Source organism: Streptomyces sp. NPDC041968 (assembly GCF_055589025.1).
Genome location: NZ_JBVJCB010000002.1, coordinates 1 through 57,000, shown reverse-complemented (window position 1 = coordinate 57,000; position 57,000 = coordinate 1). Strand labels below are relative to the sequence as shown.

Sequence of the window (57,000 nt, the reverse complement as noted above, 5' to 3'; positions counted from 1 at the left end):
CGACCAGCGCGAACACCAACCCCGTGGTGATCAGGCGGCTGCTCGGCGACCTGCGCAGGGCAGGGCTCGTCGAGAGCCGGCGGGGCGTGGGCGCGGGCTGGTCGCTCGCACGCGAGCTGGAGTCGATGACCCTGCTCGACGTGTACGAGGCAGTGGAACCCGGCCCGCTCTTCGCCATGCACCGCACCACCCCGGACCAGGGATGCGTGGTGGGCTACGGCATCCAGCCGGCGATGCAGGCCATCTACGAGGGTGTCGAGGAGACCCTGAGGCACGAGCTGGCCCGCGTGACGCTCGAGAACGTGCTCCGGGATGTACTCGCAGCGCCTCGCTAGTCTCCCCGTTACGTCCTGACACCACCAGGATCCTCGTCGATGCCCAAGCCGGTGCATGGCCTGATGGCCGGTCACGCGAAAGACCGTTGCGTCATCTCTCGCTCCCTCGTGCATGCGCCTTGGCTGTGCAAATTCGCTGGTCGAGAGGGGGGCCGGAGCGGGAAGCTGCATGCGTGATCGAGCGAGAAGCTGCCGTTCGGGCCGTTGAGGAACAACTGGAACGCGACTATCGGAGGTGGCGGGCTGCGGGTGCGGAGGCACTGCGCATGGCTGTGGTGGACGTCGAGGAGCACGAACTGGTGTGGATCGTCTCCTGGGCCTCCGAGAAGTTCGTGCGCACTCGGGATCCGGAGTTCATGTTCGCAGGCAACGGGCCGTACCTGGTCGACCGTGTCGACGGGGGACTGCATCAGGTCGGCGTCGTCTCCGCGGTGACCGGGGCATGGGAGGACGACTACCGAGCCCGGATACGTGGGCTCCCGGTGCGCACCGCAGTAGACGATCTACACGATGCGCTCCGCGAAATCGCGCCTGGGCGCGGACGCTTGCACGCTGTGCGGACACTGCGCCGGAAGCTGCCGATGCTCTCGCCTGCGGAGGCCATCGAATACGTGAGCGCCCTGCTGGACGGTGATGCGCCCGCGCGTCTCGTGGCCGTCGTCAGCAAAGAACTCGTGGAGCCTCTCAACCCGGTACTCGCGGTGAAGACGATTCTGGGCGGGGCGGAGACCCGAGCCGGCCAGAGACCCGAGGGGTGACGGGGAAGCCGGTCGGCATGCCGATCGCGCACCCGGTCCCGGTCCTGGGACATGGCGAGGAAAACGTCGGCGCCACCGTCGTACGGGTGGTGAATGCGCTGCACCCGGGTGGCGGTGATGAGGACGCCCGCCACCTTGTCGTTGGCGATGTCTCGGAGCTGCTCGTCGATGCAGCCACGCCGCCAGGCCCGTCGGGCGCTGTGCCGCGAGGCGCGGCCTCGTCTTCGTCCGCTACGGCTGTAGGCGGCAGGCTTTCGCTTGGCGGACCCCGCTGTCTCGCTTTTCGGGATCGGTGGCGATGGGTCAGCTGTCAGGGGTTTGCCCAGGCGCTCGGAGCCTTGGTCCACGCAGATACAGGGGGGCGGACTCCGCGTACCGAGACCAGTGGTCCGTCCACGGTGCGGATGACGTCGGCGATGCTGATGGCCTCGGCCGGCCTGGACAGTCGCTAGCCGCCGTTACCGCCACGCTGGCTGAGGACGAGGCCGCCCCGGCACATGTCGTTGAGAATTCCCACTGCCGCCCCGAGGCGGCGGCGTGACGGCCCCTTGCAGGGGCCCGACCACGGAGGCCGGGCGGCTCATCTGGCGCGAAGTGGTCAGCTCTGGATCACCGGGGCCTAGTCTCACACGTGGCACGCGATCCGGAAGGAGGGGGAGGAAGAGTGGTCGACGAGCGAGTCGTCATCGTGACCGGTGGGGGTTCGGGCATCGGAGAGGCCACCGCCCGGCTGCTCCGCGAAGGGGGGCACCAGGTGGTTGTCTCCGGTCGGCGGAGCGAGCCGTTGCGGCGCCTCGAACGGGAGATCGGCGTACTCGCACATCCGTCGGACGCCGGTGATCCGGAGGCCGCCGACGGCCTCGTCCGAGCGGCGCTGGCCGCCCACGGACGGATCGACGGGGTGGTTCTCAACGCGGCCATCGGTCGGGGCGGTACCGTCGGCGACCTGTCACTGGACGACTGGGAGGTGGTGATGCGCACCAATGTCACCGGCCCTCTGCTGCTCCTGCGTGCGGCGATCCCGCACTTGGTGACGTCGAGAGGAGCGGTGGTCGCCGTCGCTTCGGTCTCCGCCCTGCGCAACGGCACGAGCAACGTTCCGTACGCCACGTCCAAGGCGGCCCTGCTCCAGTTGTGCCGTTCGGTCGCCGTCGACTACGGGCGTCAGGGAGTCCGAGCCAACATCGTGTGCCCGAGCTGGGTGCGCAGCGAGATGGCCGACCGTCGCATGACGCGCTTCGCCGAGGAGGCGGACTTGGGAGGCGGCGGAGCCGGGGCCGCCTACGAGGAAGTGACCAGGCTGCTGCCACTGGGGCGACCGGGTGAGCCGCGCGAGATCGCCGAGGCCGTCGCCTGGCTGTTGTCGCCGGCGGCGTCGTACGTGAACGGTGCCGTCCTCACCATCGACGGCGGGGCGACGGCCCTCGACCCCGGAACCCTGGCCTTCGACTTCCACGTCGCGCCTCGCGGCAACAAGCTCCCCGACTGACCACCACCGCCCGACCGCGGCGGCGGACTCCGAGCCCGTCGCTAGCGGCGGATCGGGGCCGCCGGGCCGGTGCGGGCCAGCCGTGGACGGGCAGCGTGTTCCTCATGCCTCGCGGTACTCGGCACGGCTCGGAGGGAGCTCCAGAACTACCGGTCCTGTGCCTTGAACCAGCGGACCGCAGCGATGCCGAGTCCCAGAAGAGCCATGATCGTGAGGAGCATGCTGATCACCGCTCCAGCGTCCATCTTTCCGAACATGTGCGTCTCCCCTCATCAGTGCCCGCAGCCGCTTCCTGGCCTCGCTCGGGCCTTCGCGTGGGATGACCATGACATGCCCGCCGGCCATCTCGGCGTTGGACGTCGAAGTCTTGAGGCTCTTCTGAGCAAACCCGCGTCCTGACCACGAGCGCTTCACGTAGGCAGGACCTGGCTTCGGGTCAGCACTTCTCTGTCGGGCGTCCATATGCCGACGCGTCGTGGACAGCGCCCGTCCCTTTCGGCCAGAACTCGCCAACCTGCCTGGAATGGAGGTGGTGTTCAGCATGGCCGAGGTGGCTGTTAGTCATCAATCCCTGGAACAGCAAGGCGGAAGCTACTGTACCGTCGGGATGTCCGGCAGGGCGAGGTAGTCCGGCCAGGAGATCTTGCGGCCGATGAAGCGCGGCTGCTCGAAGGGCCAGTCGGCGGTGATCCATTGTGGTACCAGTGTGTTGAGGGCCTGCTCGACTGTGGTGTCTACCAACTCGTCCACCACCCACCAGGAGATCTCAGCGTCTGCACCGGTCTTCTCTGGTGGGTCGATGTAGACACAACCGAGGAGAGATGTCTCCGCCGCGTCGAACAGTGCGTAGTTGAACGACTGGTGTGCGGCTATTTCCTTCTCGTGCCGCAACAGGTCGGCCTGGTCGGCCTCGTAGGTCATGGTGGCTGCGGGCCAGCCCCAGGCCGGGCCGAAGATCGTCCACAGCCGCTCACGCGAACCCATCACAGCCGGATAGTCGAGCGGGGCGTCCGCCTCACGGATCGGCCGCAGGTGATGATCACCGCCCGGCAGCGGGACCAGAACGGGATGGACGAAGTCATCGGGAAGCCAGCTCATGGGGCCCGACCGTAGCAGCGCGCGGCCGTTCGATCCCCTGGGTTTCCCCGCCTCGCTGCCGCGGTCAGTACGAGTCGACGGTGATCGAGTAACCGGCACCGGCGCTGAGTTCGGGACGGCTCACATGGCCCTCCTCCGCGAGAAGCCCGGCGGTGAGGAAGACGACCTGCTGACTCACGGTCTTCTTGACGAACCCCAGGTCGTCGGGCGCAGCGTCGGGGTCCGGGCTCCATCCGTCCTGTTGCGCTGCCGTCCGGTAATGCGCTGCCACTTCGGCCCGAGTGCCGGGAAGGGCGTACGTCCGCTCGGCGTACACCGTGACGTCGCCGCTGTCGGACCAGCAGCCGGCGTCGACCTCCTCGAAGCCCCGGGCGACGGTGGTTTCGCCGGACCGGGAGTCAAGGATGTCGAGTGCCGCCAGCTCCTCGACCCGGGCGTCGGGCCCCTCACAGTCCCGGCGAGATCCATCAGCGCGCAGCCGGTGAGGGCCGAGGCCACGAACATGGTCGCCAGGAGAAGAGAGACAGGTCGGACGCGGTCCGCCCTTCTTGGCCTACGGAAGACTGGGCAAGAATGATCGTCACCAGCTCTGCCAGTCGCCTGGCCGTTGCAACGAGATAGGTAGCGAGATGACGAGCAGCGGATCGGATGCCAAGGCGACCTTGATGGCCGCGGCGCGGGAAAGGCTGCAGGCGGAGACGGCGCCGGCCGTGGTCTGCAGTGAGCTCGCCGCACGGACGCCATGCTGGTGGGACGCGGTGCTGGCCGTCGGCCAGGCGATGGGAATTCCGGAGTCGGAGCTGCTGCGGCGCCTGCAAGGTAGGCCCGAACAGGTACAGAGCGAGTTTCGCCCTGGCGAGGAGGAGCATTACGGCGACCTGATGGCGGTGCTCGGCGTGTTCGACATCCCCAGACAGCTCGATGAACGGGAGTCGGTGATCGCGGAGAACCTGCGGACCGCGATGCGCGCCATGGGGGGTGTGGCGAGCGGCCATGGCCTCGGTCTCTCACGCCGTCTCGTCACGGGCGAGTTGGCGAGCCTCTTCCGCTCGCTTGCACGTTCCGGTCCACGTGCCGACCACCGTCGGCCTGCGGATTTCTGGGGAGCCCTTGTGGCCGCTGGTGAACTACTGGACCCAGCGGACGGAGATGAGCGGGGGACCGTGGCGCAGGCCCTCGACGCGTGCCGGCTGCACCTGGCCAACTGCCAACTGTCCCGCTAGACGACGGGCAGGGCGGGAACAGGCCGCACAGGCGCAGACTCGCATCACAGCTAGCCCAATCCGTACGGACCTTTGACGAAGATCGTCGACGATTACAACGGCCCGGCCTGGCCATGGCCGTCGTCCACCGAGGCAGGTGAGCCCGTCGGCAGCTGGTCGACGGCATACGGCCCCGGGGTTCACACCGGTGTCCGGTGGCGGGACATGCCCCGTGTTCATTGCCAGCAACGAGCGGTTGCGGCGTAGCGATCCGACGACAACTGGAACACCCTTACTCGCCGACCACAGGAGGGGTTCACGGTGTCACGGACCGGATGCATCCCCAGTTTGGTCATGATCCGTTCGGAGGCGTCGTTGCCCACTTGAGCGATGCTGACAATCCGTTCCAGCCCTCGCTCCCGGAACCCGAACCGCACAGCTGCCGCAGCGGCCTCGGTGGCCAATCCCTGCCCCCAGTGGGAACGTCCCAGTCGCCACCCGACCTCAACGGCCGGCAGTACCTCCGGCAAGAAGGTGGGTACCGAAAGGCCCGTGAATCCGGCCAGTTCGCCAGGGGAGCGGATCTCCACTGCGAACAGCCAGGGCGTCCTGTGGCGCGGCGCCTGCGCCCTGGCAGCCGCCCTTGCGGTCTGGAGCGCCCGCAGCCACGAGGACCTGGGATGACGGAGAGCGCTGGGTCACTGACCCGAGGCCCGACTGAGTGGTGGCCCGTCAGGGCGCACCTTCGGTGTTCCGGCTCCCGGGTGAGGACGGCCGGTCGAAGATCACCGGGTCAGCCTGCAGCGCTTGGCGCCGAGGGTGAGACGGAAGGCGCCGTACGCATCCAATTCGGGCGCATGCGTCGGGGTGAGGGCATGAAGCCATCGGCCTCACTCGCCCTTGACCGTGGCTGCTGCGCATCGCGGCCCAAGGGTTATGGTCGTGGCTGATCCTTGTCTTTGAGGAGGGGGCTCGGACGGTGAGCGGGATAGTGACGGCCGTCAGCAGCAACGGCGAGTACACGTTCACAAAGCCCAACCGGGACAGCATCACGCTGCTCGCCGGACTTGGTGTGGTGGGCGACGTGCATGCCGGCGTGAAGGTCAAGCACCGCTCTCGGGTAGCGCAGGACCCCACTCAGCCGAACCTGCGCCAGGTGCACCTCATCCATGAAGAGCTCTTCGCCGAAGTCCGTGCGGCGGGATTCGAGGTGGCACGCGGTGACCTCGGCGAGAACGTCACCACCAGCGGCATCGATCTGCTCGGCCTGCCGGTCGGCACGCTGCTGCGCATCGGCGACGATGCGGTGCTGGAGGTGACCGGCCTGCGGAATCCCTGCCTGCAGATCGACAACTTCCGGGACGGGCTGCTTAAGCAGGTCGTCGGCCGTGATGAAGCCGGGAACATCGTGCGCAAGGCGGGAATCATGAGCATCGTGAAGAACGGCGGCGCGGTGCGCCCGGGCGACATAATCAGAGCGGAGCTTCCCAGCGGGCCACACCGGCCTCTGCAGCGGGTCTGACGTCTCCACCGGGCAGGCCGTGACGTGGCGTCGACCGCCCGTCGCGGTGACACGGAGAGATCCGGCCTGTCAGGGCGTGAGAGCACCGTTGAGGGTGGAGTGGCAGTCGATGAGCTGGTCGACGCCGACGAGTCGCAGGACGCGCAGGACGGCGTCCGCGGGGGCAGCCAGGCGCAGCCAGCCACCGGACGTGGCGATGTCCTGGTGGGCGGCGATGAGGATGTTGATGCCGCTGGAGTCCATGAAGGTGACCTGGCGCATGTCGAGCACGATGCGGGGCCGGTCGGTGCCCGCCGCGTCCAGGGCCTGCCTGAGCTGTCCCCCGGTGTCGTGGTCGATCTCCCCGGCGAGGGCCAGGACGCGGATTCCGTCGATGACGGTGGATGCGGCGGACAGCCTGTCCGTCTGATCGGCGCGTCCGCTGTCCGTCGTCTGTTCCTCGGCCATGCAGGGGATCCTCGCACATCACGGCACCGCACCGAGCGGGGCCTCCGCTGCCGTGCTGCGCGGAAGACCGTCCTGCCGGAGGACTGACGCCGGATAGTGGCATGTGCCGACCGTGGGTAGGCATACGCGCGGGCAAGAACGGGGTAACGAAGGTGGCCGCAGTGGAGGCAACGCCTGCGGGTATGGACGGTCCGGCGCCGTATGAGCAGGTCCTCCTCCGCCACCCCGGCGCAGGTCGCCAGTGCCTCTCGTGAACGGGGCGACCCCCGGCAAGGTCACCAACCCTGGTTCAGGAGCGCCCAACCGGCTCCTGAAGCTCGGACCGTGACCTCGTCGCCCACCAATCGCCCGTCGTGAACACGGTGCCTCGGAGGCCGCCCCACCTCCGCGGCACACCCCTTGCCCCACGCCGGAGTCCGGAGTACCGCCCCGGGTGCGGATGCCACCGTCGCGGCCGTCTTTCGGCGCTGCCCGCGGCACAGCGCAGTGAGGCTCGGTCGAGAGCGGGGACGGCGGCGAGCGGCCGCCGGCGAGCGCGACCAGTACGAGCAGTGCCACGACAGATGTCGCGGCGGGGGCGGCGCGCTGCGCCCGCAGCCGCCGCCGGGTTGTCGAAGATCACCTTCACCATCCCGCCACGAAGCTGTCATGGGGCACTGGGAATCGGCCCCTCTGGGGCCGGGTTGGCCCAGTCATGACTGTAGGAGTGGCTATCGACGCGGCGAACGCCGCCAACCAGATCGACGCCAGTGTGCGACTCGCCGGGGAGGCGGCGGAAGCCGGGTTGAGGTCGGTCTGGTTCGGCCAGACCTTCGGCGCCGACTCACCCCAGCTCGCCGCGCTCGTCGGACGTGAGGTGCCGGACCTGCACGTGGGCACGTCTGCCATCCCCGTCTTCGGACGACACCCGCTCACCGTCGCCGGCCAGGCCCTCACGGCGCAGGCGGCCACGCACGGCCGGTACCACCTGGGGCTCGGGCTCGGCACCGCGTTGCTCACCGAGCGCGGCTTCGGCATCCCTTACGAGCGGCCCATCCGTCGACTGCGTGAGTTCCTCACCGTCGTACGGCAGGTGGCCGACACCGGGACGGCCGGGTTCCACGGAGAACTGCTCACCGCTACCACCCCGGTGCCCGCACGTGTGCCGGGAGCGGAGACCAGGGTCCCGTTCCTGGTCGCCGCGATGGGACCCCAGGCGCTGAGGGCGAGCGGTGAACTCGCGGACGGAATCCTCCCGTACCTGGCAGGTCCCCGAGCCTCGCAGAGCACATCGTCCCGGCCGTCACGGCGGCGGCCGAGTCCGCGGGCCGCCCGGCACCCCGCATCGTCGCGCTCGTGCCCGGCGTCGTCACCGACGACGTGGCCGCGGCACGCGAGAAGGCCGGTGAACAGCTCGCCTTCTACGAGCAGTTCCCGTCCTACGCCCGCGTCATCGAACTCTCCGGTGGGCGGCGGGCGGTCGACATCGCGACGATCGGCGACGAGTCGGCCGTCGCGGCCGAAATCCGGCGTTACAGGGACGCCGGGGCGACCGAGGTGGTGTTCACCACGACGGACATCACGGGCGACGCCGACCGGCGCCGCACCTGGGAAGTCCTCGGCAGTACGGGATGACCGCAGACACGGAACCGCTGCGTGCTGTACGTCGGGGCTGGTTCGGCTCCTCGGCCTCCGTCCCTCCGCGCGGAATGGCGGCCTCAACTACCAGCAATGGAGACGCCGTTGACATGCTCCCTGACGGTTGGTCGTATCCCGTGATGCCTCGCCCGGAGCCCTTGAACCGTCGGCGCGCCGTGGACCTCATCCGCGTGGCCGCCGAGTTGTGTCGGTTCCCCAGCTGACCGATCTTTTCCGGTTCACTTCTCCGACGGCCGCGGGACGCGGCCAGCTCCGGACGGGCCGGCTCGTCGTGCTCGCCGCGGAAGGGGACGATCCGCATGCCCGGGTCGTCGCCGGTCAGGCGGGCGATCTCGTCGCACTGCAGCCCGGCGCAGTTGACCAGGACGCGGGCGCGGAGCACGTCAGCCGGAGTGCAGCGTCTCCACGGCCCGAACTGTCAGCCCTGCGGCACCGACCACCGTACATTTTCGGGCGACTTCGTATGACATGACATCCGGAGACGCTCAGCGGTCACTCACCGTGGCCACTGCACGAAAGCTGAGCCAGAGCCCGGGATTCGACACCACTTGTCGCTCCGGGCGGAGGGTGTCGGTCTGCCGGGTCGGCTCGGTGATCTGGATGGTGGTGTCCTGGATTTTGGAGCGGACGGCTGTCGAGCGCTGGGCGTGCGTTGCGGTCTGCTCTCCTCGTGGGTGGGTGCGGGGTTGGTGGCGTGCGCTTCGCACCCCCCTTTCGACGTTTTGGGTGAGTCCGCCCTGGGGCCCTTGAGGGAGGGGGTGTGTCGGGCGGTCCTGCTGGTTGGCAGCCTGGTCGGTGACGGCTGTGTCGGTGAGGGTCTTGCGGGTGGTGTGCTGGTGTCAGGCTGCCGACTTCGTCTCCCGTTTGCGGTCGTATGGGTTGTTGTCCGTTACGTGTTCAGCCTGTCGATCAGGCGGGCGAGCTGTATGGGGGCCTCCAGGTGGACGAGGTGGCCTTGGGCCGGCAGTTCGTGGATGGTGGCAGCGGGGACACGGTGACAGATGTCGTCGAAGGTCGTCCCGTACGGAGCGGTGCCCCGGTTCGCGCCGCCGACGATCAGATCGACGTGGTCCGCCTTGCGGGCGAGGGTGTCCGGCAGCGGCTCGTTGACGGCCAGCGTCTCGTCGTACAGTGGTTCGCTCAGGCGGCGCAGGGCCTCCCACACCTGGCGGTCCGCCCGAAGGGCCTGCACCCGCGCTGGGTCTAGGCCGGTGATCTTCCGGTTGACGACATCGACGGTCGCGTCCCAGTCTTCGTTGTCCCGTGCGGCCTTGAGGTCAGGCAGGGCGTGACGGCCGAAGGGACGCATTACGGGCTCGTAGGCGATCAGTCTGCGCAGGGGGCGCTCGTTGGCGGCGAGCAACGCGATCAGGCCTCCGTAACTCCAGCCGAAGACCGCCGACGCGCCGGGGAAGACGTCGAGGACGGCGCCCAGGTCCTCGACTTCGGCGCGCAGAGAGTAGGTATCGGTCAGTGGCCCTGAGGGGGTGCGTCCCCGGCGGTTGACGACCATGACGGACGGCCACGTGCTGATGGCCGAGGCGACGTGGCGCCACGCGTGTGCGTCGCTCATTACGCCCGGGAGAAGGACGAGGCCCGGGGCGCCGGGATCGCCGTGCACGTCGACCGTGACCCAGCTGCCGCCACCGACCGACACTCTTTTCTGAATCGTTTGCTCCATAAAGTGATTATGGAGCAAACGCTCTACAATGCAAGGGTGGAACAACGACAACGAGGACGCCCCAGGGCCTTCAACCGGGAGCACGTGATCCTCGAGTCCGCCCGCCTGTTCTGGCGGAGCGGCTATTCAGGCACCTCGACGCGCGACCTGACCGCCGCTCTGGGGCTGTCGACGTCGAGCCTCTATGCCGCGTTCGGCAGCAAGGCCGGGCTGTTCGAGGAGGCAGTGCGGACCTACGCAGAGCGCTACCGGGAGATCTACGCGCGGGCCGTTACGGAAGGGGACGTCCACGCCGTCGTCGAGCGCGTCCTCGTCGAGTCGGTCGACGAGTTCAGCATGCCGAGCAACACCCACCCGGGCTGCCTTCTCAGCAGTGCCGTGATGACAGACAGCACGAACACGCTCGACGCGAGCGCCTACTTCGCTGAACTTCAGAACGCGAACGAACGGACCCTGCGGGAGCGCATCGACCGGGCGATCCGGGACGGCGACCTGGCCGCGGACACTGACGCGGCAACCCTCTCCGGACTCGTTCAGTCCATCTGGCACGGACTGTCGCTCCGCGCCCGGCTCGGCGTGCCCCGCGAGGAGCTGCTCGCGACGGTACGGCTTACCCAAGACCTGATCCGCAGGCTCACCCCGTGAGGGCCTGACGGCGGGCGCGGGACGGCGCTCCGTGTTGCCGCCGGTGGCCGGTCGGGCAGCCCGGGACGCGGGCGCACCAGCTGCGTGACCTCGCCGCTGTGGCCCTGCGGAAGGTTCCCTTCTGCGTGGCGGCCAAGGCTGCGGGCTTGGAGGTGGCGTATCTGGAGGATCGCGTGTCCGCGTAGGTCGTGCGTGGTGTGCTGTGCGCCGCGCAGTTCGTGTGTCGTGTGTTGTGTGTCTTGCGTGGTGTTGTGTGCTGTGGGGTTGGGTGGTTGGGGGGTCTTTTCAGGCTTGGGTGTCGTCTGTGTGGCTGGGCGGGTTTGTGGCCGGTCCTGTCAGCGTCCGGTTCTCCGTGGTCATGTGAGTACTTCGTTTTGGGTGACCGGTTTGTTGTGTGGGGTGTGGACTGTCCGGGGGGTGCGGGGTGTTGGGGGGCTGGTGTCGGGGGTGTGGGTGGTGCGGGGGGTGGGGTTATGTGGTGGGTTGGGTGGGTGTGGTGGTGTGGGTGGTGGTGAAGATGGTGGTGTTGTTTTGGGTGCCGGTGATGGTGTGGGTGGTGGGGTGGTGGGTGGTGGTGGGGGTGGTGGGGTGGGGGGTGATGTGGATGTGGAGGGGGGTGTGGTATTCGGCGTAGTGGTGGAAGGTGGTGTTGAGGGTGGTGGTGTGTGGGGCGTTGCCGCCCCGGTTGCTGTTGTTGTTGCCGTTCTGGTTTTGGCTTCTGTTCCTGTTGTGGCTGCCGTTGCCGTTGCCGCCGTTGTGGTTGCCGCCGTTGTGGTTGCCGCGGGTGTGGGTGGTGGTGTGGTGGGTGTGGGCTTGGTGGGCGGCTTCGAGGAGGAGGATGCCGGGGTAGTGGTCGGTGGTGTGTTCGAAGAGGATGGGGTGGTGGGGGTCGGGGGTGAGGAGGTAGGTGTGGGGGTGGGGGGTGGTGGTGAGGACGGTGTCGGTGGGGTGGTTGCGGCCGGTGTGGGTGGGGGGGATGAGGTGGGGGGTGGTGGGGCGGGTGGTGGGGGGTGGGGTGGTGTGGGGGCGGAGGCGTTTGTAGGTGCGGGGGGTGATGCAGGTGAAGCGGCCGCTTCCGGTGGCGGTGAGGTGGTGGCCTTGGTGGATGTTGATGTGCATGGTGAATTCGGTGAGGCGTTTGCCTTTGTGGGTGGTGTGGGGGGTGGTGGCGTCGAGGGTGAGTTCGGTGGGGTGTTGGCGGGGGTGGGGGTGGTTGGTGGTGTGGTGGGTGGGGTGGGGGTGGGTGGTGATGTTGAGTTCCCAGAGGAGGAAGTGGTGGTCGAGGGGGACGTTGAATTGGGTGTGGGCGAGGTAGAGGCCGGCTTGGCGGATGGTTTCTGCGGCTTGGAGGGGGTCGTGGTGGGTGGGGTGGGTGGTGAAGAAGGTGTGGGTGCGGGGCCATTGGGCGGTGAGGTGGAAGTGGTTGTCGGTGAGGCGTCTGCCTGAGGTGAGGAAGACTTCGGCGTGGCTGGCGCGGTGGACGTATTGGCGGGGGACGGTGGTGGTGAGTGCGGGTGGGGGTGGGGTTGTGGGGGTGGGGGTCATGAGGGTGAGGGCTGCGGCGGTGAGGGCGGGGGTGGCGGGGGTGTCGGTGTCCGGGGTGTCCGGGGCGTGGGGGGTGTGGGGGGCTGCTGCCGGGTTGCCGGTGGCCGGGGTGGTGGGGGTGGGGGTGTGAGGGGCTGTCCGGGTGTCGGGGGCTTGTCTTTGGCGGGGGAGGGTGGGCTGGTCCTGGTGGGTTGTCAGGGGTGTCATTTCTCTTGCCTCTCCACGTGGTTTTGCTGGTGGGTGATGGGCTCAAGAGTTCGGCGGAGCCATAAGATACAGACTCACCGGTTTTCTTTTCAAGGCGCTTCGGGGGCTTTCGCGGGGCGGTTTGTGCGGGGGTGGGCGGGGGCGGGAAACGGGGGGATCTCTTCCGCCGGCGGGTGGCCTGGCGGGGGTGGGGGCGGGGGTGTCCGGGTGGGGGTGGATGGGGGGCCGGGGCCCGGTATTAAGCGGTGGGAGGGCTTCCGGGGGCGGGGTGCGGGGTGGGTGGTGCGGGTGGTCGTCTTCCGGTTGTGCGGGGTGGGGGCGGGCGGGTGGGGGTGGCTGGTTGTGGGTGGGTGAAGCGGTGGGAGGGCTTCCGTGGGCGGGGGTGTTGCCGGGGCTGTGCGGGGCGGATTCTGGCCTTTTTCCGCCGTTGATTAAACCGGGTGAGCGGTTTTATTTTTGGGGGGTTGTTGTCGGGGACCCCCCCTTTTCTTTCGCTGCTTCGGTGCGGGGGGTCGTGGCGCAGGGGGAGTGACCATGCACACGGACACGGACACGGGCGTGACGCAGGACCCGCAGGACCCGCGGGACCCGCAGGACCCGCGGGACTCGCAGGACCCGCGGGACTCGCAGGACCCGCGGGACTCGCAGGACCCGCGGGACTCGCAGGACCCGCGGGACTCGCAGGACCCGCGGGACTCGCAGGACTTGCAGGGTCCGCGGGATTCGCAGGACCTGCGGAATTCGCGGGACTTGCAGGGTCCGCGGGACTGGCAGGTCTTGGGGGGCACGGGCGGGCGGAACGCGGGCCGGGCCGGGCGCCGGGCGGACGCGCGGGGCGGGCCGGCCGAGGGGCGGGGCGCGGGCGTGCAGGACGGGCAGTGCGTACCGGCCGGTGCGGTGCCGGCCGGGGGTGCACCGGTGCAGGAGGTGCGGTGCGAGGTGAGCCGTCCGGCGGGTGCGGTGCCGGCCGGGGGTGCCCTGGTGCAGGCCGTGCAGGCCGGTCCGGGTAGGCCGGCGGGCGTGGGGGTGCCGGCTGCGGGAGTTCCGGCTGGTGGGGTGCCGGGCGGGGGTGGTCCGGTGCGAGCGGTGCAGTGCGACGCGGGTGTGCCGGCGGGCGCGGGTGTGCCGGGTGCGGGTGGTCCGGTGGCGGCTGTGCTGGGTGCGGCGGTGGGGCGGGTGCTGGTGGAGGCCGTGCGGGGCGGGGATGCGCAGGTCGCGGATGCGGATGTGCAGGGCGCGGGTGTGGAGGGTGTGCTGGTGGAGGCTGTGCCGGGTGCGGGTGCGGGTGCGGGTGCGGGTGCGGGTGCGGGTGCGGGGGTTGGGCGGGGTGAGGTTGCGTCGGGCGTGGTGGGTGCGGGTGTGGGGGCGTCGGGTGGGGGGTTGGGGGGTGGTGGGTGTCCGTTTGTGTTTGATGCGTTGGGTGGGGATGTGCAGGGGGAGGCGGCGCGGTTGCGGGAGCGGGGTGTGGTGACGGCTGGGGTGTTGCCGGGGGGTGTGGGTGCGTGGGTGGTGACGGGGCAGCGGGAGATCAGGCAGTTGCTGACGGATGAGCGGGTGTCGAAGGATGCGTACCGGCATTGGCCGGCGTTTCGGCAGGGGCAGGTGGCGCGGTCGTGGCCGTTGGCGATCTGGGTGTCGGTGCGGAACATGGTGACCGCGTACGGGCAGGATCACGCGCGGTTGCGCAGGCTGGTGGCGTCGGCGTTCACGGCGCGGCGGGTGGAGTTGCTGCGGGGGCGGGTGGAGGAGATCTGTGCGGGGCTGCTGGAGGAGCTGGCGGGCCGGGCGGAGCAGGGGGTGGTGGATGTGCGGCGGGAGTTCGCGTGTGTGCTGCCGATGCGGGTGCTGACGGAGCTGTTCGGTATTCCGGTCGTGTACCGGGAGCGGTTGCGGCGGATCATTCTGGGGTTCTTCGACACGTCGGTGTCGCTGGCCGGTGCGCAGTCCAACGCGGCGGATCTGTATCAGATGATGGATGATCTGGTGGCGTGCAAGCGCCGGGTGCCGGGGGACGATCTGACCAGTGCGCTGATCGCGGTGCGCGACGAGGACGGTTCGCGGCTCAGTGAGCGGGAGCTGGTGGACAATCTGATCCTGCTCTACACGGCCGGCTATGAGACGACGGTCAATCTCCTGGACAACACGATCGCGCTGCTGCTGGGCCACCGCGACCAGCTGGAGCTGGTGCGTTCGGGTGCGGCGGGCTTCGAGGACGCGGTGGAGGAGGCGCTGCGGCTGGAGGCGCCGGGTGCGAACGGGATCCTGCGGTATGCGGTCGCCGATCTCGAGGTGGGGGGAGTTGCCGTGTCGGCGGGTGATCCGCTGGTGATCTCGTTCGCGGGGGCGGGGCGTGATCCCGAGGTGCACGGCCCGGACGCGGACCGCTACGACGTCACCCGCGCCACGCGCCGGGCTCATCTGTCGTTCGGGCACGGGACGCACTACTGCATCGGTGCTCCGCTGGCCCGGATGGAGGCACAGATCGCGCTGAGCGGGCTGTTCGCCCGGTTCCCGCAGCTGCGGCTGGCGGTGGACTACGACAAGCTGCGCCCGCTGCAGTCGTTCATCTCCAACGGTCATCGTGAGCTGCCGGTGCTGCTGGGTCCTGCGGCGGATGCCGGGGCGGGGACGGGGGAGGGGCGGGCGGGGGAGCGGCCGGCGTCGCCCTGTGTGCGGGCGGCGACCGCCTGACGGGAAGGAAGCGGGGGGCAGGGCCGGGGCCGCAGCAAAGAGGTGCCCCGCGGCCGGCCCTCCCCCTCGGGTCCTCCCGCTTCCCTCCTCCCCTCCGGCCTTCGGAGCCTTCGGGGGTTTTCCGGCCTTCGGTCCGGGGCTTTCGGGTCCCTTGCCCTGAGGGGAGTCTGCGGATGCCTGCCGGGGCTGTTCCCTTCTGTGCTTGTCTGGTCTTTGGACTGTGCAGCGGTTGGGGGCTGGGGGCGGTTTTCGGTCATGGGGGATGGGGGTGTGGTTGTGGGTGGTGACTGGCGGGTGGACCGGGTCGGGGCTGCGCTGCGGGGTGAGAACCCGACGGTGCTGCGGCGGCTGGCGGCGGGGTTCGCGGTGATCGGGGACGTGCAGTTCCTGCCGGGTTACTCGGTTCTGCTCGTGGACGAGCCGGGTGTGCAGCGGCTGTCGGATCTGCCGAGGGTGAAGCGGCTGGCGTTCCTGTCGGACATGGACCGTCTCGGTGAAGCGGTCGAGGGTGTCTGCCGGCGGATGGATCCGGCGTTCCGGCGGGTCAATCTGGAGATCCTGGGGAACAGGGAGCCGTTCTTGCATGCGCATGTCTGGCCGCGGTTCGCGTGGGAGCCGGCCGATGTGGTGGGTGCGCCGGTGTGGCTGTATCCGCGTGAGCGGTGGAGTCAGGAGCGCTTCCGGCTCGGTCCGCAGCATGACGTGCTGCGGGATGCGCTCAGCGGTGAACTGGACCGGCTGGGCCCGGTGGCCTGACGTTCAGGGCCCGCCGGCCCGCCGGCCCGCCGGTCTCGCCGACTGCTCCGGCGGCAGGGGCACTTCACTGCCCCGGCCCGTCCGGGCCCGCGGCCCCTTCCCCCTCCATCCGGCCTCGGCGGGCCGGCGGGCCGGCGCGCGAGACCTCCGGGGGGTGCGGGTGCCTGCCGTGCTCCCGGCCCGGCCCGGCCCGGCCGGTGTATCCGGTGTGGTGGGTGTCCGACGCCGTCACGGAAAGCGGGGGACTCTTTTGGGCCGGCCGTCTCGGGGGCGGTCAGTTTCGGGCGGGCCGGGAGCACGGGTCTGGGTTCCGGGTCCGGCCGTTGAGGTGACGGTGCGGTGCAGCCGTCCTGTCGGGGGGTGTGTGTTGGCGGGGCCGGCACTGGATGCCGTCTGCCGTCTGATCCTCGTCTTTCTCCCCGCTTCGGGTTCCCGGTCGGTCCGGACCTGCTCCTGTTCCTGTTCCTGTTCCTGTTTCTGTTTCTGTTTCTGTTTCTGTTCCGGCCGGGTCCGGTTCCCCGTTGCGCCCGGCCTGTCTCTGTTTCGGCCGGGCCGGTGCCGCCAGAATTGCGCGCCCGCGGCCGCCCGCCCCCGGGGCACACCACCGCGCAGGGTCCGCCTCTTGGCCCTCTGCGGGCCGGGAGGCGGGTGCGGCCCGGTGCGGCGGTGGGCAGGGGGTGTTGCTCGGCGGAGGTGCGGGTGTGCGGCTGGTGTCGGGGGTGGTGCGGGGGCAGGCCGCAGGTCTGGTCGGGGTGCGGGTGCCGGGGGAGGGTGGGGGCTGCAGGGGGTGCTGCTGCCAGTGCTCGTGGTGTGGTGTCCGTGCTGGGGGTTTGTGGTGCTGTGTGGGGGGTTCGGTGGGTCTTGCTGTGGGGTGGGGTGGGTGTCGGTCAGCTGAATCCGCACGGCCGGTTGTGAAAGCGCGGTGTGTGGTGCGGGGTGGCCGGTGCGGCGGCTTGCTGCTGTGACCAGCAATGCGGGGGCCGGCGGGGGCGGGCGGGCGTGAAGCGATGGTGGAAGTCCGGTCGTGCTGACACGTGCTGGCTTGCTAAAATACGGACTCCCTGGTTTTGTTTTGGTCGAGGAGCGGCGGTGCTCGCACGTTCCTGGGGCAAAGACCGTCGGGAGGTTCCGTGGCTCGGCAGGAACGAGCGATCCGCACCCAGTTGTCGATCCTGAAGGCCGCGGCCGAGGTGTTCGACTCCCATGGCTATGAGGCCGCCACCATCGGGGAGATCCTCAAGCGGGCGGGGGTGACCAAGGGGGCGCTGTACTTCCACTTCCCCTCCAAGCAGGCGCTGGCGGAGGGGGTGCTGGAGCAGCAGTTCTCCGTGATCAGGGTGCAGCCCGCCGCCTGCCGGCTCCAGGAGTTCGTGGACACGGGCCTGACCGTGGCCTACCGCATGCGCCGGGATCCGCTGGTGAGCGCGGTGGCCCGGCTGAGTCTGGAACAGGAACTGCGCGCCGAGTACGGCTCGTCGGCGATCGGGCAGTGGATCGGGGCCTCCCAGACGCTGCTGGCGGCCGCCAAGGAACAGGGCGAACTCCTCCCGCACGTGCAGCCCGCCGAGAGCGCCTGGCTGTTCTCCGCGGCCTGGACCGGCACCCAGCTGTACTCGCAGATCCTGGCCGGGCGCGAGGACCTGGAGGAACGGGTGGTGGCCCTCTTCCGGCACCTGCTGCCCAGCATCGCCGTGCCCGCCGTCCTCAGCAGCCTGGACATCACCACCGAACGTGCCGCGCGCCTCGGCACCGCCAGCGACGCGCTGCTGGAGGAGACGGCCGGCGGTGCCCACGAGCGCGAACGCCTGCCGGAGACGGCGGCGGCACTCGCCTGAACCCCGCACCCCCGCACGCGTCCTGCACCCCCGGGCCTTCCCGGGGGCTGCCGTGGTGCGGGCGGCAAGTGCGTGCGGCGGCACCGGAGAACGCCCTGCGAGGGGGCCGGGCCTGCGAGGGGGCCGGGCCTGCGGGAACCGTGCTCGTCTCCGCCCGCCCGCCCGACGGCCGCCGGTACGGCTGCGGGGGACGCGCGGGAGGGCATGTATCCGATCGGGGGTGCCGGGCCCGAAGCTGCGGCACCCCGGCGGTGCGGGGTCGACACCGCGACGGGGAGGGCGGGGTGGGTGCCCGTCACCTCGGCGGGAGGGCCGGGGCCGGGTGGCCGGCGCGAACGCCTCGCAGGCGGGAGCCGTGGGCCGGGGTCCGGTCCGCCGCCGCGGTAGGTGTCACCAGCACACCCGGGCGCCCCGGCCCGCTGGGCTGATGAGCGCTGCGGCAGGGCATGGGGCGTTCCGCCGCTTTGCCGGCCGGGGCAGGGGCCACCTCGAGCGGCGACGCCCCATGCCCTGCCCGGGCGCCGCCCTTGGCGGCGCCCGGGCATCGTCGTGCCGCCGGTATCGGCACCCGAGGGCCGCTCGCCGATACCCGCACCGCCTCCGTGCCCGCGCGCCGACGGCCGGCCCGGCCGGGCGCCGACGTCAGCGGGCCGCAGCCGGCCCTCACGGAGCCCTGAGCGCCAGGACGGCGCACAGTCGCCCGCCTCGCCCGTCCGGGCTCCGCTCGCCCCGTCCGGGCGGCGCGTGACGCCGTGGCAAGGGCAGGGCGACCGGCGAGGGCGAAGACGGAGGCGGGCCGGGGGAGGGGTGAGGTGGGCGGTGCAGGAGCAGGGCGGGCGGGCGCAACGACCCGCCGTTCTCGCCGGGTTCGCCGCGCCCGCGGCGCAAACGGGCCGGGCGGCCGGCCCGCACGATGCCCCGGGCCCCCAAGTCCCGCCCCCCGTCCCGGGGCCGACCCGCCCCGCGCCCCAAAAAACCCGGCCTCCCGGCCTCCCGGCCTCCCGGCCTCCCGGCCTCCCGGCCTCCCGGCCTCCCGGCCTCCCGGCCTCCCGGCCTCCCGGCCTCCCGGCCTCCCGGCCTCCCCCCGGCCCCGGCCGCCGCCCGCGCGGGTGTGCCGTGCCGCCGCACGGGCCCGCCGCACGGGCCCGTGCGGCGGGCGGCCGCTCACGGGACGCTCGCGGGCTGCGTGAGGGCCGTACCGCGGTCCCGCGGCCGGCAAGGCGGCGGGCGGGGGCGGGGCGGGGGCAAGGGGTGTGGGGTGTTCCTCGACCGGTACGTGAGTGCTCCTGTAGCGGTCTGCCGGACGGTGGCCCGAGGTCGGAAGGAGCGGACATGGGGCAACCGGACAGCGCACTGCGGATCGTGCGCGGTGTGGCCGGCGAGGAGGAACTGGCCGCCGTCACCGTCGTGCTGTGCGCGGTGCTGGCCGCCCGGCGCGAGGACGGTGCCGGCGATGCGCCCGGCGCGCCGCCGGGCGGCGCCGCCGGGCCGGCGGCGGACGTCCCGCCGTGGCAGCCGGAGCGCTCCGCCGCGTCCTACCGCTCGCCCTACAACTGGCGCTAGGGCCGCCACCGCGCCGGCACCGGGTGCCGGCAGGCACGTTCATGGCTGATTCATGCGCGCAATCCCCACCCCCACTAAAAACCGCACGGACGGTTCGTTACGCTGGGGGTGGTCCGGCTGCGCCATGACGGAAGGGAGGCATCGTGACAGTCCTCAATGACGTTCCCCAGGTGTCCGCGCCGCTTTCGGGTGCGCAGGGCCGCGTGGCGGAGCTGCACGCGGTCCGGGCCCAGGCGCTGGCCGGGCCGGGGGAGAAGGCGACGGCGGCGCAGCACGCCCGGGGCAAGCTGACCGCGAGGGAGCGCATCGACCTGCTGCTGGACCCGGGTTCCTTCCAGGAGGTGGAGCAGCTGCGCCGGCACCGGGCGACCGGGTTCGGGCTGGAGGCGAAGAAGCCGTACACCGACGGTGTCATCACCGGCTGGGGCACGGTGGAGGGCCGCACCGTCTTCGTCTACGCGCACGACTTCCGGATCTTCGGCGGTGCGCTGGGCGAGGCCCACGCCACGAAGATCCACAAGATCATGGACATGGCCCTCGCGGCCGGTGCGCCGCTGGTCTCCCTCAACGACGGGGCGGGCGCCCGTATCCAGGAGGGCGTCTCGGCGCTGGCCGGCTACGGCGGCATCTTCCAGCGCAACACCAGGGCCTCGGGCGTCATCCCGCAGATCAGCGTGATGCTGGGCCCGTGCGCGGGCGGCGCGGCCTACAGCCCGGCGCTGACGGACTTCGTGTTCATGGTCCGCGACACCTCGCAGATGTTCATCACCGGCCCCGACGTGGTCAAGGCCGTCACCGGCGAGGAGATCACCCACAACGGCCTGGGCGGCGCGGACGTGCACGCCGAGACCTCCGGGGTGGCGCACTTCGCCTACGACGACGAGGAGACCTGCCTGGCGGAGGTGCGCTACCTGCTGTCCCTGCTGCCGCAGAACAACCGGGAGTACCCGCCCTGCGTGCCGGGCTCGGATCCGGCCGGCCGGCGCTGCGAGACGCTGCTGGACCTGGTCCCCGCCGACGGCAGCCGCCCCTACGACATGGGCGAGGTCATCGGGGAGATCGTCGACGACGGCGAGTTCCTGGAGGTCCACGAGCGCTGGGCCCGCAACATCATCTGCGCTCTGGGGCGGCTGGGCGGCCAGGCGGTGGGCATCATCGCCAACCAGCCCATGGCCCTGGCCGGCGTCCTGGACATCGAGGCCAGCGAGAAGGCCGCCCGTTTCGTGCAGATGTGCGACGCCTTCAACCTCCCCGTCGTCACCCTCGTGGACGTGCCCGGGTTCCTGCCCGGCGTCGACCAGGAGCACGGCGGCATCATCCGCCACGGTGCCAAGCTGCTGTACGCGTACTGCAACGCCACCGTGCCCCGCATCTCGCTGATCCTGCGCAAGGCCTACGGCGGCGCCTACATCGTCATGGACTCCCAGTCCACCGGCGCCGACCTCACCTTCGCCTGGCCGGCCAACGAGATCGCGGTGATGGGCGCCGAGGGCGCCGCCGGCGTCATCTTCCGCCGCCAGATCGCCGCCGCCGAGGACCCCGAGGCCATGCGCCAGAAGATGGTCAAGGAGTACAGGGCCGAGCTCATGCACCCCTACTACGCGGCCGAACGCGGCCTGGTCGACGACGTCATCGATCCCGCCGAGACCCGCGAGGTGCTCATCAGGTCCCTGGCGATGCTCCGCACCAAGCACGCCGACGTGCCGTCCCGGAAGCACGGCAACCCACCGCAGTGACGGAGCAGATGATGGTCAGACAGGAACGTGCAGTGCGCACCCGCGAGGCGCTCATCCACTCGGCGGCCGAGGTCTTCCACCACGAAGGCTTCACCGCCGCCTCGCTCACCCTGATCAGTTCCAGGGCGGGCGTGAGCAACGGCGCACTGCACTTCCACTTCGCCAGCAAGGCGATCCTGGCCGACGCGGTCGAGGCGAGCGCGGCGGCCGTCCTGCAGACCATCACCACCCGCGGCAGGAAGACCCCCGCCGCCACCGTGCAGCGCCTGGTCGACGCCACCCACGAACTCGCCTGCCGCCTGCAGCAGGACGTGGTCCTGCGGGCCGGCTTCGAACTGAGCGGGGAGGCCGGCCGGGTGGCCCGCACCGACCTGCGGCTGCGCTGGCACACCTGGGTACGGGCCATGGTCGAGAGCGCCGCCCGCCACGGGGAACTGCGCGAGAACGTGGCCCGGGAGGGCGTGGTGGCCGCCGTGGTCGCCGTCACCGTCGGCTTCGAGGTCCTGGGCACCCGCGACGACGTGTGGCTCTCACGGGCCACCGTCACCCAGTTCTGGCGCCTCCTGCTGCCCGCACTCGTCCCCGCCCCCCTCCTGCCCGCCCTGGAAGCCGGCGGCTCCGTCCCCCGCTGACCCCCGCCCCGCCCCCCACGCCCCGCAGCCCCCACCCCGCCACCCACCGCCCCCTCACCGCCTCGCAGCCCCGTGTCCGGCGGCCCCGTGTCCGGCCCTGCCCGGCGCCCCGCCGCAGCCCCGCCGCCCGGCCCGGGGGCGCCACCCGGCCCGCCCCCGGCGCAGCCCTGCCCGGCACCCGCCGCATCCGCCGCAACGCTGCCCCCACCCCGCCTGGCAGAGACCGCACGGTCTGTTACCAGGCCCCTGCCGACGGGGCAACACCGCCACAACTCGCCCATACCCGCCCTGAAGGGGACTTCTGCCGGTCCGGGAGTCCCCGTGGCCCCGGGCCGGATCCGGCGGAGTTTTTCGGCCAACGTCTCCCTTCGCTGGACAGGACGTGTTTTGGCCCCCCGGTGGCGCATCGTCGGCGGTGCGCCGGGCGAGACCGCCTGCTCACGAAAGGGTCACGGGCAGGTGTTCGATCAGTGACTGACCGGATCCCGGCGGTAACCGGGTGCCTCGCTGAACCCACATTGACAAACCGACTGTGCTGTTTTTTTATCGGGTCTGGAGCCGCGTACCGGTTCCCGGTCACCGGGCGACGCAGCAGCGGACCACCCGGCCTGCGGTCTGACTCATGGGGGAAACGTGGACGTCGAAGTGCTGGGAACACTGTCGGTGCGCGAGCACGGGGTGCCGGTCGTGCCGACCGCTCCCAAACCGCGCCAGGTCTTGGCCCTGCTCGCCCTCAACGCCGACCAGGTGGTCCCCGTCAGCGCGCTCATCGACGAGCTGTGGGGCCAGCGCCCCCCGCGCAGCGCCCGCACCACCCTGCAGACCTACGTGCTGCAGCTGCGCGAGCTGATCGCCGAGGCCCTCGCCCACGGACCCGACGAGCGCTGCACCGCCAAGGACATCCTGGCCACCGTCCCGGGCGGCTACCGCCTGCACACCCGCGGCGGCCACGTCGACTACCGGGAGTTCGACCAGCGCGCCGGAGCCGGCTACCGGGCCATGGACGCCGAGGACTACGCCGGCGCCGCCCGCCGGCTCGCCGACGCCCTGTCCCTGTGGAACGGCCACGCCCTGACCGACATCCAGGCCGGCCTCCTCATCGACACCGAGATCAAGCGCCTGGAAGAGGCCCGGCTGTGCGCACTGGACCAGCGCATCGAGGCCGACCTGCGCCTGGGCCGCCACCGCGAACTGCTGTCGGAACTGACGGTGCTGGTCAGCCAGTACCGCATGCACGAGAGCCTGCACGGACAGTTCATGCTGGCCCTGCACCGCTCCGGCCGACGCGGCGAGGCCCTCAACGCCTACCAGCGCCTGCGCAGCACCCTCGTCAACGAACTGGGCCTGGAACCCTCCGCCGCCCTCAGCCGCCTGCAGCGCTCCATCCTCGTCGCCCGCCCCGAAGCCCCCGCCCCCGCCACCGCCGCCCCTGCCGCCGGCACCACCACCAGCGCCGGGACAGCCACCGGCAGCCGGCTCGTCACCCGCTGACCCCCCCGGGCCTCACAGGCCCCCGGGCCTCACAGGCCGCCTGGCCCCAACAGCCCCCGGCCGCAACGGGCTTTCGGCCCCCGGGCCTTCCCGGCCTCACGTCCCCTACGGGCCGGCCGGGAGCCCGCAGGCCGACGCCCTGCCGGCGGCCAGGATCGCAGGGCTCCACGGGCGGCCGGGGGCAGGCCCCCGCACACCACGCACCACCGGGGCCCCCAGGGTCACGGCTTCGGCAGGCCGCCAGTGCTGACGGGATCACCGCTCCTGCGGGCCACCGGGGCCCGCAGGGCCCCTGGCTCCAGCAGGCCGCCGGCGCTCACCGGAATCACGGCTGGCGCGGGCGCCGGCGCCCGCCGGGTCACGCCTCGCGCGGGCCGGCCCGGCTCGGGCTTGGGGCCGGCCCGTGGGACGTGAGGCGGGCGAGGCGGGCCGACAGCTCGCCCTGTTCCCGGCGCAGCAGCTCCACCTGCCGGCGCACCCGGGCCAGTTCCGCGCCCAGCGCCCCCGCCCCCGCCGTCTCGGCCTCCGCCGGCGCCGGCGCCGGTGCCGGTGCCGGTGCCGGTGCCGCGTCGGCGGGGCCCGGCGGGTGCAGGGCCGCCTCCCGGCACCCGCGCAGCACCGCACCCGGCGCCACCCCCAGGTCACGGGCCAGCCGCCGGCGCGCCCGGTCGTAGGTGCCCAGCGCCTCCGCCCGCCGCCCCGCACCCAGCAGCGCCGCCATCAACTGCTCGTAGAACCGCTCCCGCAGCGGATGAACGGCCACCAGCTCCTGCAGCTCCCCGGTGATCTCCGCACCGCGGTTGGCCCGCAGACTGGCGTCGAACAGCAGCTCCCACGCCAGCAGCCGGCTCTCCTCCCACAGCACCGCACCCGCCGAGCACACCGGCCCCTGCCCGCAGCCGTGCAGGGCAGGCCCCCGCCACAGCGCCAGAGCCTGCCGCAGCACGTCCGCCGCCCGGCCCGGCGCACCCGCCGCCAGCGTCCCCGCCCGCGCGGCCAGCCGCTCGAAACGCTGCGCGTCGGTGGCCGCGGACCCCAGCCGCAGGACGTAACCCGGCGGGCACGTCTGCACCCACCCCCCGGCCGGCGCCCCGCACGGGGACACGGGCGCCGCCAGCAGCCGCCGCAGCCGCGCCACATGGGCCTGCAGCGCGTTGGCGGCGTTCGCCGGGGGACACGCACCCCACAGCTCCTCCACCAGGCGCTCGCTGGGCACCACCTGGCCGGCCCGCACGATCAGCGCACCCAGCAGCGCCCGCTGCTTGGCGCCGGCGGGAACGATCCGCGCACCGGCCCGCTCGTCGTGAATCTGAACCGGCCCAAGAATCCGAAACTCCATCTCGCCCTTGCCCGGGAAACACCTCCGCCGCACCCGCCGACCCGGGGGCGCGGCCCTGATATTTCCCTCACGAATAGCAGATGCACTTCCTTGTGCCCGGACAGTAGCCGACCCCCGTTTTCGGCGCACGATTCCCCAGCCGCCCGCAAACCGGCATGGAAAAATCCTCGAGCCGCCACCCGCCCCGCCCGCCCCCGGAGCACCCCACCCACGCGGGACGGGTGAGGACGCCCACAGCGCCGCGGGACACCCCCACGCCGCACCCCCACCGCACCGACCGCCCCCGCCCGCACCCCGGCCACCCCCACTCACCCCCGCCCGCCCCCGTCCGCACCCCGGCCGCCCCCGCACGGCCCGGGCCCGGCACGAAAAAGGGAAGCGCCGCCGCACGGCCGTATACCGGGTGGCCGGAACGCTTTTACGTCGCCACTTGCCGTGCGGAACGAGACATACTCGAGCCGCTCTCGCGCCCCGGTGCAAGAAACGTCCGGTTCCTCTTGCCGCAGAGTGGCGGGAATGACACGGGAACGCGGAACACGACAGTATCTAAACGCTCTATCAACGGCTCAGAACCGACCGCCCTGACAACTTGCGGAGGGAATCGTGAAAATACAAGTCCTGGGTGCGTTGAACGCCGAATTCAATGGAATCTCGGTCGTGCCCACCGCGGGCAAGCCCCGGCAGATCCTGTCGCTGCTCGCCCTGTGCCCTGGCCGGGTCGTACCGGTCCCCACCCTCATGGAGGAGATCTGGGGCACCGAACTGCCGCAGAGCTCGATGACCACCCTGCAGACCTACATCCTCCAGCTGCGCCGCCTGCTGGGCACCGCCATGGGCCCGGACGTGCCGGGCTCGGCCAAGGACGTCCTCGCCACCCGCTACGGCGGCTACCTGCTGCAGATACCCGCCGAGGCGGTCGACGCCTTCCAGTACGAACGCCTCGTCCAGGAAGGACGCCAGGCCTTCGAGGACGGCGAGGACGAACGCGCCGCGGCGGTGCTGCGCACGGCCCTGGACCTGTGGGACGGGCCCGCCCTGGTCGACGTACGGGTGGGACCCATCCTGGAGATCGAGGTGATGCGCCTGGAACAGAGCCGCCTGGTCACCCGCGAACGCCGCATCGACGCCGAACTGCGCCTGGGCCGGCACGTGGAACTCATCGCCGAACTCACCGACCTGGTCGCCCGCCACCCCCAGCACGAAGGGCTGCACTCCCAGGCGATGGTGGCCCTGTACCGCTCGGGGCGCCAGGCCGCCGCACTCGACGTCTACCGCAGACTGCGCCAGCGCCTCATCGAAGAACTCGGCGTCGAACCCTCCCCGCAACTGCAGCGGCTGCACCAGGCGATGCTCGCCGTCGACCCGCAGCTGGACGTCGCCGCCGGAGCCCGCCGCTCCTCGACGTTCGACCTGTACGCGGCATGACACCCCGGCCGCCGCGCACGGCACGGCCCGCCGGCCGCCCCCGGACCGCCCGGGGCGCCGGGTCGAGCGCCGCACGAGCCGCGGGGGCGAGGCTCACCCCGCACCCCGGCCCGCACCCGCTCCCGCTGCCGGGCCCGCAAGCGGGGGCGGGCCCGGCAGCCGCAGCAGGCCCGGGCACGGGGGCGGGGGAGAGGCAGGAACCGGACAGCACACCCCACCGCACCGTGCCCGCACCCCACCCCACCGTGCCCGCATCCCACCGCACCGTGCCCGGGCCCCGCCCGCCGCACCCCGGGCCCGGCCGCTCACGAGGAAGGCGACGGATGGCTTCGAGTTCCAAGGCCCGCCAGGAAGGGCCCGCCCGGGTCACCCTGGCCTGCCTCGCCCACGCCGGCGCCGGCGTGGCCAGCTACCGCGGCTGGGGCACAGCGGTCGGCGACGGCGTCGACGTGCACGCCCTGCCGCTGCCCGGCCGCGAGGCACGCCGCCGCGAGCCCCGCCTGAGCGGCCGCACCGAACTGCTGGCCGACCTGATGCCCGGCCTGCTCGCCACCGCCCGCCGCGGCCCCTACGCCCTGTACGGGCACAGCATGGGCGCCCTGGTCGGCTACACCCTCACCCGGGCCCTGGCCGACGCCGGCGCGCCGCCGCTGTTCCTGGCGGTGGGCGCCTGCCCGCCCCCGCACACCACCACCGCCCTGGTCGACGGCGCGGACCTGCCCGACGAGGACCTGCTGCCCCTGCTCGACAGCATCGGCTCGCTGCCGCCGGGCGCCTCCGCCTCCCCCGGCGGACTGTGGCGGCGCACCTTCCTGCCCGTCCTGCGCGACGACCTGCGCCTGGCCAAGTCCCTGCGCAACGCCGCCCTGGACCCGGTCACCGGAGGCCCCGTGGACGTCCCCGTCCTCGTCTTCGCCGGCAGCGACGACCCGCTGGCCGCCCCCGCCGCACTGCGGCACTGGCAGCAGTGGACCACCGACCTGATCGAACTGCACACCGTCGCCGGCGGCCACTTCTTCGCCAGCTCCCCGGGCCTGGCCCGGCACGTGGGCCGCGCCTGCCGCGCCCACAGCAGCGCCGCCGCGGCCGGAGGCGGCCGGTGAGACGTGTCGTGATCACCGGCATCGGAGTCGTCGCCCCGGGCGGGGTGGGCACCCAGAACTTCTGGAACCTGCTCACCGACGGCCGCACCGCCACCCGCCCCCTGACCCTCTTCGACGCCTCCGCCTACCGCTCCCGCATCGCCGCCGAGGTCGACTTCGACGCCGCCGCCCACGGCTTCGCCTTCGCCGACACCGAACACCTGGACCGCATCACCCAGTTCGCGCTCGTCGCCGCCCGCGAAGCCCTCACCGACAGCGGCGTGGGCGACCACCTCGCCCGCGACCCGCTGCGCTGCGCGGTCAGCCTGGGCACCGCGATCGGCTGCACCACCGCCCTGGCCACCCAGTACGCCGTCCTCAGCGACTGCGGCAACACCGCCGACCTCGACCACACCGCGGCCGCCGCGTCCCTCTACGACTACTTCGTCCCCAGCTCCCTGGCGGCCGCCCTCGCCCGCGACTGCGGCGCCCAGGGACCCGTCGGCCTCGTCTCCAGCGGCTGCACCTCCGGCCTGGACGCCGTCGCCCACGGCGCCGACCTCATCCGCGAGGGCAGCACCGACCTGGCCGTCGTCGGCGGCGCCGAAGCACCCATCGCCCCCATCACCATGGCCTGCTTCGACCGCCTCCGCCTCACCAGCAGCCGCAACGACGACCCCGCCACCGCCAGCCGCCCCTTCGACCGCACCCGCGACGGCTTCGTCCTGGGCGAAGGCGCGGCCGTCCTGGTCCTGGAGGAACAGGAACACGCCCGCCGGCGCGGCGCCGCCCCCTACGCCGAACTGGCCGCCACCGCCGCCCACAGCAGCGCCCACCACATGACCGCACTGCGCCCCGGCGCCCAGGAGATGGCCGCCGCCATCCGCGCCGCACTGGACCGCGCACGGCTCAACCCCGCCGACATCGACTACATCAGCGCCCACGGCGCCGGCACCCGCCACAACGACCGCCACGAGACCCACGCCTTCAAAGCCGGCCTGGGCCACCACGCCCACCGGGTGCCCGTCAGCTCCATCAAATCGATGATCGGCCACGCCCTGGGCGCCGCCGGCGCCCTCGACCTGGCCTCCGGCGCCCTGGCCATCCGCCACGGCGTCGTCCCCCCCACCGCCAACCTCCACGAACCCGACCCCACCTGCGACCTGGACTACACCCCGCTCATCGCCCGCCAGCAGCGCACCCACACCGTCCTGAGCGTCGCCAGCGGATTCGGCGGCTTCCACACCGCCGCCGTCCTCACCCGCCCCCACCTGGGGCAGGCGGCATGAACCACGCCCCCGGCCCCCGCCCGCACCGCGCCGGCCCGCCCCGCCCCCACCAGGTACTGGTCACCGGCATCGGCATCATGGCCCCCAACGGCCTGGGCGCCCCCGCCTACTGGCACGCCCTGCTCACCGGCCGCAGCGGCATCGGCCCCCTCACCCGCTTCGACGCCTCCCCCTACCCCGTGCGCATCGCCGGCGAGATCACCGCCTTCACCGACGCCGACCACATCCCCAGCACCCTGCTGCCCTCCACCGACCGCAGCACCCGCCTGGCCCTGGCCGCCGCCCGCGAAGCCCTCGACGACGCCGGCACCGACCCCGACGACCAGGCCCTGCAACAGGCCGGGGTCATGACCGCCAGCTCCGCCGGCGGCGCCGAGTACGGACAACGCGGCCTGGCCGCCCTGTGGAGCAAGGGCGCCGCACACGTCAGCGTCTACCAGTCCTTCGCCTCCTTCCACGCCGCCGCCCCCGCCCAGATCTCCATCCGCCACCGCCTGCGCGGCCACGGCTCCGCCCTCATCAGCGAACAGGCCGGCGGCATCGACGCCCTCGCCCGCGCCCGCCGCCACATCCGCGACGGCGCCCCCCTCATGGTCACCGGCGGCATCGACTCGACCCTGTGCCCCTGGGGCTGGGCCGCCCACCTCGCCGACGGCCGCCTCAGCCCCCACCCCGACCCCGCCCGCGCCTACCGGCCCTTCGACACCGACGCCGACGGCCACACCGTCGGCGAAGGCGGCGCCCTGCTGGTCCTGGAGGACGCCCGCCGCGCCCGCCGCCGCGGCGCCACCGGCTACGGCACCGTCGCCGGCTGCGCCGCCACCTTCGACGGCCCCGGCCGGCCCCGCCTGCGCGAAGCCGCCGAACTCGCCCTCACCCAGGCCGGCCTGACCCCCGCACAGATCGACGTCGTCTTCGCCGACGGCGCCGGCGAACGCACCGCCGACCGCACCGAGAGCCACGCCCTGACCACCCTGTTCGGTCCCTACGGCGTCCCCGTCACCGTGCCCAAGACGATGACCGGACGCCTGGGCGCCGGAGGCGCCGCCCTGGACCTGGCCACCGCCCTGCTCACCCTGGCCGCGGGCATCGTGCCGCCCACCACCGGCACCGCACACCTCGCCGACGACTGCCCCCTGGACCTCGTCACCACCCCCCGCCCCCTGCCCCACCTGAAGACCGCCCTCGTCCTGGCCCGCGGACGCGGCGGCTTCAACTCCGCCGCCGTACTCCAAGCCCCCACCCCCTGACCCCCACCCCCACCCCCGGCCCCCCCACCCCCGGCCCCCCACCCCGGGCCCTCGGCCCCCCGGCCACCCGGCCCCCGGGCCACCGCACCGGCGGCGGGCCCCGGAGGGGCAGGCCGCACGGGGCCCGGGAGCGGCCCGCACGGGGCCCGCAGCCGGCGGCTAGGCCGCGCCGCGGTCCTTGCCGGAGCGGCGGCCGCCCAGCTCACGGGCCAGACGCCGCTCCAACGGCGTCAACGGCACATCACCGCGCACCCGTTCGGGATGACCCGGCGGCGGCTGCCGCCACCCCTCCCGCGGGCGCACCTCCTCATAGGGCGCCGTCTCCCCGCCGATGCACAGCCGCCCGTAGGTGACCAGCCCCTCCCACAGACCGCGCACGAACCGGCGCGGACGAAAGCGCCGACGAAAGAACCCCACCCCGCCACCTCCCTGTCCCACCGCACCCCCCGTGACCGGCGCGCCGCCCCCCGGGGGGAGGGGACGGGCGGCGCACCACCGGCCGCCACCGTCCGCCCGCCCCCTCAAGCGCTCCCCGCGCGCCGCTGGAGCACCGGCACACCCCCCGCCCCGCGCGTCCCGGTCAACCTGCTCCAGAGGGATTCGAGCCGGGCCCGGGCCGATCCCGAGCGGTTCCGGACAGGGTCGACGAAGAGCCGCAGCACAACGGGCCGCCGCGCCCGCCCCCGCAGGACCGCGGCACCCGCGGTCGGCCAGGGACCCGGCACGGCGGCGACGCCTTGGACGACGGAGGGTGTGGACGATGCCGGATGCGCGAGTGCACCGCAGTGCCTGTGAAGTGAACGTTCCGGCCCCGGCCGGAGTGCTGTACGGCCTGATAGCGGACGCCACCGTGTGGCCGCTGTTCTTCTCCCCGTGCCTGCACGTCGAACAGCTCGACTTCGACGGCACCCGCGAGAGACTGCGCATGTGGGCACTGGCCGGCGACCGCGTCAGCTCCTGGGTCTCCCACCGGAACCTGGACGTGGCGGCCCACCGCGTCCGCTTCCGCCAGGAACTGCCCTCACGCCCCATCGAGTCGATGAGCGGCACATGGAGCGTGCACGCGGCCGGCGAAGAGAGCCGGGTACGCCTGGAACACGCCTTCACCGTCACCGGCGACGACCGAGCCGACGCCGCCTGGGCCCTGCAGGTCACCCGCGCCAACAGCCGCGCCCAGCTCGACGGCCTGGCCCGCCTCGCCCAACGCTGGACCCACCTGGACGACCTCACCCTCACCTTCGAGGACACCGTCAGGATCAAAGCACCCGCCGAGCTGGTCCTGGACTTCCTCTACCGCGCCGGGGACTGGCCCGAGGAACTGGCCTACACCCGCCCGGTGAGCGTGCTGGAGGACACCCCCGGCATCCAGACCCTCGCCCTGGACGGCCACGCCGCCACCGGCACCCGCGCCGTACGCATCAGCTTCCCCGGCGCCGGCCGCCTCGTGCACAAGCACCTGCACCCCCGCACCCCCCTGGCCGCCTACACCGGCGAATGGTCCCTGGACCCCCACCCCGCCGGAGTGGACGTGAGCGTGCGCCACAACGTGCTGCTCAGCGACGACGCCACCGGCCCCGACACCGCCCGCCGCGTGCAGGACGAACTGTCCCGCACCGCACGGCACGTCCTCGAACACGCCACCCGCCACGCCAGCGGCGCGGTAAGGGCCCTGTGACCGCCCCGGCCGGCCCGGCCCCCACCGGCACCGGAGACCGCACCCCCCACCCCGGCCCCCTCCCGCCCCCCGCACCCGCAGCCGTCCCCGCACCCGCGCCTGCCGGTGCCCGGCACGGCTCGGCGCCGGCACACGACAGGGGCGAACCCGCCCGCGCCGCCCGGCTGGAGGCCGCCCTCGGCGACCCCTTCGACCCCCGAAATCCCCACGGACACCTGGCCCTGATCCGCGCCGACGACGCCCGCCAGAGCCCCCACGCCACCGAGGCCCTGCTCGCCCGCCACCGGCTCAGCGCCGAATTCGTCCCCCACGACCTCGGCGGCCGCCTCACCGACCTCGAACAACTCGCCCGCGTGCTGCGCCCCCTCTTCCGCCGCGACCTCGCCGCCGGCTACGGCTTCGGCGTCACCTCCCTGTTCGCCGCCTCCTCGGTGTGGACCGCCGGCGACCCGGCCCAGCGCACCGCCCTGGCCGGCGTCCTGCTCGGCGGCGGCCGCGCCGCGATCGTGCACCGCGAGGTCGCCCACGCCAACGCCATCCTGCGCCGCGAAGTCGCCGCCACCCCCGCCCCCGGCGGCGGCTACCTCCTCAACGGCAGCAAGGACGCGGTCATGAACGCCGACCGCACCGACACCTTCGTCGTCTACGCCCGCACCTCCCCGCGCCACGGACCCCGCAGCCACTCCGTGTTCCTGCTGACCGGACCGCCCGAGCGCGGCCAGGTCCAGCGCCTCTCCCGCGTCCGGATGCCCGGCATGCGCGGAGCCCGCTTCTCGGGCCTGCGCCTCAACGACGTGCACCTGCCCGACAGCGCCCTGGTCGGCACCCCGGGCCAGGGCATCACCCTGGCCCTGCGCAGCTTCCAGATCAGCCACGGCCTCATCCCCGGCACGGTCCTGGCCGGCGTCGACGGCGTCCTGCGCCTGGCCGTCCGCGCCGCCACCGAGCACCGCCCCGGCCACCAGCCCGCCCGCCGCTGGCACAAAGCCCTCAGCGGAGTCTTCGCGGACCTGCTGGCCTGCGACGCCATGGCCGTCACCGCCCTGCGCGCCCTCAGCCTCGCCCCGAAGGACGCCTACCTCCTGGCCGCCGCCGTCAAATACACCATGCCCGACCTGCTGCGCGAGGACCTGGAAGAACTCGCCGCCGTCCTGGGCGCCCGCGGCTACGACCGCGGACCGCTGTACGGCGGCTTCCAGAAACTGGCCCGGGACCTGCCCGTGGCCGGCCTGGGACACTCCGGAACAGCCGTCTGCCAGGCCGTCCTGGTCCCGCAACTGGCCGCCCTGGCCCGCACCGCCTGGTTCCGCTCCGCCGAAGGGCCCGCCCAGCTCTTCACCCCCGGCGCACCCCTGCCACCCCTGGACCACACCCGGCTCACCCACTCGGGCACCGGCGACCTCCTGGCCGCCACCCTCATCGCCGCCGCCGAACGCCTCAGCACCCACAGCGCCGGGCCCCTGCACACCACCCTGGCCACCCTCGCCCGCACCCTCGTGGCGGAACTGCGCACCCTGCGCGACCGCTGCGCCCAGCTGCCCGCCTCCAGCACCGCCGTCGACCCCCTGGCCTGCGCCCTGGCCGACCGCTACGCCCTGCTGCTGTCCGCCGCCGCCTGCCTCGGCGTCTTCGAGGGCCAAACCGGCCACGACACCTTCCTCGCCGACCCCGCCTGGGCGGTCCTCGCCCTCAGCCGCATCGCCCGCCGGCTCGGCGCCCCGGTACCCGACCTGCCGCCCCAGGCCCAGCACACCGTCCTGGCCGAAGCCCTGGACCGCTGCCGCCACGGACACAGCCTCGACCTGTACGCCACCGCCCTGGCCCACTGAACACCCCACCCCCCCCACCCGCACCTCACGCACCCCGGCCGCCACCGGCCGGCGGGAGCACTCACACGCAGGGAGACGACGATGGACCGGGTCACGTGCGCCGTGCCCCTCCACGTGCCACGGCCCACCGGGCCCTGGCCCGGGGTACGGGAGAACCTCGCCACCCTCGGCAACGCGCTGGTCTGCACGACCTGGAGCGAATGGCTGCCCAGCGTGCTCACCACCCGGCGCCTGCCGCAACTGCTCGGCGCCGACTGGCCCCGCTACCGCCGCACCCCCGACGCGGCGGTCCGCTACCGCTTCGCCGCCTCCCGGCTGCTGATCAAGAACACCGCCGCCGCCGCCCTGGCCGTCCCGCCCGAACACCTCGACCTCGCCTACCGGCTGGGCGGACGCCCCTACCTGCGCGGCTTCGACCAGATCGAACTGAGCCTGAGCCACACCGGCGACCTGATCGCCGTCGGCCTCAGCCGCACCGGCCGCATCGGCGTGGACGTCGAGCCCGCCCAGCGCCCCCTGCGCCTGGACCTGCTCCAGCGCCAGGTCCTCACCCCCGCCGAGGCACGGGAACTGGACCTGCTGCCCGCCGGCCGACGCGCCGCCCGCGTCCTGCGCCTGTGGACCCAGAAAGAGGCCTACAGCAAAGCCCTCGGCCAGGGACTGCGCCTGGGCTTCAAGGAGTTCGGCTTCAGCGGCGGCCGGCTGTGCGCCCCCGACGGCACCCCCGTCACGGGCGGCGAATGGGGCTTCGCCACCTACCCCGTCATGGACCGCTACCTGCTCAGCGTCGCCTGCCACGACGCCGGCCTCAGCACCGCCGACGACACCTCCGCCACCACCATGCTCGACGAGGGCTTCCTCGCCGCCATGACCGACACCGCCCCACCCGACTGACCCCACCCCCCACCACCCCCGCCGGGCTCGCACCCCCGCCGCCCCGCACCCCCGGCCGGGACCAGCACCCCAGAACGCTCACCACCCCGCCGCGCAGCACCCGTCGGACTCACACCCGCAGGACCCAACACCCGCAGGACCCAACACCCGCGGGCGCCCAACACCCGCGGGCCGCCCGGCAATCCGGACCCGGCCCCCCCCCGGCCCCCCGGCCGGCCCCCGGCCCCCCGGGCCCGACCCGTGCCCCACCCATGAAGAAGCGTTTCTCCGGCGTTTCTGCAGCCGCGTCAGCGCCCTGTCAGGGCCCCGGCAGGAGCCTGTGCCACGGTGCCCGGGGAGCACCGCGCCCACCGCACCGCTCCCGCACCCCCGCACGGCCGGCCGGCCCGCGGGCGAGCCGGCGGCGATCCGAGGAGGGCGACCCATGGCGAGGCAGCACCGCCCGCGCCCCCCGCGCGGCCGCCCCGCCGGCCCGCGCCGCCCCGCCACGACGGCCCCCTGGCCCCCGCACGGCCTGCTGCACCACCTGCTGCACGGCCCGGGCGGGCACCGGGAGGCCGGACGCCACGTCGAGCAGCTGACCTGGCGCTGGAGCGGACCGCTGGACACCGAGCGGTTCACCGCCGCCTGGCAGTCCGTCATCGACCGCGAGAGCGTCCTGCGGGCCGCCCTCCACCCGGCCCCCGCCCCGCGCCTGATCCTCCACGACCGCGCCCGCGCCGACGTCGTCCGCCACCGCGCCGGCAGCGCCGACTGGGAGCACCTGCTGGAACGCGAGCGCCTGCGCGGCTTCGACCTGCGCCGCCCCGCCCCGCTGCGCATCACCCTCCTGGACCTGCCCGGCCCCTGTACGGGCACCGCCGGGCCGGCCACCCGGGTGGTGCTCACCTTCCCCAACGCCCTGCTGGACGCCTACAGCGTCCACCTCCTGCTGGAGGAGTTCTGCCGCGCCTACCTGGCGGGCGGCACCCTGCCCGGCGGCGAACGCCGGCCCGACCTGCGCGACTGGAGCGCCTGGCTGCAGCGCCAGGACACCGCCCCCGCCCACCAGTGGTGGCGCACCGCCCTGCCCGCCGGCCCCCTCGCCCTGCTGCCGGCCCGGCCCGGGCCCCCCACCGGCCAGCGCGGCCCCGGCCGCGTCGAGGTCCGTCTCGGCCCGCGCGAGGCCGCCCGCCTGCACCACTGGGCGGCGCTGCGCTGCGTGCCCGACTCCAGCGCCGTGCAGATGCTGTGGGCGCTGCTGCTGTACCGGGCCGCCGCCGGCGGACCGGTGGCGGCGGTGGGCTTCGGCGTCGCCGTCTCCGGGCGCGGCATCGCCCTGGAGGGCGCCGAGCGGCTGCCCGGACCGCTGCGCACCTGCCTGCCGATGGCGGTGTGCGTCGACCCCCGCCAGCCGCTCGCGCTGCTGCTGGCGCAGCTGCGCGACCGCGCCCTGGACATGGCCGCCTACGAATGGGTCTCCACCGCCCGCATCCACCGCTGGAGCGGCCGCGGTGCCACCGCCACGGCCGGCGGGGAACTCTTCGAGAGCCTGGTGTCGGTGGAGAGCGTGCCGCGCCCGCCGGCCGGCCCCCGGGCCCGGCTCGCCGCCGCCGGCGCCGTCCTGGAGGCGGAGGGCACCGGCGGCACCGGCCCCGGCGGCCTGCCCCTGGCCCTGCTCGTGCACCCCGGCGTCGACGGCTCGCTGACCTTCGCCGTCGTCCACGACCGCAGCCGCGTGTGCGACCGCGACGCGCACCTGCTCGCCGACCACCTGGCCCGGCTGCTGGACCACCTGCCCCGCACCGGCGAGGGGACCACCACCGCCACCGTGCTGGACGTCCTGCGGGGACAGCCGCTGCCGGCGATCGCCCCGCGGCCGCGCACCCCCGCCGGGCACACCGGCGCCCCGCGCACCTCCCGCCTGCGCCCGCGGCGCCCGCCCGACCGCCCCGCCGGCTGCCCCCCGCACCCGCCCTGACCCACCCGCACGCCACCGGCGCCCGGCACCGCGGCGCGCACCGCGCACCTGGGGCGTCAAGCCAGGGTCGAGCGCGCCACGGCATGCTGGCCCGGGCACACCGGCCGGCCCCGCCCACCCCCCCCACGCACCCACCGCCGCTGCCGCTGCCGCCGCCCGCACCGTGCCCCCCCTTGGAAGTGAGGACACCCGTATGCCGCCCTCGATACAGCGCCCGGACGCCGTCACGGTGCCCGACTCGGTCGAGGCGTTCTTGACCACCACGGTGCTCGTCGCCGCGTTCACCACCCTGCGCCCCGACGGCACCCCGCACGTGGCACCGGTCCGCTTCACCTGGGACGCGGCCGCCTGCCTGGCCCGGGTGATGACGGTCTCCACCTCGCGCAAGGCCCGCAACCTGCTGGCCGCGCCCGGCGGCCGGGTGGCACTGTGCCAGGTGGACGGCTTTCGCTGGGTCACCCTGGAGGGCACCGCCGAGGTGGTCGCCGACCCCGCCCGGGTGGAGCGCGGCGCCCGGCTCTACGCCCGCCGCTACTGGTCGGCCCCGCCCACCCCGCCGGGCCGGGTGGTCATCGAGATCGCGGTCGACCGGGTGCTCAGCCTCAACACCTGACCCGCACACACGCCTGCGCGGCGCCCCCATTCCCGAGACCAGGGAAGGGGGGCGCCGCGCAGGCGTGTGCGGGTCAGCGCGGGGGCGGCGAGCCCTGCGACCACAGCAGCCGGAAGGTGAGCAGGTTCAGCCGCCAGCCCTGTTCGGTGCGCCGGGCCTGCCCGTCGACGAAGGTGCCCGTGGAGAACAGCGGCGCCCGCGCCCCCTCGCCCTGCGTGTGGCGGGCGTGGTGCACATGGGTGGAGATCAGGTTCGCCCTCAGCACCGCCCGCTGCCCGTCCCCCTCGACCACCGCCGGGGAGCCCAGGTGCTGGGTGGCCGCGAACGCCGACAGCGCCGCCCGGTGGTAGGCGGCCATTCCCTCGACGCCCTCGTGGCGGCTGACCGGGAACGCCACCACCGCGTCCTTCGTGAACAGGCTTGCCGCCCACGCCTCGTCGAGTTCCCCGTCGTCCAGCGACAGGAGGTAGCGGTCGAGGAGGCCGGCGACCTCGGCGCGCGCGCCGACATCGAGACCGTATGCCGATTGATCGTTCGTCAGGGTGGAGGTCATGTTCGAGAATGCCGTCATCCCAAGCGCCCGCGGCAAGAGCGTTTGTCGAAGCTCTGACGTACCGCACGTTTTTCTGGCATTCACTGCACAAGACCTGTAACAGCGTCTATTTACGCCCGCCCGCCGCTCTCTCCATACTGGCTGAACACCAGTGAGAAGAGGGCAGATGGAACTCTACGATTCGGACGTCATTGTCGTGGGAGCCGGTCCCACCGGTCTCATGCTCGCAGGTGAATTGAGGCTTGCTGGAATATCGGTGGTGGTGCTCGACAAACTCGCCGAACCGATTAAGGAATCCCGTGCGCTGGGATTTTCCGCGCGGACCATCGAGGAGTTCGCGCAGCGCGGTCTCATGGACCGCTTCGGTGAGGTCGGTGTCATTCCCGTCGGCCACTTCGGCGGCGTACCGCTCGACTACCAGGTGATCGAGGGCGGTTCCTACGGGGCGCGCGGCATCCCGCAGGCCCGCACCGAGGGCATCCTGGGCGGCTGGGCGCGCGAGCTGGGCGCCGAGGTCCGCCGCGGGTACGAGGTCACCGCGCTCCAGGACAACGGCACTTCGGTGACCGTCGAGGCCGCCGACGCCGACGGCTCCCCCCTTTCCCTGCGCGCCCGCTACGTCGTGGGCTGCGACGGCGCCCGCAGCAGCGTGCGCAAGCTCGCCGGCATCGACTTCCCCGGCACCGAGCCGGCGATCGAGCTGCGCTTCGCGGACGTGGCCGGAGTGCAACTGCGGCCCCGCTTCAGCGGTGAGCGGGTCCCCGGCGGCATGGTCATGGTCATCCCGATGGGCCCCGACCGCTGCCGCGTCATCTACTTCGACAGCTCCCAGCCGCTGCGCACCGACCCTGAGGCGATCACCTTCGAGGAGGTCGCCGGCACCTGGCAGAAGCTGACCGGCGAGGACATCAGCGCCGCCACCCCGCTGTGGGTCAGCTCCACCACCGACGTCAGCCGCCAGGCCGCCCAGTACCGCAAGGGCCGCGTCTTCCTGGCCGGCGACGCCGCGCACATCCACCTGCCGATCGGCGCGCAGGGCATGAGCGCGGGCGTGCAGGACGCCGTGAACCTGGGCTGGAAGCTGGCCCTGGACATCAGCGGCCGCGCCCCCGAAGGGCTGCTGGACACCTACCACAGCGAGCGCCACCCGGTGGGGGAGCGGATCCTGACCAACACCCTCGCCCAGCGCATCCTCTACCTCGGCGGTGAGGAGATCACCCCGATGCGCGAGGTGCTGGCCGAACTCATGGGAGCCCACACCTCCGTCCAGCAGCACCTGGCCGGCATGGTCACCGGACTGGACATCCGCCACGACGTCGGCGACGGCGACCACCCGCTGCTCGGCCGCCGCCTGCCCGACCGCGAACTGGTCGTCGACGGCGAGAAGACCGCCTTCTACTCGCTGCTGCGCCGAGGGCGCGCCGTGCTCCTGGAGCTCGGCGGCGACCGGGGCCTGCGCACGGCCGCGGCCGGCTGGGCCGACCGCGTCGACCTGGTCGCCGCCGACTTCGACGGCTGCGAGGCGCCGGTGGACGGCATCCTCGTGCGCCCCGACGGCTACGTCGCCTGGGTCGCCCCGCTGGGGGCCGGCACCGACGGCCTCGTCACCGCCCTGGACCGCTGGTTCGGTCCCACCGCCTGAGACCCGCCCCGCCCCGCCGCCCGCCCCGGGCGCCGCCCACCTTGCGAAGGGAAACGACAGACCCATGCCCATCATCTCCGCCGAGGACAAGCACCTCACCGTCCTGAACCTGTTCACCACGGACACTCCCGAGAAGCAGGACAAGCTGATCGAGGAGATGACGAAGATCGTCGACGCGGCCACGTACGAGGGCTGGATGTCCTCCACCGTGCACTCCGGCGTCGACTCCTACGGCACCCTCAACTTCATCCAGTGGCGCAGCGGCGAGGACCTGGAGAAGCGGTACGCGGGCGAGGAGTTCAAGCACCGCACCCTGCCGGTCTTCGGCGAGATCACCACCTCGATCCGCCTCATGCAGAACGAGGTCGCCCACACGCTGACCTCCGACGCGCTCGGCGGGAAGATCGAGATCGGCCCGGACGTCGACGCCTACACCGTCTTCACCGTCTTCCCGGTCACCCCCCAGGGACAGGAGGAGGCCCTGGACGCCCTCGGCCCCGGCCAGGCCTTCCTCGCCCAGGTCCCCGGCTTCCGCGCGCACGTCGTCCTCAAGGGACTGCGCGCCCGCGGCCTGGAGGGCGCCTTCGTCATCTCCTACTCCCAGTGGGACAGCAAGCAGGCCTGGGAGGCCTACCGCGACCAGGCCCCCCAGGACCAGGACGAGGCCCGCAAGGCGGCCGTGGGCCGCGTCCGCGCCGTCGTCGCCGGCCAGCCCTACAGCAACACCTACCAGGTCGTGCACACGCGTTCGGCCGGCCAGTGAACCCGCAGCGCCGCACGGCGTAGACGGGAGCCGGGCCGGTCCCGCGGACGCCCCTCCCCGCGACACCGTCCGGGGGCGGGCGTCCCAGGCGTGTGCGGCCGGCCCCTCGCGCGGGCCCGGCTCCGCCACGGCTCAGGCAGGCCCCGTGCGGGCCGCTACCGCCGCACCGCACCGTCGTAACCGTCGTGGTCGACGGCGCCGCGGCCCGGCCGCCGCGCCGGGCCCGTGCCCGTGCCCGCTGCGAGAACCCTTCCGCGCACATCGCCGAGGAGCCAACCCTATGCACAGCACGCTGATCGTCGCCCGGATGGCGGCCGCCTCCAGCAACGACGTGGCGAAGTTGTTCGCCGACTTCGACGCCACCGAGATGCCGCACCGCATGGGCACCCGGCGCCGCCAGCTGTTCTCCTACCGGGGCCTGTACTTCCACCTCCAGGACTTCGACGAGGACAACGGCGGCGAGCTGATCGAGGCGGCCAAGGCCGACCCGCGCTTCGTGGGCATCAGCGAGGACCTCAAGCCGTTCATCGAGGCCTACGACCCCGCCACTTGGCGCTCACCGGCCGACGCCATGGCCACCCGCTTCTACGACTGGGAGGCCTCCCGTTGAGCAGGCGACGCGTCGTGATCACCGGGATCGAGGTGATCGCACCGGGCGGAGTGGGCCGCGAGAAGTTCTGGAACCTGCTCAGCTCGGGGCGCACCGCGACCCGCGGCATCACCTTCTTCGACCCCGCCCCCTTCCGCTCCCGGGTGGCCGCCGAGGCCGACTTCGACCCCTACGCGCACGGCCTGAGCCCCCAGGAGGTCCGCCGCCTGGACCGGGCCGCCCAGTTCGCCGTCGTCGCCTCCCGCGGCGCGGTCGCCGACAGCGGCCTGGACATCACCGCCCTGGACCCCCACCGCGTCGGCGTCACCGTCGGCAGCGCGGTCGGCGCCACCATGGGCCTGGACCAGGAGTACCGCGTCGTCAGCGACGGAGGCCGCCTGGACGCCGTCGACCACACCTACGCCGTCCCCCACCTGTACGACTACATGGTGCCCAGCTCCTTCGCCACCGAAGTCGCCTGGGCGGTGGGCGCCGAGGGCCCCAGCACCGTGGTCTCCACCGGCTGCACCTCCGGCATCGACTCCGTGGGCTACGCCGTCGAACTGGTCCGCGAGGGCTCCGCCGACGTCGTCATCGCCGGCTCCTCCGACGCGCCGATCTCCCCGATCACCATGGCCTGCTTCGACGCGATCAAGGCCACCACCCCCCGCCACGACGACCCCGAGTGCGCCTCCCGCCCCTTCGACAAGACCCGCAACGGCTTCGTCCTCGGTGAGGGAACCGCCTTCTTCGTCCTGGAGGAACTCGAGGCCGCCCGCAAGCGCGGCGCCCACATCTACGCCGAGATCGCCGGCTACGCCACCCGCTCCAACGCCTACCACATGACGGGCCTGCGCCCCGACGGCGCGGAGATGGCCGAGGCGATCACCCTGGCCCTGGACGAGGCCCGCCTCAACCCGCAGGCCATCGACTACGTCAACGCCCACGGCTCGGGCACCAAGCAGAACGACCGGCACGAGACGGCCGCCTTCAAGCGCAGCCTGGGCGAGCACGCCTTCCGCACCCCGGTCAGCTCCATCAAGTCCATGGTCGGGCACTCGCTGGGCGCCATCGGCTCCATCGAGATCGCCGCCTCGGCCCTGGCCATGGAGTACGACGTCGTCCCGCCCACCGCCAACCTGCACACGGCCGACCCCGAGTGCGACCTCGACTACGTGCCCCTGGTCGCCCGCGACCAGCTGGTCGACGCGGTCCTGACCGTCGGCAGCGGATTCGGCGGCTTCCAGAGCGCCATGGTGCTCGCCAGCCCGGAAAGGAGCCTGGTATGACCGCCTCCACGGTGGTGACCGGCCTGGGCGTCGCCGCGCCCAACGGCCTGGGACTGCAGGACTACTGGGCCGCGACCCTGGGCGGCAAGCACGCCATCGGCCGCATCACCCGCTTCGACCCCACCGACTACCCCGCCCGCCTGGCCGGGCAGATCGACGGCTTCGAGGCCGAACGGCTGCTGCCCAGCCGGCTGCTGCCCCAGACCGACCGCGTCACCCGCCTGGCGCTGGTCGCCGCCGACTGGGCGCTGGCCGACGCGGGAGCCGACCCCGCCTCCCTGCCCGCCTTCGACATGGGCGTCATCACCGCCTCGGCCGCCGGCGGCTTCGAGTTCGGCCAGGGCGAACTGCAGGCCCTGTGGAGCCAGGGCAGCCAGTACGTCTCCGCCTACCAGTCCTTCGCCTGGTTCTACGCCGTCAACAGCGGCCAGATCTCCATCCGCAACGGCATGAAGGGCCCCGCCGGCGTCGTCGTCAGCGAAGGCGCCGGCGGCCTGGACGCCGTCGCCCAGGCCCGCCGCCAGATCCGCAAGGGCACCCCCCTCATCGTCACCGGCGCCGTCGACGCCTCCCTGTGCCCCTGGGGCTGGGTCGCCCAGCTCGCCGGCGGCAAGCTCTCCACCAGCGACGAACCCGACCACGCCTACCTGCCCTTCGACCGTGACGCCCACGGCTTCGTGCCCGGCGAGGGCGGCGCGATCCTCATCGCCGAGGACGCGGCCGCCGCCCGCACCCGCGGCGCCCGCCCCTACGGCGAGATCGCCGGCTACGGCGCCACCATCGACCCCCGCCCCGGCAGCGGACGCGAACCCGGCCTGCGCAAGGCCATCGAGATCGCCCTGGCCGACGCACACCTGGACGCCACCGACATCGACGTCGTCTTCGCCGACGGCGCCGGCGACCCGGCCGGCGACCTCGCCGAGGCCGACGCCATCAGCGCCGTCTTCGGCGACCGGGGCGTGGCGGTGACCGTGCCCAAGACCATGACCGGCCGCCTCTACTCCGGCGGCGCACCCCTGGACCTGGCCGCCGCCTTCCTCGCCCTGCGCGACGGCGTCATCCCGCCCACCGTGCACATCGACCCGTGCGCCGACTACCCCCTGGACCTGGTCCTGGGCGAGCCGCGCCCGGCCCCGCTGCGCACCGCCCTGGTCCTGGCCCGCGGACACGGCGGCTTCAACTCCGCCATGGCCGTCCGCGCCGTCTGACCACCCCGCCACCGCACCGCACGCCGCACCACGGAAGGAACCAGCATGGCTACCAAGCTCTTCACCCTCGACGACCTCAAGCGCACCCTGCGCGACGCCGCCGGCGTCGCCGAGGGCGTGGACCTGGACGGCGACATCCTCGACACCGAGTTCGAGGTCATCGGCTACGAGTCCCTCGCCCTGCTGGAGGCCGGCAGCCTCATCGAGCGCGAGTACGGCATCTCCCTGGACGAGGAGGCCGTCGGCGAGGCCAACACCCCCCGCACCTTCATCGAGGTCGTCAACGCCCAGCTCGCGCCCGCCCAGGCCGCCTGAAGGAGCCCCGCCATGACCGACACCACCACCCAGCGCGTCGCCGTCATCACCGGCGCCACCAGCGGCATCGGCCTGGCCACCGCCCGCCTCCTGGCCGGCCAGGGCCACCGCGTGTTCATCGGCGCCCGCAGCGCCGACAACGTCGCCGCCACCGTCAAGGAACTCCAGGCCGAGGGCCTGGACGTCGACGGCGCCGTCGTCGACGTCCGCTCCACCGCCTCCGTCGACGGCTGGATCCAGGCCGCCGTCGACCGCTTCGGCACCCTGGACGTCGTCGTCAACAACGCCGGCCGCTCCGGCGGCGGCCCCACCGCCGACATCGCCGACGACCTGTGGGACGACGTCATCGACACCAACCTCAACAGCGTCTTCCGCGTCACCCGCGCCGCCCTGACCCTCGGCGGCCTGCGCGCCAAGGACCGCGGCCGCATCATCAACGTCGCCTCCACCGCAGGCAAGCAGGGCGTCGTCCTGGGCGCCCCCTACTCCGCCTCCAAGCACGGCGTCGTCGGCTTCACCAAGGCCCTGGGCAACGAACTGGCCCCCACCGGCATCACCGTCAACGCGGTCTGCCCCGGCTACGTCGAAACCCCCATGGCCCAGCGCGTACGCCAGGGCTACGCCGCCGCCTACGACACCTCCGAGGAAGCCATCCTCGACAAGTTCCAGGCCAAGATCCCCCTGGGCCGCTACTCCACCCCCCAGGAGGTCGCCGGCCTCATCGGCTACCTGGCCTCCGACACCGCCGCCTCCATCACCTCCCAGGCCCTGAACGTCTGCGGCGGCCTCGGCAACTTCTGACCCACCCGTCCCGGCACCCGAACCGACGAGGAGTAACGCCTCATGACCACGCGTGAGGTCGAGCACGAGACCACGATCGGCGCCCCGGCCGCCCAGGTCTACGAACTGCTCGCAGACGTGACCCACTGGCCGCGCATCTTCCCGCCCACCATCCACGTGGACCGCCTCGAAGCAGGCGGCGACCAGGAACGCATCCGCATCTGGGCCACCGCCAACGGACAGCCCAAGGACTGGACCTCCCGCCGCACCCTGGACGCGAAGAACCTCACCATCACCTTCCGCCAGGAGATACCGGCCGCCCCCGTCCAGCACATGGGCGGCACCTGGATCATCGAAGCGCTCACCGAGGACACCTCCCGCGTGCGCCTCCTGCACGACTACAGCGCCCTGGGCGACGACCCCCACGACCTGCTGTGGATCGAACAGGCCGTGGACAAGAACAGCACCCAGGAACTGGCCGCCCTCAAGACCAACGTCGAAGCCGCGCACGCCGCCGCCACCGACGACCTCACCTTCTCCTTCACCGACACCGTGCACATCGCCGGCGCCGCCAAGGACGTCTTCGACTTCATCAACGAAGCCCACCTGTGGTCCGAGCGGCTCCCGCACGTCGCCGTGGTCCGCCTCACCGAGGACACCCCCGGCCTGCAGGAACTGGAGATGGACACCCGCGCCAAGGACGGCTCGGTGCACACCACCAAGTCCTACCGGGTCGTCTTCCCCCACCACAAGATCGCCTACAAGCAGGTCACCCTGCCCGCCCTGATGACCCTGCACACCGGCGAGTGGACCTTCACCGAGAACGACCAGGGCACCACCGCCTCCTCCCAGCACACCGTCACCCTCAACACCGCCAACATCGCCCGCATCCTGGGCCCCGACGCCACCGTCGCCGACGCCCGCGCCTACGTGCACAGCGCCCTGTCCACCAACAGCAGCGCCACCCTCGCCCACGCCAAGGCCCACGCCGAGCAGAAGCAGGCCTGAGCCGTGACAGCGGACCTCCTGGACACCGACGTCGTCGTCGTCGGGGCCGGACCCGTCGGGCTGATGCTCGCCGGGGAACTGGCCCACGGCGGCGCCGGCGTCGTCCTCGTGGAGAAACGCCACGCCCCCAACACCGAGTCCCGGGCCTCCACCCTGCACGCCCGCACCATGGAGATCCTCGACAGCAGGGCCCTGCTGCCCGAGTTCGGCGACCCGCCCCAGGAAACCCGCGGCCACTTCGGCGGCCTGCCCCTCGACCTGACCCTGCCCACCTCCCACCCCGGCCAGTGGAAGGTGCCCCAGACCCGCACCGAGGTCATCCTCCAGGAATGGGCGCTGTCGCTGGGCGCCAGACTCAAGTGCAAGCACGAGGTGACCGCCCTCCGTGACACCGGCGAGGCGGTGGAGGTCCACGCCAACGGACCCGACGGCACCCCCCTGCGCCTGCGCTGCCGCTACCTCATCGCCTGCGACGGCGAGGACAGCACCGTGCGCCGCCTGACCGGCGCCCCCTTCCCCGGCCACAGCGCCACCCGGGAACTGCTGCGCGCCGACGTCGCCGGCATCGACGTGCCCGCCCGCCGCTTCCAGCGCCTGGAGCACGGCCTGGCCATCGCCGCCCGCCGCCCCGACGGGGTGACCCGCGTGATGGTCCACGAGTTCGGCTCCACCGCCCAGCACCGCCCCGGCGGCGACGTCTCCTTCGAGGAGATCACCGCCGTGTGGAAACGCGTCACCGGCGAGGACATCAGCTCCGGCACCCCCCTGTGGGCCAACGCCTTCGGCGACGCCTCCCGCCAGCTCACCCACTACCGCCACGGCCGCGTCCTGTTCGCCGGCGACGCCGCCCACCAGCAGATGCCCATCGGCGGCCAGGCCCTCAACCTCGGCGTCCAGGACGCCTTCAACCTCGGCTGGAAACTCGCCCTGGTCGTCCGCGGCAAAGCCCCCCACACCCTCCTGGACACCTACCACAGCGAACGCCACGCCACCGGCCGCCGCGTCCTGGCCAACATCCGCGCCCAGGCCCTGATGCTGCTCGGCCCGCCCCAGGTCGGCCCGCTGCGCACCCTGCTGGGCGAACTGACCGCCCTGGACGACGTACGCCGCCACCTGGCCGGCATGATCAGCGGCCTGGACGTGCGCTACGACGTCGGCGGCCCCGCCCACCCCCTGCTCGGAGCGCGGCTGCCCTGCACCGAACTGCGGCTGCCGGAGCGCACCGTCACCACCACGCGCCTGGTCCGCTCCGGCGGGGGAGTCCTCCTCGACCTCACCGGCGCCCCCACCGCGCCCGCCCCCACCGGCTGGGCCGACCGCGTCACCGCACTGTCCGCCCGGGCCGCCCCCACCAGCGCCCTGCACGGCACCGAACGGGTCCTGGTCCGCCCCGACGGGCACGTCGCCTGGGCCGGAGCGGGCACCGACGGCCTCACCGAGGCCCTCACCCGCTGGTTCGGGCCACCCCGCTGAAGAGCCGCGCCCCCTTCCCGGCGGGGGCACCGGCACACCGCCCCCCACCACCACCGCCGGGACCCCGACCGACCCCACCGTTCAGGAAGGAACCACCATGGAAGGGACAGCGGCGGACACCGACGTCATCATCGTCGGCGCCGGCCCCACCGGACTGATGCTCGCCGGCGAACTGCGCCTGGGCGGGGCCCGCGTCGTCGTCATCGAGAAACTCCCCGCCCCCACCGGCCAGTCCCGCGGCCTGGGCTTCACCGCCCGCGCCATGGAGACCTTCGACGAACGCGGACTGCTGCCCCGCTTCGGCCAGGGCGACACCCTCGCCACCAGCCCCATGGGCCACTTCGGCGGCGCCCAGTTCGACTTCACCGTCCTGGAGGACGCCCACTTCGGCGCCCGCGGCATCCCCCAGGGCGACACCGAAGCCGTCCTGGAGGACTGGGCGGGCGAACTGGGCGCGGACATCCGGCGCGGCTGGGAGTTCGTCTCCCTCACCGAGGGCCTGCCCGGCGACGACGGCGTCGAGATCACCGTCCGCACCCCCGACGGCGGCCGGCAGACCCTGCGCGCCGCCTACCTGGTGGGCTGCGACGGCGGCTCCAGCCGCGTCCGCCGGGCCGCCGGCATCGACTTCCCCGGCACCGACGCCACCCAGGGCATGTACCTGGCGGACATCACCGGCGTCGAACTCACCCCCCGCTTCCTGGGCGAACGCCTCAACGGCGGCATGGTCATGGCCGCCCCGCTGTCCGAGGGCGTGTGGCGCATCATCGTCTGCCCCGACGGCCGCCCCGCCCACGACCGCGAACGCACCGTCACCTTCGAGGAGGTCGCCGGCGCCTGGCAGGACATCACCGGCGAGGACATCAGCCACGGCGGCGCGAGCTGGGTCAGCTCCTTCACCAACGCCACCCGCCAGGCCGCCCACTACCGGCGCGGCCGGATCTTCCTGGCCGGCGACGCCGCCCACATCCACCTCCCCGCCGGCGGCCAGGGCCTGAGCACCGGCGTGCAGGACGCGGCCAACCTCGGCTGGAAACTGGCCGCCGCCGTCCGCGGCGACGCCGACGACACCCTGCTCGACACCTACCACGGCGAACGCCACCCCGTCGGCGCCCGCCTGCTGATGAACACCCGCGCCCAGGGCATCGTCTTCCTCGGCGGCCCCGAGTCCGACCCGCTGCGCGAACTGATGGCCGAACTCGTCCGGTACGACGACGTCAAACGCCACCTGGCCGGCATCGTCAGCCACCTCGACATCCGCTACGACCTCACCGGCGACGACACCGGCGAGGGCACCGGCACGGCGCACCCGCTGGTGGGCCGCCGGATGCCGCCGCGGACCCTGATCGGCACCGGCGGCGAGACCACCCCCGCCCGCCTCCTCCACCAGGGACACGGCGTCCTGCTCGACCTGGCCGACGACCCCGCGATACGCCGCGCCGCGGCCGGCCGGCCCGACCGGGTCGACGTCGCCACCGTCCTGGCCAAACCCACCGACGGCCCCGACGCCCTGGCCGGCGCCACCGCCGTCCTGGTCCGCCCCGACGGCTACGTCGCCTGGGCCGGCACCTCACCCAAGGGCCTGGAAGAAGCCCTCACCCGCTGGTTCGGCCCCACCCGCTGACCCGGCCCCCCTCCTGCCCCCGGCGCGTGTGCGGCACGCCGGGGGCACCCCCATGCCCCCATCCCGGCCGACCGGCCCATCCCGGCCGACCGGCCCCACCTCGGCCGACCCCGGCCCCACCTCGGCCCCACCTCGGCCGACCCCGGCCGGACAACGACCGCCACAGCCCGGCCACTTGCCGGACAGCCCCGCCCCCGCACCCGACTCCCGCCGCACAACACAGCCCCGCGCCGCGCTTGCACGGGACAGCCCCCGCCCCGCGCCGGACAACACAGCCCCGCGCCGGGGTCCGACGGGACGGCTCCCGCCCCCGCGCCGGGCGTCCGCCGGACACCCCCCGCCCCCGCGGACGCGGGAAGGCCCCGCCGCGGTCCCTCATCCGCGGCGGGGCCTTCCGGTCACCAGGGGCGGATCACACGGGCACGGCCTCCACCAGGGAGATCGCCGCCGCCGTCTCCACCACGCGCTCCAGACGGAACCCGGCACGCGCCAGCAGGTCCGCGTACTGGCCGGGAGTGCGCTCACGGCCGCCGACCAGCAGCATCAGCCACAGGTCGACCAGCTTGCCGGAGTGCGGCGCATCACCCTGCTCCGGAATCACCATCTCCGCGATCAGCAGCCGCCCGCCCGGCTTGATCGCCGCACGCACGTTGCGCAGGATCTGCAGCGCCTGCTCCTCGGGCCAGTCGTGCACGATGTGCTTGAGGACGTAGGCGTCCGCCCCGGCCGGCGGCACCTCGAACAGGTCCCCGGCCACCCGCTCGGTCCGCTCGGCGACCCCCTGCGCGGCCAGGAACTGCGCCGACCCGTTCTCCTCCACCCGCGGGTCGTACAGCACGCCCCTGGTGCCGGGGGAGGAGGCCAGGATGCCCGCCAGCAGTCCTCCCTGGCCGCCGCAGAAGTCCACCACCGTGCCGAAGGACGAGAAGTCGTAGGCCGCGACGATCGGCCCGGTCTCCGAGGCGGACATGCTGCCCATGCCCTCGAAGAACACCTGGCCGTACTCGGCGTTCTTCGTCAGGAACTCGAAGGCGTGCATGCCCCGCAGCTTCGGCAGCGCCGGCTCACCGGTGACCACGGTCTCGGGGAAGCCGCTCCAGTCCTCCCAGTGGATCGGATGGCCCATCAGCAGCGCGATCGGGCGCATCGACATCGGGTGGTCGGCGCGCAGCGCGTCCGCCATCGGCGTCAGCTCGAACGTGCCGTCCGCGCGCGTCGCGAACACCCCGTTGCTCGCCAGCAGGCGCAGCACCCGCCCGAGCGCGTCCGCGTCCGCGCCGACCCGCCCGCCCAGCTCCTCGGCCGACAGCGGCCCCTCCGCGAGCGCCTCGGCCACCTTCAGCTCGGCGGCCACGTGCACCGCCCGCGAGACCATGACTCCCATGATCATTTCCAGCAGGGCGAACGGCGGCGGCGCCAGCTCCCGGCTCTGCCGCTGCAGATCCGCTCGCGCTCTCTCCGCTTCCCGGACGACGTGCGGGGGCGGCAATTCGGGCATGAGAATCCTCCGTTGCAGGAGTGCATGGTCTGTCCCAACCGTGTCCCAACCGCCGGAAGGGATCCGGACTACCACGATAGGTAAAAAGGTCGAAGCCGCCTGGAGGGAAACTCGAACGCCGGTGGTTTATAGGTTCCCCCGTCTTTTCCTGCGGAACATTTGACGCGATAAACGAGGCGGCTGCCCTAAGGTGGCGCTGATTTCGCATCCGCTCTCCAGGTAATTGGGGGGAGCAATGGAACCGAGGAGAGAAATGCCGAACTCGCGCAGTTCCTGGACGAAGATAATCCTGGCGGCCGGCGTGGCCGGTGCCGTCGCCGTCCCGCTGACCGCCGGCCCCGTCCAGGCGCAGCCCCAGGCCCACCGCCACCACCACACCCGCACGGCCGCCGAGCCGGTCCTGACCGTCGTGGCCTCCCAGCTGAACAACCCGCGCGGGGTCACCGCGCTGCCCGACGGCTCCCTGCTGGTCGCCGAGTCCGGCACCGGCCTGGCCGGCTGCCCCCTGGACCAGACGTGCCTGGGCGCCACCGGCTCCGTCTACAAGGTCAAGGGCAGCTTCAAGGGCCGCGTCGCCACCGGCCTGGCCTCCACCGCCAAGGGCGTCGCCCCGGGCGCCCCCATCTCCGCCAACGGCCCCAGCGACGTCCTGCCCGACCGCTTCGGCGGCTACGTCGTCGCCAGCGCCCTGGGCGGCACCAACGACTCCCGCGCGGCCCTCGGCGAGGGCGCCAAGACCCTGGGCACCGTCTTCCGCACCCGCGACGGCAAGGTCCTGGCCGACCTCACCGACCACGAGACCCGCCTCAACCCCGACGGCGGCGACGTCCACGCCAACCCCTGGCGCCTGGTGCGCAGCGGCAGCGGCTACCTCGTCACCGACGCCGGCGCCAACACCGTCGTACGCGGCAACAGCGACGGCACCACCACCACCCAGTACCTGCTGCCCAAGAACGAACTGCCCACCGGCGCCGCCGAGACCGTGCCCACCGGCATCACCAAGGCCGCCGACGGCACCGTGTACATCGCGGACATGAGCGGCGGACGCCTGGGCGCCTCCCGCGTGTGGAAGATCGCCCCCGGCCAGCAGCCGCAGGTCCTGGCCACCGGACTGACCAACCTGGTCGACCTGGAGCTGGACCGCCACGGCGACCTGCTCGCCCTGTCCTACAGCTCCGCCCAGCTGGCCGGCCCGCCGCAGCCGGGCACCCTGTCCAAGGTCGACACCGCCACCGGCGCCGTCTCCGTGATCCCCACCGGCGACCGGCTGCGCCAGCCCACCGGCCTGGCCGTCGACCGCTGCGGCAAGGTGTACGTCACCAACAACACCGTGGGCACCAACGGCGAACTGCTGCGCGTGACCTACTGATCCGGGCGCGCCCCCGCGCACGCCACCCCCCAAGGCCCCGCCGGCCCCTCAACGGCCGGCGGGGCCCACGCACGCCCCGCCTCCTTGCGTGCCGCCGAGACCCGGGTCCCGGCGGCACCCAAGGAGACGGGGCGGTGGGATCCGGCTCGGCGGCCGCTCGACATCCGGCGGAGGACCGCACCCCCACCCCGCCCCGCTCGGCATCCTGGCCCCACACCCCCCGCGCCACCACCCAGACCCACGCCCAGGGAGGCTGCTCGTGACCCCACACGCCACCACTCCAGCCGCCGGTGCCGCCACCGGCGTGTGGCTCATCGGAGCCCGCGGCTCGGTGGCCACCACCGCGGTGGCGGGCTGCGCCGCCGTCGCCGCCGGCCTCCACCCGCCCACCGGCCTGGTCACCGAGACGGACGCCTTCCACGCCGCCGGCCTGCCCGCCCTGGACTCCCTCGTCTTCGGCGGCCACGACACCGCCGGCACCCCCCTGCCCAAACGCGCCGAGCACCTGGCCGCCCAGGGCGTCCTGCCGCACTGGCTGCCCGCCGCCGTGCACGCCGAACTGACCGCGGCCGACCAGCGCATCCGCCCCGGCGGCCCGGTGGACGGCGACCCCCGCACCCCCGAGGAACTCATCGCCGACTTCGCCACCGACCTCCGCGACTTCGCCCGCCGCACCGGCGTCGCCCGCACCGTCGTCGTCAACGTCGCCTCCACCGAACCCGAACCGGCCCCCGGCACCTGGCCGGCCAGCTCCCTGTACGCGGCCGCCGCCCTGCGCGCCGGCTGCTCCTTCGCCGACTTCACCCCCTCCACCGGACTGCGCCACCCCCAACTCGCCCCAGCCGCACGGGTGTCGGGCCTGCCCTACGCGGGCCGCGACGGCAAGACCGGACAGACCCTGCTGCGGGCCGTACTGGGCCCGATGTTCGCCCACCGCGCCCTGGCCGTACGCGCCTGGTCGGGCACCAACCTCCTGGGCGGCGGCGACGGAGCCGCCCTGGCCGACCCGGCGGCGGCCGCCGCCAAGAACGCCGGCAAGGAACGCGTCCTGGCCGACACCCTCGGCGCGGCACCCCAGGGCGAGGTCCACATCGACGACGTGCCCGCCCTGGGGGAGTGGAAGACCGCCTGGGACCACGTCGCCTTCGACGGCTTCCTCGGCACCCGCATGATCCTGCAGACCATCTGGCAGGGCTGCGACTCCGCCCTGGCCGCCCCCCTCGTCCTCGACCTCGCCCGGCTGCTGGCCCGCGCCCACGAGAAGGGCCTGTCCGGCCCCCGGCCCGAACTCGGCTTCTACTTCAAGGACCCCGACAGCGACGAGTCGGCCCTGACCGAGCAGTACGCCCACCTCCTCGCCTTCGCCGCACGGCTGGGCCACTCTCGGTGAGCGCACCCCGGCCCGCCACCGCACCCCTGGCCCGCACCCGCCGCCCCCACCCCCGCCCCGCCCCCCTCCCGCCCCCGCCCTCCCGGCCCCGCCCGCACACCACACCCGGCGGCCCGGCCCGCGCCTGGGCCGAACTGCTGCGCCTGCCCGCCCTGTTCACCGTCCCCGGTGACGCCCTGGCGGGCGCCGCGGCGGCCGGTGTGCGTCCCGGGCCGCGGACACTGCTGGCCGTCGGCTCCTCGCTGTGCCTGTACGAGGCGGGCATGGCGCTGAACGACTGGGCGGACCGCGGCGAGGACGCCGTGGAGCGTCCGCACCGACCGCTGCCCTCGGGGCGTGTGCGTCCTGCCGCCGCGCTGGGCGCGGCGTGCGGCCTCACCGGCGCGGGTCTGGTGCTGGCCGCCGGCGCCGGCCGGCCCGCCCTCGCGGTGGCCGCGCCGCTGGCGGTGACCGTGTGGGCCTACGACCTGGGGCTCAAGCACACGCCCGCGGGGCCGGTGGCCATGGCCGCCGCCCGGGGACTGGACCTGCTCCTGGGCGCCGCCGCCACCTGCGGCACCCCCCGCCCCGCCCTCGCCCCGGCCACGGTCCTGGCCGCCCACACCCTCGCCGTCACCCTCGTCTCCCGCCGCGAGGCCCAAGGCGGCTCCAGCACCGCCCCCCTGGCCGCCCTCGCCGCCGCGACCGCCCTCACCGCCGCCCTCACCGGCCGCCGCACCGCCACCCTCCTGCGCCGCCCCCGCCCCACCCCGGCCCCCGCCGACGCCCTGCGCACCGCCCTGGCCGCCTCCTACGCCGCCACCTTCACCCGCCCCCTGGCCCACGCCGCCCTCAACCCCTCACCCCAGCTCACCCAGCGCGCCGTCGGCGCCGGCATCCGCGCCACCATCGCCGTACAGGCCGCCCTCGCCGCCCGGGCCGGCGCACCCGCCACCGCCCTGGCCACCGCCGCACTCGCCCCCCTCGCCGCCCGCCTGGCACGCAAGGTGAGCACCACATGAGCCCCCTGCGCCTGGGCTACGGCACCAACGGGCTGACCGACCTGCGTCTGGACGACGCCCTGACCCTGCTGGCCGACCTCGGCTACGACGGCGTCGGCCTGACCCTCGACCACATGCACCTCGACCCGCTCGCCCCCGGCCTCGCCGCCCGCACCGGCCGGGTGGCGCAGCGCCTGGACGCGCTCGGCCTCTCCGTCACCGTGGAGACCGGCGCCCGCTACGTCCTGGACCCGCGCCGCAAACACGGCCCCACCCTCCTCGACGCGGACCCCGACGCCCGCTGGGCCCGCATCCGCCTGCTCATCCGCGCCGTGCGCGTCGCCGCCGACCTCGGCGCCCACGCCGTGCACTGCTTCAGCGGCATCCCGGCGCCGGGCACGGACGAGGACACGGCCTGGAAGCGCCTGGCCGACGCGCTCGGCCCGGTCCTGGACGCCTGCGAGGAGACGGGCGTGCCGCTGGCCGTGGAGCCCGAGCCGGGCCATCTGCTGGCCACCCTCGCCGACTTCCACCACCTGCGGCACCTGCTGGGCGACCCCGCACAGCTCGGCCTGACCCTGGACCTCGGGCACTGCCAGTGCCTGGAGCCGCTGCCGCCCGCCGACTGCGTGCGCCAGGCCGCGCCCTGGCTGCGGCACGTGCAGATCGAGGACATGCGCCGCGGCGTCCACGAACACCTGCCCTTCGGCGACGGCGAGATCGACTTCCCGCCCGTCCTCCAAGCCCTCGCCGACACCGGCTACCAGGGCCTGACCGTCGTCGAACTGCCCCGCCACTCCCACGCCGGCCCCGAACTGGCCGCGCAGTCCCTGCCCTTCCTGCGCGCCGGAGGAACACGATGACCCTCCCGCCCACCGCACCCCCGCTCCCCGTCGGCCTCGGCGCCGAAGCACGCCGCTGGCTGACCGCCGCCTGTGCCACGGCCACCGACCACGACCCCCGCTGGGAGGTGCACTTCGCCGAAGCGGGCCGCCGCTGCGGCACCGCCCACGCGGACGCCGCCCGCGTCCTGCTGCTCACCGCGGCCCACCCCCACCCCGCCGTCCTCACCCGCCTCTACCGGCAGGGAACGGCCCCCGAACGCCGTGCGGTCCTGCTCGCCCTGCACCCCCTGCACTGCGACCCCGCCACCGGCCTGCCCCTGGTCGAGGACGCCCTGCGCACCAACGACACCACCCTCTTCACCGCCGCCCTCGGCCCCTGGACCGCCCGCCACCTCGACGCCCACCAGTGGCGGCACGCCGTACTGAAGTGCCTGTTCACCGGCGTGCCCGTCACCCAGGTCGCCGACCTCGCCACCCGCGCCCGCGGCGACACGGAACTGGCCCGCATGCTGCGCGCCCACGCCGCCGAACGCACCGCCGCCCACCGCGAGATACCCGACGGCCTCCCGCACGTGCTCGCCCTGACCCAGGAGCAGTGACCTTGCGCATCTTCGACCCGCACATCCACATGACCTCCCGCACCACCGACGACTACGAGGCCATGCACGCGGCCGGTGTCCGCGCCGTCGTCGAGCCGTCCTTCTGGCTGGGCCAGCCCCGCACCTCGCCCGCCTCCTTCCGGGACTACTTCGACGCCCTGCTGGGCTGGGAGCCCTTCCGCGCCGCCCAGTACGGCATCGCCCACCACTGCACCATCGCCCTCAACCCGAAAGAGGCGAACGACCCGCGCTGCCTGCCCGTCCTGGACGAGCTGCCCCGCTACCTGGCCAAGGACCGGGTCGTCGCGGTCGGTGAGATCGGCTACGACTCCATGACCCCGGCCGAGGACACCGCCCTGGCGGCGCAGCTCCAGCTCGCCGCCGACCACGGCCTGCCCGCCCTCGTGCACACCCCCCACCGCGACAAACTCGCCGGACTCCACCGCACCCTCGAGGTGGTGCGCGAGTCCGCGCTGCCCCTGGACCGGGTGCTGGTCGACCACCTCAACGAGACCACCGTCAAGGCCGCGAAGGACAGCGGGGCCTGGCTCGGCTTCTCCGTCTATCCGGACACCAAGATGGACGAGGCCCGCATGGTCGCCCTCCTGCGCGAGTACGGCCCGGAGAAGGTCCTGGTCAACTCCGCCGCCGACTGGGGGAGGAGCGACCCGCTCAAGACCCGCAGGGTCGGCGACCTGATGCTCGCCGAGGGTTTCACCGAGGACGACGTGGACCGGGTGCTGTGGCGCAACCCCGTCGCCTTCTACGGCCTCAGCGGACGCCTCGACCTGGACCCCACGGCCACCGCCACCACCCACGAGGGCAACTCCGTCCTGCGCGGCACCCCCGCCACCGAGCCGCTGCCCGCAGGTGCGTGAACGGTGCGCTTCCGCCATCCCGACGGTTCCACCGTCCACCTGGCCTACTGCACCAACGTGCATCCCGCCGAAAGTCTCGACGGGGTGCTGGCCCAGCTGCGCGAGCACTGCGAGCCGGTGCGGCGCCGGCTGGGCCGCGACCGCCTGGGCATCGGCCTGTGGCTGGCCCGGGACGCCGCGCACGCCCTGGTCACCGACCCGGCAGCGCTGCGGGGACTGCGCGGGGAGCTGGAACGGCGGGGCCTGGAGGTCGTCACCCTCAACGGCTTCCCCTACGAGGGCTTCGGTGCCCAGGAGGTCAAGTACCGCGTCTACACGCCGGACTGGGCGGATCCGGAGCGCCTGGAGCACACGACGTCCCTGGCGCGGGTGCTGGCGGGGCTGCTGCCCGACGATGCCGGCGAGGGCACGATCTCGACGCTGCCGCTGGCCTGGCGCACCGCCTACGACGATGGCCGCGCCGACCAGGCCCGCACCGCGCTGGCCACCCTCGCCGAACGCCTCGACGCCCTTCAGGAGCTGACCGGCCGCTCCGTGCGCATCGGGCTGGAACCGGAGCCGGGATGCGTGGTGGAAACCACCCGTGACGCCATCGCCCCGCTGACCGCGGTGGGCCATGACCGCATCGGCGTGTGTGTCGACACCTGCCACCTGGCCACCTCCTTCGAGGACCCGGACACCGCCCTGGACGCCCTGGCCGCGGCCCGCGTCCCCATCGTCAAGTCCCAGCTGTCGGCTGCCCTGCACGCCGAGCAGCCCTCCCGGCCCGAGGTCCGGCGAGCGCTCGCGGCCTTCGCCGAGCCCCGCTTCCTCCACCAGACCCGCACCACCGGGCCCGGTGGCCTGCGGGGCACCGACGACCTCGACGAGGCCCTGGCCGACGGCGGACCGCTGCCCGACAGTGCACCCTGGCGGGCCCACTTCCACGTGCCCCTGCACGCGGCGCCCGCCGCGCCCCTGACCTCGACGATGGCAGTCCTCAAGACGGCGCTGGCGCGGCTGGTGGGCGGCCCGCACCCCCTCACCCGGCACCTGGAGGTGGAGACCTACACCTGGCAGGCCCTGCCGCCCGAGCTGCGGCCCCGCGCCCGCGCCCAGCTCACCGACGGGATCGCCGCCGAACTCACCCTGGCCCGCGACCTGCTGACCGACCTCGGCCTGAAGGAACTGCCATGACCGCGCCGACGCACTCCGACGGACCGACCCCTCTGCTCGTTCTCGACGTGGTCGGCCTCACCCCCCGTCTCCTGGACCACATGCCCCACCTCAAGCAGCTCGGCCAGTCAGGCTCCCGCGCCCCGCTGGGCACCGTCCTGCCCGCCGTGACCTGCGCCGCCCAGTCCACGTTCCTCACCGGTGCTCCGCCCGCCGAGCACGGCATCGTCGGCAACGGCTGGTACTTCCGCGAACTGGGCGAGGTGCTGCTGTGGCGCCAGCACAACGGCCTGGTCTCCGGCGACAAACTCTGGGACGCCGCCCGCCGCGCCCACCCCGGCTACACGGTCGCCAACATCTGCTGGTGGTACGCGATGGGCGCCGACACCGACATCACCGTCACCCCCCGCCCCGT

The 57,000-nt window shown here is 73.3% G+C and carries 50 protein-coding genes and 4 pseudogenes (1 of these 54 only partly in view); 42 read left to right on the top strand and 12 right to left on the bottom strand.

From position 1 onward, the window contains the following. Together ACZ6EG_RS05455 and ACZ6EG_RS05450 are read left to right on the top strand one after the other, a co-directional pair. Nucleotides 1-335, top strand: partial view of an Rrf2 family transcriptional regulator gene (locus ACZ6EG_RS05455; RefSeq protein ID WP_391968732.1) — the 3' portion only. The gene continues 100 nt to the left of window position 1, outside the view; the window shows 335 of its 435 coding nt (coding positions 101-435); the start codon falls outside the window, past its left edge; it ends in the stop codon at nt 333-335. A gap of 173 nt (nt 336-508) precedes the next feature. Continuing rightward, the gene (locus tag ACZ6EG_RS05450) at nt 509-1,093 is read left to right on the top strand and encodes a YrhB domain-containing protein (protein WP_469601793.1); all 585 of its coding nucleotides are present in this window, start codon (nt 509-511) and stop codon (nt 1,091-1,093) included. Between the two features lie 56 nt (nt 1,094-1,149). Here ACZ6EG_RS05450 and ACZ6EG_RS05445 read toward each other — a convergent pair. Together ACZ6EG_RS05445 and ACZ6EG_RS05440 are read right to left on the bottom strand one after the other, a co-directional pair. Beyond that, a pseudogene (locus ACZ6EG_RS05445) lies at nt 1,150-1,440 on the bottom strand (DUF3885 domain-containing protein); the annotation flags it as partial. Continuing rightward, nucleotides 1,434-1,607, bottom strand: a pseudogene (locus tag ACZ6EG_RS05440) (RrF2 family transcriptional regulator); the annotation flags it as partial. The pseudogenes ACZ6EG_RS05445 and ACZ6EG_RS05440, both read right to left, overlap by 7 nt. 150 nt (nt 1,608-1,757) lie before the next feature. Here ACZ6EG_RS05440 and ACZ6EG_RS05435 point away from each other — a divergent pair. Then, on the top strand, nt 1,758-2,582 hold the full coding sequence (locus ACZ6EG_RS05435) for an SDR family NAD(P)-dependent oxidoreductase (protein ID WP_469601791.1): 825 nt from the start codon (nt 1,758-1,760) through the stop codon (nt 2,580-2,582). A gap of 591 nt (nt 2,583-3,173) precedes the next feature. On the opposite strand, the gene ACZ6EG_RS05430 is transcribed toward ACZ6EG_RS05435, so the two are convergent. After that, nucleotides 3,174-3,680: a GNAT family N-acetyltransferase gene (locus ACZ6EG_RS05430; RefSeq protein WP_469601788.1), complete on the bottom strand. Its 507-nt coding sequence runs from the start codon at nt 3,678-3,680 to the stop codon at nt 3,174-3,176. Between the two features lie 629 nt (nt 3,681-4,309). Here ACZ6EG_RS05430 and ACZ6EG_RS05425 point away from each other — a divergent pair. Continuing rightward, nucleotides 4,310-4,903 carry a hypothetical protein gene (locus ACZ6EG_RS05425; protein ID WP_469601785.1) on the top strand — a complete coding sequence of 198 codons (594 nt, stop codon included), beginning with the start codon at nt 4,310-4,312 and terminating at the stop codon, nt 4,901-4,903. Nucleotides 4,904-5,118: 215 nt separating this feature from the next. Here ACZ6EG_RS05425 and ACZ6EG_RS05420 read toward each other — a convergent pair whose 3' ends face one another. Beyond that, nucleotides 5,119-5,481 (bottom strand): GNAT family N-acetyltransferase, encoded by a 363-nt coding sequence (locus ACZ6EG_RS05420; protein ID WP_469602635.1) that lies wholly within the window; start codon nt 5,479-5,481, stop codon nt 5,119-5,121. Here ACZ6EG_RS05420 and ACZ6EG_RS05415 point away from each other — a divergent pair. Continuing rightward, the gene (locus ACZ6EG_RS05415; protein ID WP_469601782.1) at nt 5,435-5,566 is read left to right on the top strand and encodes a hypothetical protein; all 132 of its coding nucleotides are present in this window, start codon (nt 5,435-5,437) and stop codon (nt 5,564-5,566) included. The genes ACZ6EG_RS05420 and ACZ6EG_RS05415 overlap by 47 nt on opposite strands. 307 nt (nt 5,567-5,873) lie before the next feature. After that, the gene (locus tag ACZ6EG_RS05410; protein ID WP_469601779.1) at nt 5,874-6,404 is read left to right on the top strand and encodes an MOSC domain-containing protein; all 531 of its coding nucleotides are present in this window, start codon (nt 5,874-5,876) and stop codon (nt 6,402-6,404) included. Nucleotides 6,405-6,473: 69 nt separating this feature from the next. On the opposite strand, the gene ACZ6EG_RS05405 is transcribed toward ACZ6EG_RS05410, so the two are convergent. Further along, entirely contained in the window at nt 6,474-6,851 is a 378-nt protein-coding gene (locus tag ACZ6EG_RS05405; protein WP_469601776.1) for an STAS domain-containing protein, read from the bottom strand. Nucleotides 6,852-7,545: 694 nt separating this feature from the next. Between ACZ6EG_RS05405 and ACZ6EG_RS05400 the strand changes: the two are divergent. Next, nucleotides 7,546-8,465, top strand: a pseudogene (locus ACZ6EG_RS05400) (TIGR03564 family F420-dependent LLM class oxidoreductase). Between the two features lie 271 nt (nt 8,466-8,736). On the opposite strand, the pseudogene ACZ6EG_RS05395 reads toward ACZ6EG_RS05400, so the two are convergent. After that, nucleotides 8,737-8,874: pseudogene (locus ACZ6EG_RS05395) on the bottom strand (L-2-hydroxyglutarate oxidase); the annotation flags it as partial. A gap of 504 nt (nt 8,875-9,378) precedes the next feature. Continuing rightward, nucleotides 9,379-10,170 carry an alpha/beta fold hydrolase gene (locus ACZ6EG_RS05390; RefSeq protein ID WP_469601773.1) on the bottom strand — a complete coding sequence of 264 codons (792 nt, stop codon included), beginning with the start codon at nt 10,168-10,170 and terminating at the stop codon, nt 9,379-9,381. Between the two features lie 36 nt (nt 10,171-10,206). On the opposite strand from ACZ6EG_RS05390, the gene ACZ6EG_RS05385 reads away from it, so the two are divergent. Then, nucleotides 10,207-10,815, top strand: coding sequence for a TetR/AcrR family transcriptional regulator (locus tag ACZ6EG_RS05385; protein WP_469601771.1), 609 nt, complete (start codon nt 10,207-10,209; stop codon nt 10,813-10,815). Between the two features lie 471 nt (nt 10,816-11,286). Here ACZ6EG_RS05385 and ACZ6EG_RS05380 read toward each other — a convergent pair whose 3' ends face one another. Beyond that, the gene (locus tag ACZ6EG_RS05380; RefSeq protein ID WP_469601768.1) at nt 11,287-12,567 is read right to left on the bottom strand and encodes a ScbA/BarX family gamma-butyrolactone biosynthesis protein; all 1,281 of its coding nucleotides are present in this window, start codon (nt 12,565-12,567) and stop codon (nt 11,287-11,289) included. Between the two features lie 1,506 nt (nt 12,568-14,073). On the opposite strand from ACZ6EG_RS05380, the gene ACZ6EG_RS05375 reads away from it, so the two are divergent. The 7 genes from ACZ6EG_RS05375 to ACZ6EG_RS05345 all read left to right on the top strand — a co-directional run bounded on the left by ACZ6EG_RS05375 (nt 14,074) and on the right by ACZ6EG_RS05345 (nt 23,271). Next, nucleotides 14,074-15,258 carry a cytochrome P450 family protein gene (locus ACZ6EG_RS05375; RefSeq protein ID WP_469601765.1) on the top strand — a complete coding sequence of 395 codons (1,185 nt, stop codon included), beginning with the start codon at nt 14,074-14,076 and terminating at the stop codon, nt 15,256-15,258. A gap of 276 nt (nt 15,259-15,534) precedes the next feature. Further along, the gene (locus ACZ6EG_RS05370) at nt 15,535-16,014 is read left to right on the top strand and encodes a diadenosine tetraphosphate hydrolase (protein WP_391972885.1); all 480 of its coding nucleotides are present in this window, start codon (nt 15,535-15,537) and stop codon (nt 16,012-16,014) included. Between the two features lie 1,130 nt (nt 16,015-17,144). Beyond that, nucleotides 17,145-17,849: a ScbR family autoregulator-binding transcription factor gene (locus tag ACZ6EG_RS05365; RefSeq protein ID WP_391972886.1), complete on the top strand. Its 705-nt coding sequence runs from the start codon at nt 17,145-17,147 to the stop codon at nt 17,847-17,849. A gap of 1,332 nt (nt 17,850-19,181) precedes the next feature. Next, entirely contained in the window at nt 19,182-19,412 is a 231-nt protein-coding gene (locus ACZ6EG_RS05360; RefSeq protein ID WP_391972887.1) for an acyl-CoA carboxylase subunit epsilon, read from the top strand. 143 nt (nt 19,413-19,555) lie between these two features. Continuing rightward, complete coding sequence (locus ACZ6EG_RS05355) at nt 19,556-21,148, top strand: acyl-CoA carboxylase subunit beta (protein WP_391972888.1); 1,593 nt, start codon at nt 19,556-19,558, stop codon at nt 21,146-21,148. 32 nt (nt 21,149-21,180) lie between these two features. Continuing rightward, nucleotides 21,181-21,780 (top strand): ScbR family autoregulator-binding transcription factor, encoded by a 600-nt coding sequence (locus ACZ6EG_RS05350; RefSeq protein ID WP_391972889.1) that lies wholly within the window; start codon nt 21,181-21,183, stop codon nt 21,778-21,780. Nucleotides 21,781-22,413: 633 nt separating this feature from the next. Beyond that, the gene (locus ACZ6EG_RS05345; protein ID WP_469601758.1) at nt 22,414-23,271 is read left to right on the top strand and encodes an AfsR/SARP family transcriptional regulator; all 858 of its coding nucleotides are present in this window, start codon (nt 22,414-22,416) and stop codon (nt 23,269-23,271) included. 358 nt (nt 23,272-23,629) lie between these two features. Here the strand turns inward: ACZ6EG_RS05345 and ACZ6EG_RS05340 are convergent, their stop codons facing one another. After that, entirely contained in the window at nt 23,630-24,610 is a 981-nt protein-coding gene (locus tag ACZ6EG_RS05340; RefSeq protein ID WP_469601755.1) for an AfsR/SARP family transcriptional regulator, read from the bottom strand. Between the two features lie 603 nt (nt 24,611-25,213). Between ACZ6EG_RS05340 and ACZ6EG_RS05335 the strand changes: the two genes are divergently transcribed. The 4 genes from ACZ6EG_RS05335 (at nt 25,214) to ACZ6EG_RS05320 (ending at nt 29,656) form a co-directional block, all read left to right on the top strand. Further along, nucleotides 25,214-26,035, top strand: coding sequence for an AfsR/SARP family transcriptional regulator (locus ACZ6EG_RS05335; protein ID WP_383650305.1), 822 nt, complete (start codon nt 25,214-25,216; stop codon nt 26,033-26,035). A 323-nt stretch (nt 26,036-26,358) separates the two neighbouring features. After that, the gene (locus tag ACZ6EG_RS05330; RefSeq protein ID WP_356612496.1) at nt 26,359-27,138 is read left to right on the top strand and encodes a thioesterase II family protein; all 780 of its coding nucleotides are present in this window, start codon (nt 26,359-26,361) and stop codon (nt 27,136-27,138) included. Further along, the gene (locus tag ACZ6EG_RS05325) at nt 27,135-28,406 is read left to right on the top strand and encodes a beta-ketoacyl-[acyl-carrier-protein] synthase family protein (RefSeq protein WP_391972892.1); all 1,272 of its coding nucleotides are present in this window, start codon (nt 27,135-27,137) and stop codon (nt 28,404-28,406) included. Before ACZ6EG_RS05330 ends, ACZ6EG_RS05325 begins: the two co-directional genes overlap by 4 nt. After that, on the top strand, nt 28,403-29,656 hold the full coding sequence (locus ACZ6EG_RS05320) for a beta-ketoacyl synthase N-terminal-like domain-containing protein (protein ID WP_469601751.1): 1,254 nt from the start codon (nt 28,403-28,405) through the stop codon (nt 29,654-29,656). Before ACZ6EG_RS05325 ends, ACZ6EG_RS05320 begins: the two co-directional genes overlap by 4 nt. Nucleotides 29,657-29,815: 159 nt before the next feature. On the opposite strand, the gene ACZ6EG_RS05315 is transcribed toward ACZ6EG_RS05320, so the two are convergent. Beyond that, nucleotides 29,816-30,073: a DUF6059 family protein gene (locus tag ACZ6EG_RS05315; RefSeq protein ID WP_469601748.1), complete on the bottom strand. Its 258-nt coding sequence runs from the start codon at nt 30,071-30,073 to the stop codon at nt 29,816-29,818. A 343-nt stretch (nt 30,074-30,416) separates the two neighbouring features. On the opposite strand from ACZ6EG_RS05315, the gene ACZ6EG_RS05310 reads away from it, so the two are divergent. From ACZ6EG_RS05310 to ACZ6EG_RS05290, 5 genes are all read left to right on the top strand, one after another. Beyond that, nucleotides 30,417-31,331 (top strand): aromatase/cyclase, encoded by a 915-nt coding sequence (locus ACZ6EG_RS05310; RefSeq protein WP_391972895.1) that lies wholly within the window; start codon nt 30,417-30,419, stop codon nt 31,329-31,331. Continuing rightward, nucleotides 31,328-33,160 (top strand): acyl-CoA dehydrogenase, encoded by a 1,833-nt coding sequence (locus ACZ6EG_RS05305; protein WP_391972896.1) that lies wholly within the window; start codon nt 31,328-31,330, stop codon nt 33,158-33,160. The genes ACZ6EG_RS05310 and ACZ6EG_RS05305 overlap by 4 nt, the downstream gene beginning before the upstream one ends. 81 nt (nt 33,161-33,241) lie before the next feature. Then, on the top strand, nt 33,242-34,054 hold the full coding sequence (locus ACZ6EG_RS05300; RefSeq protein ID WP_356612487.1) for a 4'-phosphopantetheinyl transferase family protein: 813 nt from the start codon (nt 33,242-33,244) through the stop codon (nt 34,052-34,054). A 424-nt stretch (nt 34,055-34,478) separates the two neighbouring features. Continuing rightward, nucleotides 34,479-36,014 carry a condensation domain-containing protein gene (locus ACZ6EG_RS05295; protein ID WP_469601743.1) on the top strand — a complete coding sequence of 512 codons (1,536 nt, stop codon included), beginning with the start codon at nt 34,479-34,481 and terminating at the stop codon, nt 36,012-36,014. Nucleotides 36,015-36,207: 193 nt separating this feature from the next. Next, nucleotides 36,208-36,627: a pyridoxamine 5'-phosphate oxidase family protein gene (locus ACZ6EG_RS05290; protein WP_391972898.1), complete on the top strand. Its 420-nt coding sequence runs from the start codon at nt 36,208-36,210 to the stop codon at nt 36,625-36,627. 73 nt (nt 36,628-36,700) lie between these two features. Here the strand turns inward: ACZ6EG_RS05290 and ACZ6EG_RS05285 are convergent, their stop codons facing one another. Continuing rightward, nucleotides 36,701-37,180: a nuclear transport factor 2 family protein gene (locus ACZ6EG_RS05285; RefSeq protein ID WP_391972899.1), complete on the bottom strand. Its 480-nt coding sequence runs from the start codon at nt 37,178-37,180 to the stop codon at nt 36,701-36,703. 166 nt (nt 37,181-37,346) lie between these two features. Between ACZ6EG_RS05285 and ACZ6EG_RS05280 the strand changes: the two genes are divergently transcribed. From ACZ6EG_RS05280 to ACZ6EG_RS05235, 10 genes are all read left to right on the top strand, one after another. Continuing rightward, nucleotides 37,347-38,822, top strand: a complete 1,476-nt coding sequence (locus ACZ6EG_RS05280; protein WP_469601739.1) for an FAD-dependent monooxygenase — start codon at nt 37,347-37,349, stop codon at nt 38,820-38,822. Nucleotides 38,823-38,886: 64 nt separating this feature from the next. Continuing rightward, nucleotides 38,887-39,585, top strand: a complete 699-nt coding sequence (locus tag ACZ6EG_RS05275; protein ID WP_391972901.1) for an antibiotic biosynthesis monooxygenase family protein — start codon at nt 38,887-38,889, stop codon at nt 39,583-39,585. Nucleotides 39,586-39,865: 280 nt separating this feature from the next. Then, the gene (locus ACZ6EG_RS05270) at nt 39,866-40,195 is read left to right on the top strand and encodes a TcmI family type II polyketide cyclase (RefSeq protein ID WP_053125873.1); all 330 of its coding nucleotides are present in this window, start codon (nt 39,866-39,868) and stop codon (nt 40,193-40,195) included. Then, entirely contained in the window at nt 40,192-41,463 is a 1,272-nt protein-coding gene (locus tag ACZ6EG_RS05265) for a beta-ketoacyl-[acyl-carrier-protein] synthase family protein (protein WP_391972902.1), read from the top strand. Before ACZ6EG_RS05270 ends, ACZ6EG_RS05265 begins: the two co-directional genes overlap by 4 nt. Beyond that, complete coding sequence (locus tag ACZ6EG_RS05260; RefSeq protein ID WP_391972903.1) at nt 41,460-42,671, top strand: ketosynthase chain-length factor; 1,212 nt, start codon at nt 41,460-41,462, stop codon at nt 42,669-42,671. Before ACZ6EG_RS05265 ends, ACZ6EG_RS05260 begins: the two co-directional genes overlap by 4 nt. Nucleotides 42,672-42,716: 45 nt before the next feature. Then, on the top strand, nt 42,717-42,986 hold the full coding sequence (locus ACZ6EG_RS05255; RefSeq protein WP_053125866.1) for an acyl carrier protein: 270 nt from the start codon (nt 42,717-42,719) through the stop codon (nt 42,984-42,986). Nucleotides 42,987-42,998: 12 nt separating this feature from the next. Beyond that, nucleotides 42,999-43,787: a 3-oxoacyl-ACP reductase FabG gene (gene fabG, locus ACZ6EG_RS05250; RefSeq protein ID WP_391972904.1), complete on the top strand. Its 789-nt coding sequence runs from the start codon at nt 42,999-43,001 to the stop codon at nt 43,785-43,787. Between the two features lie 42 nt (nt 43,788-43,829). Further along, a complete protein-coding gene (locus ACZ6EG_RS05245) occupies nt 43,830-44,774 on the top strand; it encodes an aromatase/cyclase (RefSeq protein ID WP_391972905.1) in 945 nt (314 codons plus the stop codon). A gap of 3 nt (nt 44,775-44,777) precedes the next feature. Further along, the gene (locus ACZ6EG_RS05240; protein ID WP_469601732.1) at nt 44,778-46,247 is read left to right on the top strand and encodes an FAD-dependent monooxygenase; all 1,470 of its coding nucleotides are present in this window, start codon (nt 44,778-44,780) and stop codon (nt 46,245-46,247) included. Between the two features lie 97 nt (nt 46,248-46,344). Further along, entirely contained in the window at nt 46,345-47,871 is a 1,527-nt protein-coding gene (locus ACZ6EG_RS05235; protein ID WP_469601729.1) for an FAD-dependent monooxygenase, read from the top strand. Between the two features lie 412 nt (nt 47,872-48,283). Here the strand turns inward: ACZ6EG_RS05235 and ACZ6EG_RS05230 are convergent, their stop codons facing one another. Then, the gene (locus ACZ6EG_RS05230; RefSeq protein WP_391972908.1) at nt 48,284-49,369 is read right to left on the bottom strand and encodes a methyltransferase; all 1,086 of its coding nucleotides are present in this window, start codon (nt 49,367-49,369) and stop codon (nt 48,284-48,286) included. A 253-nt stretch (nt 49,370-49,622) separates the two neighbouring features. On the opposite strand from ACZ6EG_RS05230, the gene ACZ6EG_RS05225 reads away from it, so the two are divergent. From ACZ6EG_RS05225 to ACZ6EG_RS05190, 8 genes are all read left to right on the top strand, one after another. Next, on the top strand, nt 49,623-50,738 hold the full coding sequence (locus tag ACZ6EG_RS05225) for a ScyD/ScyE family protein (RefSeq protein ID WP_391972909.1): 1,116 nt from the start codon (nt 49,623-49,625) through the stop codon (nt 50,736-50,738). Between the two features lie 259 nt (nt 50,739-50,997). After that, on the top strand, nt 50,998-52,128 hold the full coding sequence (locus ACZ6EG_RS05220; RefSeq protein WP_469601725.1) for an inositol-3-phosphate synthase: 1,131 nt from the start codon (nt 50,998-51,000) through the stop codon (nt 52,126-52,128). Then, entirely contained in the window at nt 52,125-53,129 is a 1,005-nt protein-coding gene (locus tag ACZ6EG_RS05215) for an SCO3242 family prenyltransferase (RefSeq protein WP_469601722.1), read from the top strand. Before ACZ6EG_RS05220 ends, ACZ6EG_RS05215 begins: the two co-directional genes overlap by 4 nt. Beyond that, nucleotides 53,126-53,971 (top strand): sugar phosphate isomerase/epimerase family protein, encoded by an 846-nt coding sequence (locus ACZ6EG_RS05210; protein WP_469601720.1) that lies wholly within the window; start codon nt 53,126-53,128, stop codon nt 53,969-53,971. The genes ACZ6EG_RS05215 and ACZ6EG_RS05210 overlap by 4 nt, the downstream gene beginning before the upstream one ends. Then, a complete protein-coding gene (locus ACZ6EG_RS05205) occupies nt 53,968-54,552 on the top strand; it encodes an EboA domain-containing protein (RefSeq protein ID WP_391972913.1) in 585 nt (194 codons plus the stop codon). The genes ACZ6EG_RS05210 and ACZ6EG_RS05205 overlap by 4 nt, the downstream gene beginning before the upstream one ends. A 2-nt stretch (nt 54,553-54,554) precedes the next feature. Continuing rightward, nucleotides 54,555-55,430, top strand: coding sequence for a TatD family hydrolase (locus ACZ6EG_RS05200; protein WP_469602632.1), 876 nt, complete (start codon nt 54,555-54,557; stop codon nt 55,428-55,430). Nucleotides 55,431-55,433: 3 nt separating this feature from the next. Then, complete coding sequence (eboE, locus tag ACZ6EG_RS05195) at nt 55,434-56,606, top strand: metabolite traffic protein EboE (protein WP_469601716.1); 1,173 nt, start codon at nt 55,434-55,436, stop codon at nt 56,604-56,606. Further along, nucleotides 56,603-57,000 (top strand): alkaline phosphatase family protein (locus tag ACZ6EG_RS05190; protein ID WP_469601713.1); only part of this gene is annotated, 398 nt, incomplete at its 3' end. The genes eboE and ACZ6EG_RS05190, both read left to right, overlap by 4 nt.

What these genes read in the sequence shown, in the direction of transcription:
- ACZ6EG_RS05390 (WP_469601773.1), bottom strand. Translation starts at nt 10,170, where the DNA reads ATGGAGCAAACGATTCAGAAAAGAGTGTCGGTCGGTGGCGGCAGCTGG.
- ACZ6EG_RS05235 (WP_469601729.1), top strand. Translation starts at nt 46,345, where the DNA reads ATGGAAGGGACAGCGGCGGACACCGACGTCATCATCGTCGGCGCCGGC.
- ACZ6EG_RS05255 (WP_053125866.1), top strand. Translation starts at nt 42,717, where the DNA reads ATGGCTACCAAGCTCTTCACCCTCGACGACCTCAAGCGCACCCTGCGC.
- ACZ6EG_RS05230 (WP_391972908.1), bottom strand. Translation starts at nt 49,369, where the DNA reads ATGCCCGAATTGCCGCCCCCGCACGTCGTCCGGGAAGCGGAGAGAGCG.
- ACZ6EG_RS05280 (WP_469601739.1), top strand. Translation starts at nt 37,347, where the DNA reads ATGGAACTCTACGATTCGGACGTCATTGTCGTGGGAGCCGGTCCCACC.
- ACZ6EG_RS05275 (WP_391972901.1), top strand. Translation starts at nt 38,887, where the DNA reads ATGCCCATCATCTCCGCCGAGGACAAGCACCTCACCGTCCTGAACCTG.
- ACZ6EG_RS05330 (WP_356612496.1), top strand. Translation starts at nt 26,359, where the DNA reads ATGGCTTCGAGTTCCAAGGCCCGCCAGGAAGGGCCCGCCCGGGTCACC.
- ACZ6EG_RS05205 (WP_391972913.1), top strand. Translation starts at nt 53,968, where the DNA reads ATGACCCTCCCGCCCACCGCACCCCCGCTCCCCGTCGGCCTCGGCGCC.
- ACZ6EG_RS05380 (WP_469601768.1), bottom strand. Translation starts at nt 12,567, where the DNA reads ATGACACCCCTGACAACCCACCAGGACCAGCCCACCCTCCCCCGCCAA.
- ACZ6EG_RS05285 (WP_391972899.1), bottom strand. Translation starts at nt 37,180, where the DNA reads ATGACCTCCACCCTGACGAACGATCAATCGGCATACGGTCTCGATGTC.
- ACZ6EG_RS05430 (WP_469601788.1), bottom strand. Translation starts at nt 3,680, where the DNA reads ATGAGCTGGCTTCCCGATGACTTCGTCCATCCCGTTCTGGTCCCGCTG.
- ACZ6EG_RS05425 (WP_469601785.1), top strand. Translation starts at nt 4,310, where the DNA reads ATGACGAGCAGCGGATCGGATGCCAAGGCGACCTTGATGGCCGCGGCG.
- ACZ6EG_RS05300 (WP_356612487.1), top strand. Translation starts at nt 33,242, where the DNA reads ATGGACCGGGTCACGTGCGCCGTGCCCCTCCACGTGCCACGGCCCACC.
- ACZ6EG_RS05290 (WP_391972898.1), top strand. Translation starts at nt 36,208, where the DNA reads ATGCCGCCCTCGATACAGCGCCCGGACGCCGTCACGGTGCCCGACTCG.
- ACZ6EG_RS05245 (WP_391972905.1), top strand. Translation starts at nt 43,830, where the DNA reads ATGACCACGCGTGAGGTCGAGCACGAGACCACGATCGGCGCCCCGGCC.
- ACZ6EG_RS05225 (WP_391972909.1), top strand. Translation starts at nt 49,623, where the DNA reads ATGCCGAACTCGCGCAGTTCCTGGACGAAGATAATCCTGGCGGCCGGC.
- ACZ6EG_RS05360 (WP_391972887.1), top strand. Translation starts at nt 19,182, where the DNA reads ATGGGGCAACCGGACAGCGCACTGCGGATCGTGCGCGGTGTGGCCGGC.
- ACZ6EG_RS05260 (WP_391972903.1), top strand. Translation starts at nt 41,460, where the DNA reads ATGACCGCCTCCACGGTGGTGACCGGCCTGGGCGTCGCCGCGCCCAAC.
- ACZ6EG_RS05295 (WP_469601743.1), top strand. Translation starts at nt 34,479, where the DNA reads ATGGCGAGGCAGCACCGCCCGCGCCCCCCGCGCGGCCGCCCCGCCGGC.
- ACZ6EG_RS05310 (WP_391972895.1), top strand. Translation starts at nt 30,417, where the DNA reads ATGCCGGATGCGCGAGTGCACCGCAGTGCCTGTGAAGTGAACGTTCCG.
- ACZ6EG_RS05270 (WP_053125873.1), top strand. Translation starts at nt 39,866, where the DNA reads ATGCACAGCACGCTGATCGTCGCCCGGATGGCGGCCGCCTCCAGCAAC.
- fabG (WP_391972904.1), top strand. Translation starts at nt 42,999, where the DNA reads ATGACCGACACCACCACCCAGCGCGTCGCCGTCATCACCGGCGCCACC.
- ACZ6EG_RS05405 (WP_469601776.1), bottom strand. Translation starts at nt 6,851, where the DNA reads ATGGCCGAGGAACAGACGACGGACAGCGGACGCGCCGATCAGACGGAC.
- ACZ6EG_RS05320 (WP_469601751.1), top strand. Translation starts at nt 28,403, where the DNA reads ATGAACCACGCCCCCGGCCCCCGCCCGCACCGCGCCGGCCCGCCCCGC.
- ACZ6EG_RS05340 (WP_469601755.1), bottom strand. Translation starts at nt 24,610, where the DNA reads ATGGAGTTTCGGATTCTTGGGCCGGTTCAGATTCACGACGAGCGGGCC.
- ACZ6EG_RS05210 (WP_469601720.1), top strand. Translation starts at nt 53,126, where the DNA reads ATGAGCCCCCTGCGCCTGGGCTACGGCACCAACGGGCTGACCGACCTG.